The following is a 57671-nucleotide window of genomic DNA, read 5'->3' on the forward strand; positions in this document are numbered from 1 at the left end:
GGTGTGGGCCAAGCTGCTGCGCATCCCGCGGCCGTACCTCTACGCGGGGATCATGTTCTTCGCGGCGGTCGGCGCCTACGCGGTCGGCGGCGAGGTCGTCGACCTGGTGACCCTGCTGATCATCGGCCTGATCGGCTTCGGCATGCGGCGCTATGGCCTGCCCATCCTGCCGGCCGTGATCGGCGTCATCCTCGGGCCGAACGCCGAGCAGCAGCTGCGCCGGGCCCTGCAGATCAGCGACGGCAGCGTGACGGGTCTGGTCGACACGCCGTTCGCGGTGACGGTGTACGCGGTCATCGTGCTGCTGCTCGCGTGGCCGTTGCTGAAACGGCTGGTGCGCCGGGGACGTGGCTGACCCGGCGGTCACCGACCATAGGCTCTGGCCACGGTTTCGCCCGAGTCGCCTCCCGCAGCCCGTCGACTCGACCGCGGGCGTCGTCGGCGCCGTCATCGCCAGACAGCAGGACGACGCCGACCTCGTGCGCCGGCTGGCCGAGCAGGGGCACGAGCCCCAGGCCACCTGGGTTGCCGACGGCCTCCTGGCCGAACTCGGCGAAAGGATCGACCGGAGCAAGACGCACCGGCACCTGGTCGAGTAGCCGATTCACGCGTCGGAGGAGAACCCTCGGGGACGTTCGTCAGCCGCCGGACCCGGCGGAAGCGGTGATCGAGACGTCCGGCCCGTCCTCACCGACGGTGGACGCTGACGGCATAACCGCCCCCGTCGTACGGGTCGGCGTCCCAAGTGGCGAAGCGGTCGACGAGGGTGAGGTCGGACGCGGCGCAGCAGTCGTCGTATTCCGACAGCGTGAGGCTCGGCTCCACCGGCAGGTGAGCTTCGACCAGGCCGAATCCGGCGACCAGCAGGCCGCCCGGGCGCAGGGCCGCGGACAGGTGTTTGACCACCGTGGCCTCAGTGCCGGGAGTGAGCAACGGGAACACATTGCCTGCGGCGACGACAAGATCGAAGTCCGAGGCGAAACCGAGGGAGGCCGGCTCGAACTCGGCGAGATCGACCTGGAACCAGGGCAGTCCCGGCGCCTGCTCCCGCGCCACTGCCAGCATCGACTCGTCGAGATCCACCCCGACGCAGTCGTACCCGAGCTCCGCGAGCCGGATCATGATCCGTCCGGTACCGCACCCGGCGTCCAGCACCCGCGCTCCGGCAGGCACGAGAGCCGCGCAGAACCGTGCCTCACCGTGCACGTCCTCGCCGCTACGGGCCAGGCTCGCGAACCGTGCGGCGTAGTCCTCCCCGGATGTCTTCCCTGCCATCTCCGTCCAGCGACTCATGAGGCCAACTGTAGACCGGGGGACGAAACCCGCACCTGGCGGCTGGCCGGTCCCGCTACGCGCCCGCACCTCCCGGCTCACGGGGGGCAGCGGGAGCACCACTTCGATCGCGGTGCCGTGCGAATCCCGGATCTCGGATCGGTGGCCACCCGCGCGTCTTTCCCCCGCTTCGCCTGAGTGTGAGGAACATCCGCGGCCACACAGGGCCTCTTGACCCCGGCCGTCGGCTCCGTCTCCGGCCAGGACGGCCTCCGCGTCGGCGCCACCAGCCGCCGCCCGCCCCGCGTGGCCCGGCCTGTCCCACCGAACCGAGAGCTGGTCGAGGGTGACGTGCACAAGATGCTGGGGCTCGACGTAAACGCACCGGACCATCTTCTCCCGTCACGGCGGTGTGTACGGGCCGGTCCGGTGGAGTTCCAGGGTTGTGGCGAGGCGGATGACGGCGGTGTGCCAGTGGGAAGCGGCGGGGGCCGGGCCGTGGGTGCGGAGGGTGGTCGTCACGGCGGAGACCTGGTCCGCGGTGGTGTGGAAGCCGGTGCGGTGCAGGAGGGCGGCTGCTGATTCGAGGGTGTCGTGGTCGGTGGCAGTCAGGTTCCTCAGGCCGTGGTGGGCGGCCTCGGCGAGGGCGGCGAGGGCCTGTTCCAGAGCGGTGGTGAGGGGGTCGTCCGGAGGGTGCGGGGCGACGGGGAGGGCGGTGTCGCCGTCGCCGGGGGCGAGGTCGGGGACGAGGACGCCGTGGGAGGTGCGGACGGCGAGAGGGGCGAGAAGGACCCTGCCCCGGTCATGGCGGAGGGAACCGCTGATCCGGTCGACGGTGCCGGAGGCGAGGGCGTCGGCCAGGGCGTCCAGGGTGCCGGGGCAGTGGGGGTTGTGCGCGGTGCTCAGCAGGGCCTCGTTGCCGGCCGGGTCGTGAAGGACGGCTTCGAGGCGCTGTCCGGCCGGGTCGTACCGCACGGGTCCGGCCTCCGCGACGGCGAGGACGCGCATGGACTCGGCCTCCACCCGAGGGCGGACGAGGCGGGGAGGGATAGTACCGGGGGCGGGGAACTGTGCGGCGAGGTCGGTGACCAGCAGTCCGGGCGGCAGGTCGTCCCAGGCGGTGCCGACGGGGGTGACGGACGTGGTGGCGATCCGGCCGCGGGAGATCTCCACGGCGCGGCCGGCTGTGCGGGAGGTGGCCTCGCTGACCACGTTGGCGGCGGCAAGGGTGCGCAGGTTCGTACCGAGGATCCTGCGGGAGCCGAGGTCGTGGCCGGTGGGCGCCTGACCGTCGGGCAGCTCCCAGCGTTTGTGCAGAACGAGGACGATACCGGCATCGGGGTGGGCGAAGAAGACGTCGGCGGTGCGGTCGCGGGCGGAGCCGTCGACGTGGCAGCCGAGGGCGACGAGGCGGACGCGGCGCAAGGCCGTGCGGGCCGTCTCGGCGGTGCCGAGGACGGCTGCGGGGTCGGTGGGGGCGGCGCGGTGGCGGGCGTGGAGTTCGGCGAGGAGCAGGGCGTGGGTCTCGCGGTCGTGGCGGGCGCCGCGGGCGGCGTGCTCGGCGAGCTGGTGGCGTACCCCCTCGAGGGCCGCGGCGGGCCAGTGGCGTCCGGCGGCCGTGAGGGCGGCGCCGGCACGGCGGAGGGTTCCGTCCAGGACGGGGCCGGCCTGGGGGACGCCTTCGACGAGGAGTTCGTCGACGAGGTCCATGGCCGTGCGGTGGGCGCTGTCGCCGTTGTCCGGAGTTGCTTCCTTTCCTCCGACGGTGACTCGGTCGCTGCCCTCGGAGTCGGCGGCTCGGAAGGCCCAGACGGCAAGGACGACCGTCGCGCCGCGCAGCGGCTCGGCGGCGTCGGTGACGGCGAAGCCGGGGCGGTGGGGCACGGGGAAGCGGACGGTGCAGGCGGGGAGTTCGACGGCGGGAACGGGGTCGGCGGGGGTGGGGCGGTGGAGGACGGCCTGGTAGCCGCGGTCGCGGGTGCGACGGGCTGCGGTGAGGGCGGGCCGGCCGAAGGCCTCGGCGAGGGCGGTGTCGTCGATGCTTCCGGGGGACCAGTCGGTGAAAGGCCGCGGGGTGTCCGCCGCGGTCGCGGTGCGCTGGTAGGCGAGGACGAGGCCGATGCGGTGGCGGCAGACTCCGTGGGCCTCGCAGCTGCAGCGGGCGTCCTGCAGGGTGGCGCCGGGCGGCAGTCGGGTCTCGGTGCCGTCGGGAAAGCAGCCGTGCACGGTGTGGTCGCCGGTGACGTCCAGGTCGGGGCCTGCTCCGGCGTCGAGGTCCTTGGCGGCGCGTTTGACCAGGCCGCGGTTGGCGAGGGCGGCGAGGGTGTCGGGGGTGAGGGCGAGCAGGTCGGTGCGGGTCATGCCGTTCGTCCTCCGTGGGCCATTCTCTCGGCGACGAATTCGGCCAGGTGGCCCGGGGTCATGGCGCCGATGTGCGCGCCGGCCTCGGCGAGACGGCCGGCCAGGTCGCGGTCGTAGGAGGGGGTGGCCTCCTCGTCGAGGGCGGCGAGGCCGAGGACGGTGACGCCCTGTCCGGTCAGGTCGCGGACGGTGCGGGTCAGACGGTGGGCGTCACCGCCCTCGTAGAAGTCGGTGATCAGGGCGACGATCGTGCGGCGCGGGTTGTCGACGAGGCCGGCGGAGTAGTCGACGGCGCGGGCGATGTCGGTGCCACCGCCGAGCTGGACCTTCATCAGGAGTTCGACGGGGTCGGTGACGTCGGAGGTGAGGTCGACGACCTGCGTGTCGAAAGCGACCAAGTGGGTGCGCAGTCCGGGCAGGCCCCACAGGCAGGCAGCGGTGACGGCGGAGTGGATCACGGATCCGGCCATGGAGCCGGACTGGTCGACGAGGAGGATCAGCTGCCACTGCTCGATGTGGCGGCGGGTGCGGGAGTGGAAGTGCGGCTGCTCGATGAGGATGCGGCGGTCCTCGGGCCGGTAGTGGGCGAGGTTGGCGCGGATGGTGGCCCTGAAGTCGAAGTCCCGGGCGCGGGGGGTTCGGCTGGGGCGGCGGGAGCGGGCTCCGGTGAGGGCGCGCCGGATCTCCGGCCTCAGCCGCTCGGTCAGGTCGCGCACGACGGCTTCGACGATGCGCCGGGCGGCGGCCAGGATCTGCGGGTTCATCAGGTGTTTGGTGCGCAGCACGGCCCGCAGCAGGCTGGTGCTGGGTTCCACGCGGAGGAGAACGTCGGGATCGGTGACGATCTCGTCGATGCCGTAGGTCTCCACGGCGTCGCGTTCGAGGCGTTCGACCGTCTCCCGGGGGAAGAGACGGTGGATGTCGTCGAGCCAGTCGACGACGGCGAGCGTGGAGGGGCCGTCGCCGCCCTCCCGGCCGTCGGCGGTGCCGCGGCGTTCACCACGGCGGGCGAGCTCGTCGTCGCGGCCGTAGAGCCACTGGAGGGCGGTGTCGCGGGCGGCGTCCGGGCCGTCGAGGCCGCCGGTGCGGCGTTCGGCGGGGGCGCCGAGGATCAGCCGCCAGCGTTCCAGTCCCGCGCGGGGGTCGTCGGGGGTCATCGGGGTGCTCCGAGGGCGTGCCGGTCGAGCAGGAGGTCGGTGTGTTCCTCGAGGGCCGCGGCGCGGGCGAGGAGCAGCGGGTCGGCGGTGGTGCGCAGCAGGGTGCGGGCGGAGCCGTGCAGGTTCCGGCGGTCGAGGAGGAGTTGTGCGACGCGTTCGCGTTCACGGGGCGGGAAGAAGGCGAAGGCCTGACGCAGGGCGGGCAGGGCGTGGAGGAAGACGTCGTCGGTCATGGTGGTGACGACGCCGTCCAGGGTGTCGAGCAGGGACTGTTCGCCCTTCGGGGCGGGCCGCAGGACTTCTTCGCGGGCGAGGGCGAGCAGGCCGGCCAGCCAGTCGCCGAGGACGGAGGGGTCGGCCGCGACGGCGAACGCTTCGGCCTCGCCGGCGGGTTCGGCCAGGGCTCCGAGGGCGCGGCGCAGGCCGAGGGCGGCGCCGCGCAGGTCGGCGGGGGCGTGCCGGTCGCGGGCGATACGGGCGGCGGTCGCGGCGGCGGTTTCCGGGGTGAGAGTAAGGGCGGGTGCGGCGTGGAGGAGGGCGTCGCGGGCGGTGGTCAGGGCGCGCAGACGGGGGACGTCGACGCCGGGCGGGCCGCCGTGGAGGCCCTCCACCAGGTGGAAGAGCCGGTCGACGGCGTGGTCGAGGACGGTGCCGAGCAGCGGGTCACGGGCGGTACCGAAGACGCGGTCATGGCGCCAGAGGCCCAGGACCACGGCGAGGGCCCGCCCGAGGGGGCCGGGGTCGGCGGTGGTACGGATCCGGTGGGCGAGGCCGTCCAGGAGGTCGCGGGAGAGGGTTCCCGCTCCGCAGAGGACGGCGTCGAAAAGGAAGGCGGCGGCGGTCCCGGCGTCGGCGGCTGTACCGGTGTCGCGGAGGCGGCGGGCGAGGAGGGCCGTGGCGGCCTCGTCGGGGCGGGCTCCGTAGGCGCCGGCCTCGGTCAGTGCCGCGTCGCGGCCGGTGCGGGGGCGCGGTTCCCAGGTTTCGTGGTCGCGGGGGTCGGCTCCGTGGTCGGGGCCGGTGAGGCGGGTGTGGCCGGGGATGCCGAGGATGCGCAGCTGGTGGAGGAAGCGGCTGCGTTCGAGCCCTCGGGGGTTGGTGAGGTCGAGGTCGAGGGTGCGGTCGCCGTCAAGGCCGAGGCGGATCTCCTCGGCGGTCACGTGGTGGACCAGGGGTGGCAGCGGGGTGTCGGGGTGGAGGCGGCCGGTGCGGTCGCCGGTGCAGGCGACGACCGTTTCGACGACGGCGGGGTGGGCGCCGGGCCTCAGGGGGCCGTCGGTGTTCCAGGGGAGCGGCTGGTCGAGGTCGTCGGTGATCAGTGCGGCGGCGAGGCCGTCCAGGACGTCGACTCGGGCGGGGCGGGGGTGTCCGCGGAGGGCGGCGAGGCCTTCGGTGAGGGTGTGGGCGGAGATCAGGGCGGCGGTGGAGGCGGGGAGGCCGCGGGCGCGGAGCCGTTCCACGACGGTGCGACGGAGGGTTTTCGCGGCCGCGTCGGGGCCTTCGTCCCACAGGTGCTGGTAGTAGCCGGGGGACGGCATGCCGGACTGGTAGCCGGCGAAGGCGTCCATCTGGCGGAAGGAGTAGGGCACCAGGAAGCTGCCCCCCGCGGCCCCGTCGGGCGGGACGGGCACCGGGGGCCATGCGGCGGGTGCCGCGCCCGCGGACGTGCCGGGAGCGGCGGTGAGGGCGCGCAGGGCGGGCTGGTGGAAGCCGCCGGTCACCACCAGGACCGGCCGGCTGCCGGCGTGTGCGACTGCGGCACGGACCCAGGAGGCCATGTACTGCTCGCGGGCGCGGTCCCCGTCATCGGCCTCGGTGTCGCCGCGCACCAGGGCGAAGTAGGCGTCCAGGCGGTCCTGCAGGCCGTCCGGATCGGCGATCTCGAAGACGCGGTCCCACAGGGCGTCCACGGTGTCGACCCGGTAACGGGCGCGGAGCCGTTCGGTGGCGCGGCTGTAGCGGGCCTCGGCGTCGGCGTAGCGGTTGGCCGCGCCGTCGGGGCGGTCGGTGAAGGCGCGGTGCCAGGCGGGCAGGTCGATGAACCGGACCTCGGCGCCCGCGGTACGGCCCTCGGTGAGTGCCACCCATTCCGGCGAGTACGCGCACAGCGGGGCCCAGGAGGTGACGACCCGTTCGGTGCCGCGGTAGTGGCTGAAGACGGCGATGGGCAGTTCGTGTCCGAGGAGCAGTTCGCCGATCCGGTCGTTCATGTCGGCGGGGCCCTCGACCAGGACGTATGCCGGGCGCAGTTCGCGGATCGTGCGGCGGACGAGGCCGGCGCAGGCCGGTGAGTGGTGGCGCACCCCCAGGAAGGTGACGCGGGCATCGCTCACCGTTGGTCCAGCAGGTGCCGGGCCTCGTGGAGGGCCTGCCACTGGGGGCCTCGGCGCAGGCGGGCCCGCTGTTCGAGGAAGCGGCGCAGGAGGGCGAGGTCCTCGGGGCTGTCCTTGGCGGCGGTGCCGGCGAGACAGGAGACGATGTCGGCGGCGTTGCCGGCCTCGCCGCGCAGGAACCAGCCGCGCAGGCCGACGGCGTGGGCCGTGGAGACGGCTTCGGCGGTGCTCATCACCGCGGAGGGCCGGTCGCCCTGGCCGGGTGCGTCGCGCAGTTCGCGGAAGGTGCCGACCAGGACCTCGAGGACGTCCCGGTCGGGTGCCCGCTCGACTCCGGACTCGCGGAGCAGAGCGGTGGACTCGGCTTCGACGAGGGCGAGTTCGGTGTCGAGGTCGGGTATCGGGAAGACGGTCTCGAAGTTGAAACGGCGTTTGAGGGCGGCGCTCATCTCATTGACGCCACGGTCGCGGGTGTTGGCGGTGGCGATGACGTTGAAGCCCTGGCGGGCGAAGACCATGCCGTCGTCGCCGTCGAGTTCGGGGACGGCGACGACGCGTTCGGAGAGCAGGGAGAGCAGGCAGTCCTGAACCTCGAGGGGGCAGCGGGTGATCTCCTCGAAGCGGACGACGCGTCCCTCGGCCATGCCGCGGAGCATGGGGGCGGGCACCAGGGAGCGGCGGGAGGGGCCTTCGGAGACCAGCAGGGCATAGTTCCAGGAGTACTTGATCTGGTCCTCGGTGGTGGCCGCGCCGCCCTGCACAGTGAGCGTGGAGGTGCCGCTGACCGCTGCCGCGATGAGCTCGGAGAGCAGCGACTTGGCAGTGCCGGGTTCGCCGACGAGCATCAGACCCCGGTTGGTGGCCAGGGTCACCAGGGCCCGTTCGACGAGGGAGGGGCTGCCGACGAACTTGCGGCTGATGCCGGCGTCGGGGTCTCCGACCACGAAGCGGAGGGCGGCACGGAGGCTGAGCCGCCAGCCGGGCGGCCGCGGGTCGGTGTCCCCGGCACGCAGCTCGGCGAGTTCGTCGGCGTGGCGCACTTCTGCGGGCGGGCGCTGCAGGCGGGGCGGGTGCGGGTCGCTCACTGTGGTCATGGCGGGGCTCACTTGGCGGTGATGTCGGTCAGGTCGGCGAGGATCTCGGAGGCGATGACGGGGTCGATCTCGCCGAGGCGGTGCGGGTACGTGTGGCTGCGCCAGTAGTCACCGGGAGCGGTGTCGATCCATATGGTCTCCAGGGTCTGGTCGGGAAACTCGTCGACCATGCCGACGGCGATGCCGTCGTCGAGGGCGATGACGAGGTGGCGGTCACGGGCGATCGGGCGGGAGAACCAGCGTTCCACGCCGTTGTCCTCGGGCGTGCCGCGTTCCCAGCCGCGCTTGGTGAGGCCGAGGAGTTTGCCGACGGGGACGGTGACGCCCTCGAAGCGGGTCAGCCGGTGGCCGCCTGCCTCCGCGTCGGTGAAGGCGTGCACGGGGCGCCCGAGCTGTGGGAAGGGCTGGAGAATCTCGTAGTCGGCGAAGAGGTCGGCCCAGGCCTCGATCGTGTCTCCCAGCTGGAGGGGGTGGGCGAGGCGCACGGTGGCGTCGGCGGGGAGGGTCCATGCGTCGTCGTGGACGTCGGCGAGGGTGAGGTCCTCGGCGACACGGAACGCGGTCACCATGCCGTCGCCGTCGCCGTCGCCGAGCCAGACCAGGCGGCGCACCAAGTGGCGCAGAAGGGGGTGTTCGACGAGCAGTTCGCGGAACTCGGCGGCGGTCCAGGATCGGCCGGTGACCATGGCGGCCTCCAGGCGGCGCAGCTGGTCGGAGGCGATGGTCCGGACCTCCTTCTTGAGGGCGGCGAACCGCTTGCGCTCGGCGGGGGCGAGTTCCGGGTCGTCCTTGACGCCCGGGGCCGGCAGGGCCTTGCGGAGCTTGCCGGTCTCGTCGCGGACACAGGGGCGGAGCTGTTCGTCGAAGGTGACGGTGAAGCGGCGCGGGCCGTAGTCGATGACGGTGCTGCCGTCGTCGGCGAGGCCGAGGTCCGGGACCAGCCGGTCGGCGAGCTGGTCGGTGGTGAGGCCGAGCCCTTCGGCGACCTCGTCGATCTTCTCCCGGGCTCGCTTCTTGAGGGCCTTGAACGGCACACGCTGGGAGATGCCGTGCAGATGACGCAGGGCGGTGTCGGTGCCGATCTCAGCGAGGACGGTGAGGCCCTCGACGGCCCGGTGGTGGGCGTTCTCGCCGGGCCAGGCACGCACGAGGGGGGTGAGACGGCGGACGGTCTCGTCGTCGCCGAGGAGGCCGAGGGCGTGGAGGGCCCAGCTGTCCTTGGCCGGCATGCCGTGGAACCGCCACGTCTCGAAGAGGGCCCAGGCGAACTCGGCGAGGGAGCCGGCGTCGCAGTGCTCGGTGACGGTGGCGAGGCCGGGGTAGACGTCACCGGGCTTGGAGATCTGCAGCATGGTCGTCACGTGGCGGACGGCGTCGGCGGGCAGGGCGCCGCGGTCGCCGGTGAGCCGGATCTGCGGGAACAGGGCGGGGTCGGCCCAGGTGCAGGGGGACGGCATCCTCGCCGGGAGGGCGGCCTCCAGCGGGTCGCCGGCGAGGAGGTCGGCGACGATCTCCTCGGCCTCGGCGCCGCAGCCGGCGGCGATCTCCCGCACGGCCTCGGCGCCCACCTCTGCGGCGAGTTGCCGCAGGGCGTGTTCGGCGTGGGTGCGGGGCGGGCCCGCCGGGCCGACGGCGTCGGGAACGAGGAAGGCGGCCGCGGCCCGGCCGTGGCGGCGGAGCCAGGCGAGAACCGTGGGCCTCAGCGACTGACGGCGCACCAGCCACCCGGCCATCTGCCGGGCCACCTCGACGCTGCGGTAGGGCAGCAGCAGGCCGCAGGCGGTGGCCGGGTAGCGGGCGGCGAGCCGGCTCAGCATCGGCAGGGCGTGCAGGCCGTGGCGGGCGGCGACGGGCCTGAGGTGGCTCTCGGTGTCCCAGACGTGCTCGGGGGCGAAGGCGTCGAGCAGTGGGCGTACGACGTCCTCGGGACCGGTGACGAAGAGGCGGGCGGCGTGGATGTTGCCCCGCCACGTCCCCTGCTGCATCTGCCGGATCTCGCGGGACCAGTCGTACTCGCGCCACCAGGGGGTTTCGGCGATGACGGTGGCCGCCCAGGCCTCCTGCTCCCCGGGCTTGAAGGCCACCTCGGCCTGCGGTGCCCCGGGGACGTCGCGGGCCACGCGGGCCTTGCGGCTGGTGCGCTTCCGGGTCCACGGCGGGGCGGCCAGAAGGGCGGGGAGCGCCTCCGCAGGCGCTTCCGCGTCCCGTTCGCCCCGCTTCAGCAGCGGGGCGACGACGGCTGCGGACGCCTCGGGCAGGGCGGGCAACGTCTCCTTCGTGAGCTCCGGGTGGGTCACCACGTGCAGGGGCAGCAGCATCCGGGAGAGGGACGCCTGTTCGCTGTCGCCCGCCGCGGCGGCGGAGAGCAGCCGCAGGGCCCGACGAGGGTAGCGGTTCATGGCGTCGAGCAGGGCGGGGCGGACATTGCGGTCGCCGCCGTTCATCAGCAGCAGGCGGAAGGCATCGTCGGTGGGCAGTTCGGCGGCCCAGCCCGCGACGTCCCGGTGCCCGTTGGATCCGTAGGCTCCGTCGAACGCGTCCTCCAGCAGGGACCCGACGTCGGGACCGAGCCGGTTCGCGAGGGTGGCGAGCAGTTGGAGGTTCCAGCCGTTCCAGCCGAGTCGTGCTCCTTCGCCGATGCGGGCGATCTGCTCCGGCCGGTACAGAGAGAGAAGGAGCATGCGCCGCAGGACGGAGTCGTTCGGTATCGGGCCGTCGCAGCACTCGTCGACCCAGGCATGCTCCTCGGGTACCAGGTAGGAGACCACGATGCGGCGCTCGGCGCTGTCCCGGAGGCCGGCGAGACCTTCGACGGCCCGCTGTCGGGTCTCCTCGTCGGCCGCCGCGAGCAGGTCCCGGATACGGGCGGCGGTCTCCCGCACGTAGTAGGTCTGGTATCCGGCCTCTCTGCGCAGCGCCGCGTCGTACCGTCGGGAACCTGCCTGCATGTAATGGGGGTTGACGCATCCCAGCTCCACGACGGCACGGGCGGCGAACGGCAGGCCGTGTTCGGTCACGCAGGCGTCGACGAGCACGTCCACCATCGCGTAGTGCCAGCCAACGGCGATCTCCACGGCGGCTCCGAGCGGAGAGGGACTGCCCTCCCGGTGGGCCCGGCCCTCCTTCACCAGCTCCGGGTCGCTGCCGGAGGAGGAGAACATCTCCTCGAACCAGGCCGCCTCCTGCGCGTAGCGGCGAGCGGCCTTCTCCACCGCGTCCTCGGCCGGCTGCGCGGCGGCCCGGAGCACGGGCAGGGCCCGCAGCCAGGCGGCGGGCATCTCGAACCGGTCCTCGTCGGCAATTCCCTGGTGCATGACGCTGTTCCTCCCCGTCACCCGTCGCACGGGGACCTCATGAGCAGTTACCGATCACGTTAGACCTCGGCACTGACAACGGCCGGGCCCGTGCACGCCCGGCGGCGGCACATCCGCATCGCAGGATCCTCCGCCCCTCACGATCAACTTTCTTGTGCTGCTCGCGTTTTCGACCTGCATCAGATGTGCGGGGCACTGTCTTCCCGCAGATCGCCCTCCCGCACCGATCGCGGCACCGGCGAGGTGCTGTGCGACTGGAGGGAAGCCGACCCAGACGAACGGAGACGGGAGAGCTCGACGCCGCCGAGTGAAGGACGCCCGGATGAACCTCGGCGCGCCGTATCCCCGGGACCGATCAATCGCGGCTCGAGCCAATTGCATTGCAGTGATGCGCCGGCACCTCTGACGCCGATCACGCTCGTGACGTCAGCTCCCCGGCGACCGGTGGCGCCTCGTTCGGTGCGGCCGGATGCCACTCCTACAGTGACGTCGGACGCGGCACTATCCGAGGAACGACAACCGGACCGTACGGTTGGTATTCGAGACGTTCGTGTCCACCAAACTCCGTTAAGGCAACACCAGCCTATCCGGATGGCAAGGGCCGGGGCCGGCCCTTGCCACAACCCCGCGGTCATTTCTCCGGCAGGGTCACAGGGGCCTGAGGACGAGGAGGTGGCAGTCGAGGATCTGACGGGCTTCCCTCCGGCGGGAGCGGCGGGGGTGCAGCAGGGCGACTCTGACGATGACGACGTACACGGTGATCCAGATGTGCAGGACGGTGATCAGGCCCCAGAGCAGGGGCCCGGTGGTCGGGAGCGGGGCGGTCAGTGCAGTGAGCATGGTTCCTCCTAATGTGTCGCCGGGCCGTGCGCTGCGGCGGTTCCCCCAGGTCACCAGGCCCGGTGCGCCCGGCCCGGGTAAAGGTGGTGGGTCTCTAATTCCCGAAGGCGCGTCCTCTTCCGACGGAAGTAGGTAGGTTCGCGGCATGTCTTCTCCTGGTCCGGTCTCCGCTGATCAGCAGCTCGTCGAGCACGCGCGTCAGCACGGTTTCGTGGTGTCAGCGAACCAGCTTGCGTCGTGGCGGCGGGCGGGGCTGTTGCCGGCACACACGAAGCGGGCGCTGGGCCGCGGGCGCGGGAGCACGTCGGTTCCGGACGACGAGGCATTCGGTCTGGTCGTGGCGCTCGCCCGGCTGGCGCGGAGGGGCGCCCGGCCCTCTCATCTGGCGCTGGCGCTGTTCGGCGAAGGGCACCCGGTGCCGGAGGAGACCGTGCGGGACGCCTTCGGCAAGGCGGTCCGGGGCCTGGGCGCCGGACTCGGCGAGGAAGGTCCGGAAGAGGGAGAGAACGAGGAGGAGTGGGCGGAGCGCGTCGCCGACGAGGTGCTCGCCTCGGGACAGCGGGTGCGGCTCATTCCCGCGCGGGTGCGTCGGATCGATGAGGGCATCGCCCGGTACATGCGTGACCGGGGGGTGGTTTGGCCCCCTCCCGAGCTGGCCGACCTGGACGCGAACCCGGAACCTCCGAGCCTGTCCGGCGGGGAGGTCACGGCTGCCGCAGTAACCACGGCGCTGCGTGGAGGTGCCGCCGTCACGCCGCAAGGGATCGGTGACGTGCTGCGGGCCGCTCAGCCGACGGGGTGGGGCAACCCGGGGGCGTCACTGGCCGAGTACACGGTCGATGACGTCCCTGATGCCGTCCAGGAGGTGTTCCTCCCGGACGGCGGGATGAGCACCGTTCCCGACGGTGACGTCCGCGGCGCCCTGCTCAGTCTGGCGGAGACGGCCACCCTGGAAGACCTGCGGGACGCCTGGGAGGTGAGCGGGGCGACCCGCGAGTGGCTGCTCGGATCCCCCGCCGTGCTGCCTGCCCCGCTGATCCCGTTCCTCCAGCCGCGGCACGCCTCCGAGATCCAGTAGGAGAATCATGATCCAGAGCCCTCGTGAGACCGTGGCGGCGGCCATGGCCGAAATGGCGGTGCTGCGTGCTCTCCAAGTGGCCGGTCGGCGCTTGCTCGCGCGGCGGAGCCGGGCGGTACGGGGCCCTCTGCGGACCGTCCCTCCGTGGGAGCTGCATGTCCATCTGCCGGTTGGCGATACCGATCTGGCGCTGCTCCTGCGGGATGCGTGGGTCATCCCGCAGGCCGTCGGCCTGCCCTCGACCATGATCGAGGAACTGGATCAGCACGTGCGAATTCTGCTTGCCGCGGGGCTCGGGTACCGCCGGGACGACTTGTTCAAGACCTTGTCTCGTCTGCCGCTGGAACAGCTGGTACTCCCTTGGGACGCGCCTGCGGGGACGGACGAGGCTCATGCCCCGAGCAAGTGATCCGGTGGAGCTGAGGGCGGCAGGCGTCCTGCGGTACTGCACGGGTGAGACCGTCGAACCGTATGACCACTGCCCCCGGTGCGGTGATTTCCATGAGGTGCGCGCGGACCCCAACGGGCGCTTCGACTTCATGTGCGGCGGTGATCGGGCGGTTGAGGTCACACAGGTGACCAGCAGCGTGGCTGAGCAGAACCGGCGCTCCTGGGAGCCGTACCTCAAGGAGCATGCGGTGCCCGAGCTAAATCTAGGCTGGCACGTAGTGTTCGAGAGCACGGCGAAGGCAACCTACGGGGGCCGCAAGGGGCACCCTCGTTTCAAGGATGCCCTGACCGTCATCAGCCCGGCCCTGGCCGAGCTGGAACGGCGTGGCGTGAACCGCTTCGGCCCCGGCACGGCCTGTATCGAGCGGCCATTCCATGAGGAGGCGTGCCCGTACGGCGTCCTGGGCAGTGCTGGGGTGGCCTTCGGTTGTTCAGTGCCCAGCGAGACGAGTACCGGCTACATCAGCGCAGGCCTGCTCACGGGGTACGACCAGATGCCGGCTTTCAACCCGGACCACTGGGCCGGGAAGGCCGAGAAGAACCGCCGCCAGGGAAAGCCCCCACCGCCCTCTCCCCTCCCGGAACCACTCCGGATGGGCCCGGTGCTGTGGTCGTTCGATCCGGACTTCCTCGCTTCACTGGAGAAGCGCCGGACCGAGGACGAACGGAAGTCGGCCGAGACGACGCGAGCCCTTTTCCCCGGTCGCCACACCGATGCTGAACTCGCCGAACTGGCCCGCCGGGACGTGAGCGAACGGATCACCCTCGCACGATCCCTGACCTGGCGGACCGCGCTCCCGGCGAACCCGCCGCCCATCGCTGACGCCGACGGCGGAACGGATCTGGTGGACTTGCTGGAAGTCGAGTTCGGGCTGCACGAGGACCTGGCCCTGAAGCTCAACGCGGCTTCCGACCGACCGCGCCGAGAGGTGTTCTTCTGGCTCACCTGGATGCGTTCCTCCGCATGGCACCGTCTCGCCGCCCCAGGCCTGCTGCCCCAGCGGTCTCCGAACGTACCGGCCGGCATCACCGGCCTCTGGGTCGGCTGCCTGCTGGACGAGACCCACGTTTTGCACTGGGACCACGACACCGGCTGGACGCGCCACCCGCTACCGAACCCGCTGCCCATACCCCGATTCCCCGGCTGCCCCTGACGCACGACTGGACAGCGCAGCGGCATTTCGGCCCCCTCCTGGGCCGGGGTCGGACTCTGAGGAGGGACCCGCTTTCCAGCTATAGGCATGCTCCGCAGTTGTCCAAGTTGCTAGCCCTCGACTCCACCAAACTTCGCCAGGACAGCCCCAGCCCATCCGGATGGCAACGCACGCCGGGCCAGCCGCGGCCGTCACCTCGCGGGGTGACCACCACGGCTGAAGCATCCGCTCAGCAGGCGGTGGCGGGCCATTCCCAGCCCATCACGCCGGCGTCACGGTTTCCTTGCCGACCCGGATTACGAGTCGTAGCGTTCGGTCACCACCATCGCTGTCCCTGCGAGTACCGCTCCCACGGGCGTCTCAGCCCACTCGGCGAGCAGCAGCGGCTTCTCGTCCACGGAATTCAGCAGATGAGCGATCTCCTCGGCGGTCGGCGCGACCGGAAGGGCACAGTCGACCATGTCGTGGCCTGTCGCGCTGGTGTGGTTCCCGGGCTCCTCCTCGGGATCGTCCGGCACCCATCGGCCGACCTCGATCTCCCACGAAGTCTCGTCGTCGCCTGACTCCGGCGCTTCGATCGTCAGGTAGAAGCCGTCGGAGTCGTACGGCTCCACGAAGAGGCGACAGCTGGGGTCGTCGAGTGAAGCCCCCACGTCGCCGCCCTGGGCGTGCGCGGTGACCAGCACCCGGAGGGCAGCGACCGCCTTCTCCCGTTCCTCCGAGGTGAATCCCGACTCGCGTCGGTCGAGTTGCTCGCGCGTCTCGTCGCTCAGCGTGTCCAGCCCGTCGTCGTACTTCACGAAGGGGTGGCCGAATTCCCAGCAGCGCTCGGCCCCCGGATCCTCCTCCGAGGAAGTTCCCGAGAAGTCCGCGAATCCTGCCTGCAACCCGTGCTTCTCTGCCTCCAGTTCGGCCCGGATCGCTCTGCTGACCGTGTCGGGGAGAGCCGCCATGGCACTTTCCAGGTCGACGAGCGCCTGGTGAAGCCGTAGGCAGACGTACTCGAACCACAGACTGTGGGAACCATGGAGAAGAGCGGTGCGGGCGGCAGGGTCTGTCAGCGCGGCAAGCTGCGTACGCGGGTAATAGCCCACACGCCGTTCCCGGCGGTCGTGGATGCTGACAGGGACGGTGGCGAAGGCGGAAATTCGATTGAGGGCGTCGACGACCGGGCCCCCGAGGCGAGGCTCGGCAAGACTCGTCACGGTCTTGGATACAACGCCGTCCGGACCCTCGTAGGTCGCCAGGATCTGAGTCTTTCCACGGGTGGCGTGCTGAGAGTAGATGGTCACGGAACGCCTTTCGGCCGTCCGGCACACGACGGCCGGACAGAACAGGTGCGCAGGAAGTGGGTAGGAGGTGGTGGCGAGGGTGCTTTCCGACGCTCCGTACCTCAAGACGATCGGAGGTGGCCCAGGTACCGTCCCAGGCTCCATTCCTGCCCGCAGGGTAGCGCATACCCTGCGCTTCGTAAGCAGATATTCAGCGGGTCTGCCACACGAATCAGGTGACATCTGAACTGGTGTGCCTTATGGGGTGGGTGGGACGGATTTGGCTGTGTCCAAGCCTCATCCGGAGGAGTTCCGCCAAGACGTCGTGCGGGTCGGAAGAAACCGCGGCGCGGGCCTGACGGTCGAACGGGTGTCCACTGCCTTTGGAGTCCACCCGATGACGCTGTGGAAGTGGATGCGTCGGACGGACATCGACGACGGGACCAAGCCCGGAACGGCCGGTCAGGAGAATACGGAACTTCAGGAAGCACGGCGGCGGATCAAACTGCTGGAGCAGGAGAACGAGATCCTGCGGGGGACTGCGGCGTATCTATCGCAAGCGCATCTGCCGGGAAAGGGATCTACCCGCTCGTGAGAGAGCTGGCCGGGGACGGGTTGCCCGTCACGTCCAGTTGATGCAGCCGGACTTCGCAACAATCAAGCCTGGCACACGTCCGCGGCATTTTCGGCCACTCAACGACGGCGCCCGGCTGCTCCGCGTAACCTCACCGGCATGGGGGCATCAGAATCCGGTCCGGGCCAGGACTCCGATGAGGAGGCACGGCGGCGGCTAAACGCGTACACGTACCTCAGCGCGCCCGAGCGGCTGGAGCACGTCGCGATCATGCGGGTCTTCTGCGGAACGCTGCTGGCGGATCTCGCCGTACCGGACATCATGGTGAAACTGCGCCAGGCCGGAACTTTCGCCGCGGGGCTCGACGCCGACACCCTCACAGTCCGGCTGGAACAGCTGGTGGCCTGGGGAAACCTGCTACGCAGCAGCCACACGGTGAACGCGTCCAGCATCAGCGAGTACCAGCGTTCCCGCTCGCGCTACCAGCTGTCGAAACTGGGCGAACGTATCCAGCGGGACGCCGACGGGGTGCTGACCGAGGCCGACGCCGCCCGCGAGGTCAGCAACGAACTGCTGGCCCTGGTCGAGCGCGGACTACGGGAGCTGGCCGACCTCGTGACCGCGCCGGGCGGCGTCGAGCCGCAGGACGGACTGGAGCGGATCAGCACGCTGTTCGTGCAGTTCACCGAGTTCGCGGACTCCATACGCGACTTCTACGCCTACCTCGGCCAGGTGCTGTCCCGCTACGACCTGGACAGCGCCGAGTACCAGGGCTTCAAGGAGCTGCTCCTGGACTACGTTGAGGCAATCACGGAGGACGTGGCGTTCCGCGCACCCCGGATCTCGGCGGCGTTGGACGCCCTGTGGCCACACATCCCGGCTCTGCTGGGCCGGCTGGACTCCCACGCCCAGGGGCTCACCGGGCTCTCGACGCAGGCGCAGGGCGAAAGCCGACCGGACGTCCGGATCCAGCGCAGCCGGGGCCGCGAATTCGCGGACTGGGAGGGCCTGCGCGGCTGGTTCAGCAACACCGACGGCCAGGGCAGCCAGGTCGACCAGTTACGCGATGCCACTCTGCGCGCGTTGCAGTCGCTGCTCGCCAACGCCAAGCGGATGCTGCGGTCGGCCACCGGGGAGATGTCCCGGCGCAAGGATCTACTGCGGCTGGCCCGCTGGTTCGACGAAGCGGCGCCGCAGGACGCACACGACATCGCCGTGGCCGCGTTCGGGCTGTACGGCGCCCGCCATCTGGGCATACCTCCGGCCACCGACGAGGTGGTGCCCGCCTACACGAGCTGGTGGACCGGTCCGGTGGTCGAGGTACCGGTGGCCCTGCGTGAAAGAGGCAGCCGCGCCCAGCGGGGCCGGGCCTCCGCGGTGGAGAACCACTCCGCGCAGAAGCAGCTGCTGAGGGAGGCCGCACGGCAGCGGGCAGCGGCCAGAGCAGCGGCGGCGGACGAACTGCGCAGCGTGTCCGGCCGGTTCGCTGAGGTACGCCTCACGTCAGCGGCGCTCGGCCTGCTCTTGGAGCTACTGGCCACAGCGCTCGGAAACGCACAGCTCAGCAGGCCCGTCAGCACCGACGGGGAGAGGACGGCGGTGTTCGACCTCGACTCGGCCAGCAGTGAAGACGCCGAACTGCGTATCCGTCTCAGCGTGCGCCGGACGGCGGGCGCGCGAACGGTGCTGTACTCGGCCGAGGGCGACCTGCTTCTGGACGACCTGGAGCTGGACATCGGTCGCACCTCCGCCGCGGTCGGCGGCGAAGCGGAGGCGAGCGTTTCATGACCCTCCCCTCGACTCACGATGTAGCCCTGGCAGCCGAGCGCCGCACCGCCGCCCGGCTGCTGCTCGCCCACCCGCTGATCGCTTCGGACGGCCCCCACGCCGACCTCTTCCCGCTGATCCGCAGGCACGCCGACTGGCTGGGCAAACGGTTCCAGCAGGTGCTCGGCTACCGCCTGCTGGTCGACAGCTCCTACGCCCGCCTGTTGAAGGCGGGGCTGGGGACGGGTTCGGGTCATCGGCTGGAGCGCTCCACCGGCACCCCGTTCACCCCACAGACGTACGCCTGTCTCGCGCTCGCCCTGTCCGTGCTGGTGACTGCGCCCGAGCAGATGCTCCTTTCACACCTGGTCGCCGATATCAGGGCTGCCGCAGCCGACGCCGGAATCGAGTTGGCGGAGACGGGCCGAGCGGCCGGGAAGCGGACCCTGGTCGCGGCTCTGCGTCAGCTCGTCGACTGGGGCGTGCTCGTCGAGACCGAGGGCCATGTGGCCGCACTTGTGCAGGAGGCGGGCGGCGAAGCCCTGATCACGGTAGACCGGGAGCTGGCACGCGTGGTCGTCGCCGGCCCGCTCTCCCAGGCTCGAAACGGCGCCGACCTGGTCCGGCGGGCAGCGGACCCGGGCTTCGGCGGACCACGCACCTACGTGCGCCGGATGCTCGTCGAGACACCCGTCGTCCACCTCGACGAGCTCACGGACGCCGAGCGTGACTGGCTGCGCACCCGGCAGCGCCGGGAGGCCCAGGCTTTCTCCGAACTCCTCGGTCTGGAGATGGAGATCCGTGCCGAGGGCGTGGCGCTGGTGGACCCCGAGGAAAAACTCACGGATCTGCACCTGCCGGGCACGGGGACCGTCGCACAGGCCGCGCTGCTGCTGGCGGAACGGCTCGTGGAACGCCTTCGGCCGCAGGAACCGGGGCATCCGGCGACCGGCGGGACACTCATCATCGGGGTGGCCGTCCCGGACGGCCTGGTGGACGAGGTGCTCGCCGAGCTCATTACCGAGTACGGGCAGCGCAGCAACTGGCAACGCGGCTACCTGGAAGACCTTCCCTCCCTGCGAGAGGCCGTACTGGACTTGCTGGTCCGCATGCGGCTGATGGCCCGCGCGGGCCGACTGCGCGCCGAGGGCGAAGGACTGCCGGAGGGGTACGTCGAAGAGGCATCGGAAGGACGCACGGTGACCGATGTCCATGGCGCACGGCCCGGCGGCGACGGCTGGGTGCTGCTGGCTGCAGCGGCTCGCTACGCCACCCAAGTCATGGTGCGCCCGGCCACCGCAGTCGGCAAAGGCACGGACGTTCAGGAGGAGTTGCCGCTATGACCACCGACGCGCGTGGCCTCGTTCCGCTGCCGCGCTTCGGCCCCGTGACGACCACCGGCGCGCGCTTCCGGCTGCACCGGGCAGGCATCCAGAACGTCTGGCAGTACGACGAGCAGGAGTTCTCCTTCGGCGACGGACGGCTGCTGCTGCGCGGCAAGAACGGCGCGGGCAAGTCCAAGGCCCTGGAGATGCTGCTTCCGTATCTTCTGGACGGCGACTCCCGGGCACTGGACGCGACAGGCACCGGCCGGACCACGCTCGCCTGGCTGATGCTGGACGGGTTCGAGCAGACCAACCGTCTCGGGTATCTGTGGGTGGAGTTCCGGGGCACGGCCGACGACGGCGGTCACCGCCACCTGACGCTGGGTGCCGCCATCCGCGCTTCGAAGTCGACGCAGAAGGCGGTGCCAACGTTCTTCGTCACCCCGCTGCGGATCGGTGAGGACCTGCATTTGGTCGAGGCCGGTAAGCCGCTGCCGGTCGACCGGCTCAAGGAGATCGTCGGCTCCGACAACACGACCGACCGTGCGGTCCAGCACCGTTCACGAGTGGCCCGGGAACTGTTCGGCATCACCGACGCGACGCGCTACCGCAACCTCACGCAGCTCCTCCATCGGCTGCGGCGCCCGACGGTCGGCGACCGGATCGAACACGGGGGCCTGGTCTCCCTGCTGAGCGAGACCCTGCCGGGGCTCGACGAGGACGTGGTCGAGAAGGTGGCGCGCAACCTCCACGACCTCGACGCCGTACGGGACGAACTCGGCCGCCTGGAACGCACCGACGCGGCCTTGCGCACGTTCCTCACCAGTTACCGCGGCTACCTGGCCGGGGTCCTGCGCACCTCCGCCCAGAAAGTGAGCCACGAGCTGGGCGTCCTCGCTCAGCGGCGCCGGGCGGCCGGAGACGCCGCACAGCGGACGAGCGACCTGAGGACGCAGGAGAAGGATTCGGAGGGCCGGTTGGAGACCCTGCGCGAGGAGGAACAGGCTGCCCGGACCGACCTGGCCGCCCTGCACGCCAGTCACGCCTACCGCAGCCTGCGCGAACTGTCGGAGCGTCGCGGCACGGTGGAGGCACTGCACACTGCTGCCGTGGCCGCGTTCACCACCCTGCGGAACGCACACGACGCGGAGGAGGGCTCGGCGGAGCGGCTGGCCGAAGGTGTCGAACACCTCGGAAGTCGGCTGGCCGAGCTGGGAACCGAACACCGGGAGTTGCTGACGCAGGCGGAGAAGGCCGGGCTTCCTACCGGCCACCTCGGCGAGGCGGTGGCTCTGCCGCGCACGGTTCTCGCCCAGGCCACCGAGACCGGGCTGACGACTCCGGACGGGGAGACGCGCACCGTACGGCACCGGTCGGTGGCCCGAGTGGACACGGTCACGGCGCAGGAAGGGCTGCAGTCCTGGCAGAACCAGTTGGAAAACGCCGAGTCGGTCGCGAGGAACCGGGCCCGGATGGTTCAGGAGGTGACACACCTCATCTCACTGGCGGACGAAGCCCGGGCCGGGGCAACCCAGGCTGATGCCGAGCGAGAACGGCTGGAAGGCGAAGCAGAAGACGCCGCCGGCCATCTCGACGGCAGCCGTGAGAAGGTCACTGAGGAGAGCGGCGCCTACTCCCGTCAAGTCGCTGAGTGGGCGGCACGCACGCGGAATGCGCTGGGTGCCGACTGCCCGTCGTTTGGCGCCGTCCACGCCGTCGTCGGCCTCGAGACTTCTACCGATGCGCCGTTCGCGGACCGCACGCTGCCGCCCGCTATCGACAGCCAGGCGTGGCTGACCGCTCAGGCCGCGTTGGAGCCGTACGGCGAGAAACTCACCGAGCGCCGCGACGCCCTGGTACTCGGCGTCAGCCGACTCGGCGAGGAGCTCGACCGCCTGGCGGAGCAGAAGCGGGACTGGGAGCAACGTACCGACCCCGAGCCACCGGCCCCGCACCATCGCGCCGCCGCGAGGACGCCGGGCAGTGGAGCCCCTTTCTACCGGCTCGTGGACTTCGCGGACGACCTGGCTCCGGCCGACCGAGCCGGTCTGGAAGGGGCGCTGGAGGCGAGCGGAATCCTGGACGCGTGGGTGAGTGCGGACGGCGTCCTTCTCAATCTACGCACCCAGGACACCCTTCTCCAGCCGGGTCCCGTGCTATCCGACGGACCGACTCTCGCCTCGGCCCTGCGCCCAGCCCCTGAACCGGATTGCGGCGTCACCTCCGAGCAGGTGGGGAGTCTCCTGGCCACCATCGCACTCGCATCGGCACAGGAGACCTCCGCGCACAACGCGGCCTTCTACGACGGCAGTTGGCGTCTGGGCGTACTCAGCGGTCGTCATGACAAGGGCGCCACCGAGTACGTGGGGGCCGCCGTACGCGCCGAGAATCGGCGACGCATCCTCGCCGACTTGGAGGAGAGGATCGCGCATACGGAACAGCGGCTGGCCGAGGTCCGCGAAGAGCTCGCCGCAGCCGATACCATGCGCCGGGCTCTCACGCTCGCGGAACGGGACTTCCCAAAAGCACGGAATCTCGCTGACGCATGGAGCAGGAGTGAATCAGCCGAGCGGACCCTGCGCGACCTGACCGCCAAGGCGACCCGAGCGGCGCGGCTGGCTGAGGAGGCACGCGCTCTCGCGGTATCGGCGCGGACCAGGGCGGAGGCCACCGCCTCCGCCCACGACCTGCCCGGCGACCCCGCCTCCCTGGACCGTGTGCGCACCGCACTGGCTGGCCTGCTCAGCGGCATCGGGCATCTGCGCAGGGCCGTCAGCGGCACGGGCGAGCGGCTCGGTACTAACCAGGCCGATGCCGACCGGTACGGACGCGCCCAAGAGGATCGCCTGGCCGCGGACGAGAGCTACCGGCTCCACCTCGCCGGACTGCGCACCGCTGAGCAGGACCTGCGCACCCGCGAGGAAGCCATCGGGTCGTCCGAGGAGGAGATCCTCTCTCGCGAGCAGGAGGCCAAACAGCGCATCGCACACGCCGTCCGCGTCCTGCCCGGGGCGCAACGAGCCCGCGACGACCTCCACGACCTCCGCGTGCGCGCGGAAGAGGACGAGAAGCGCTTGCGCGGGACCCTGGCGGACCAGGAAACGATGGTCATCGACACCGGCAGCGCTCTTCGCGCTGCTCTCGGCCGGCCGGAGGTGGTGCTCGGCGCCGGCCTCGACCGGTCCTCGCTGCCCGAGTACGTGTCGGACGATCCCGCCGCGGACGTGCGCAGCCGTCTGCGAGCGCTGCGGGCCCTCGCCGACGCCGTGGAGCAAGCCCTCGGCCGCCCGAAGGGCGAGGTGTCGGACAGCACCCTGCTCAACCGCCACACCGATCTGCGTGACCAACTGGCCGGCGGATTCGACGCGCAGCTGGAGGAGCGAGACGGGATCAAGGTGTGCCGTCTGGTCGACGACCATGGGTCCCATGACGTCGCGGCCGTGGGCGAGCGGATCGCAGTCCAGGCGGCGGAGGCCCGGGGACGGCTCACCGAGCGCGAACGCGAAGTGTTCCAGCGGTTCCTGACCGGTGAGCTCGGCGACCACCTCTCGGCACAGGTCATCACCGCAGCGAACCTGGTCGCGGCTCTCAACGACACCCTGCGGACCGTGCGCACCTCCCACGGCCTCGGTGTCGAGCTGCTGTGGAAGCTGGACGAGGACGTGGACGCGGATGTGCGCGCGGCCGTCGAGCTGCTGCGCAGTCCGTCGAGCCTCAGGACGCGCGACCAGACCGAGCAGCTGCGCGAGGTGCTGCAACGCCGAATCGAGGACGCCCGCCGTGCCGACCCGTCAGCCGGTTACGCCGCCCATCTGCGGACCGCGCTGGACTACCGCGACTGGTTCCGCTTCCACACCTTTGTGGTCGAGGACGCGGCTCCGGGCCGCCGTAGGAAACTGACCGGCCGGACCGGTCTCAGCCAGGGCGAACAACGAGTTCTCTCCTACCTCGTGCTCTTCGCCGCGGCAGCCGCCCATTTCACCAGCGTCGCCGAGTCGGCACCGCATGCGCCACGCCTGATTCTCCTGGACGACGCCTTCGCCAAGGTCGACGAACCCACCCACGGCCGGCTGGGCCGTATCCTCGTCGACCTCGATCTCGACTTCGTCCTCACCAGCGAGCGGCTCATGGGCAACTGGCCCGAGGTTCCGTCCCTGCACATATACGAGTGCCTCCGTGATCCACACGTGCGCGGGGTAGCCACCCTTCACTACACCTGGAACGGCCGGCACCGGCGTCTGGTGTCCGTATGAGCGGGCTGCCCGCCGCGGCGCGCGAATGGCTGACGGGACCTGGACTCACCCGGCTCTGGCAGGGGGCACGCAAACGCCTGGAGAGCAACGGCGTACGGGCCACGGGTTCGCTCCGACTGACCGCGATGAACGCCCAGGAGCGCAACGACCTGTCTCTCCTGCTGGGCAAACCCCTCACAGGTGCCGCCGTGACCATACGGCTCGCCGTGCTCGACGCACGGCTACGCGCGTCGGCTGCCGGACTCGGGCTAAGGCAGACGCTGGAGGAACTCGGCCCGCCCCTCACCGACCGCCGTGCCGCCCGCGCGGACGCGACGGCACGGCGGGAGCAGGTCTGGTCGTCTCTTGCTTCGTCACTGGACGCCTCCCCACTCGCCGACCAGGCATGGCCCCGGCAGTGGTACGACCTGCTGCGCCGTTCCGGTGTTCCGAGAGGAGTGACGCCCGAAGCGGCGATACGGACACTCCAGCAGGCGGTCCAAGTCCTCACCGTTCTCCTCGGACCCGACGGACCTGAACGCAACGGCACACGCGGTCGAGGAGAACTCGCCGCCATGACGACCGGCTCCGCGCACGGCCTTGACGACGGCACCTGGCTGGCACGCCTCGTCCAACGCGGGGTCGCCCTCGCCCACGGCACCGAGTTCCCCGACGACGCGGCCGGCCGACGCGCTCTGTGGCGGCTGGTGTCCGTCACGCCGGACGAGGTCTCCAGCACGGTGCTGACGTACGGACTGCGACCCGACGGCGTGGGCTGGCGGGAGCGTGCTCTGCGGGAGCGAGCCGACCATCACGCCGAAGTTCACGTCACACCACGCGACCTGCGTGGCCTCCGGCTGCAGCTCTCCGCCGGAACTCTTATCCACATCTGTGAGAATCCGCGCGTGGTGGAAGCCGCGGCGGACGCGGCCTGCATCCAGCCCTTGGTGTGCACCTCCGGCAGCGCGGCCACCGTGGTCTTCACTCTTCTCGACGCCCTCGCCGCCACGGGTTGCCAATTCGTGTACCACGGCGACTTCGACTGGCCGGGGATCACTCTGGCCAACCGGGTCATCCGCCGCTACGAAGCCCTGCCGTGGCGCATGGACACTGCGGACTACGAGCGCCTGGCCGCCCGCAGTCAAGCCGAAGGCATACCTCAACTGGCCCTCGACGGACAGCCGGTCGACGCAGACTGGGACCCGGACCTCGCCCCCGCCATGACCGTCCTCGGCGTGGCGCTCCACGAGGAGGCCACCCTCGATCTGTTGGTGGCAGACCTGTCATGCCAGGTGTAGTGCGACGTCAGTATCATGCCGAACTCATCTGGATTGTCAGTCCCTTTCGGCATCATTGACGCTCACACCTGATACGACACCGTGCCCGGGTGGCGCTGACCAGAGGATCACGTCGCGGGGCGGTGCCGACGATTGGAGTCCGATGGCCGCGGCGGAAACACGCCTGTCTCTTCCTCACGACTTCCTGCGTACGGTCATCGCGCGGGCGTCCGACGATTCCCCGCCTACCCGCATGGCTGTCGAGGCGATTCGCGCGGCGCCCCCGGGCACGGATCGGGACGGCCTGGCCATGTCCCTGCTTACAGGACCGCTCGCAAAGTCCGCGCCCGAGTGGCTGTTGGCCATGGCAGTGAAGAGCGATCTCAGTCGCGAACCGCGCCCGCACACGACGTCCGAGCGCATGGACCTGACCCGCGTCGCTCTGTCGCACCAAGCCTGCCCGGAGGCATACAGGGCGCAGGTCCTGCAGAAGTGCCCTGAGGCGCGACTCGGTGCCCTTGGCCGGAGAGAGGGTGGCGCAGCACTCATCCACGCCGTCGTCGCTGAGCTCCGCCGGCGGTCGACATCGCGCCTGCCCATCGCCCCCGAGCTGCTAAAGGTTCCAACGCCCGCCCAGGTCGTTCTTGGTGAACACGGCCTGCACGAGGACGTGTTCGTCGCAGCCCTCGACTGCCTACCGCTCGGGCCGGACAAGCTTGACGGCGAAGAAGACGTCGACGCGTGGATGGAGCGTCACCGCGCCGCATCCGACGCCTGGGAAAGCATGTGGGACGGCGTCCTACGGGTCCAGACCGAACATCACCGCCGCCTGCTGGAATGGTCCGCAACGCACCCCGCAGCCGATCGCGTGGTGCGTGAGCACCTGCTCGGATCCATACCGTGGCACGTAGAACCAGCCTTGTTGGAGGAAGTCGCGGCACACAACCTGGAGTCCTTCGAGCGCGCGGTTCTCGTCACCCGGATTTCCCGGTCCTGCCGGGACGGGCTGACGCCCACGCAGGCTCGGGAGCGCTACGCCGACGCGTTGGCGGCCGCGTCCCAGGACGAGCGCGACTACGTGGAACGATTCCTCGACGAGGAGATGCAGTCCGAGTCCATCCAGACCGTTCTTTGCCGCCTCGCCGTCGACTGGGTGGAGCGGGCAGGAAGCCAGACCTGGCGGTTCCTCCTCAACCCCGGAGAGGCCCGGCGTTACGGCCGGCCCCGAAAATGGCTGGCGTCCCAGGAGCTCGTCGCCGCCCTCGCCACGCGGTTCGCAACCATCTGCCTTTCTGCTCTGAACCTCTGGGAACCGGAACCCGCCTCGCGCTATCGGGTCGTGCGCGACCTCGGCTGGTTGCACGCACTCCTCGTCCATCTCCCCGAAGTCACGGAGGAGACGCGGCAGAGGGCGCGTCTTGTAGTTGAGGACACCAGGCGGTCCCTGGCTACCCGGTCCAGCGCATACGGCTACCCCTCCAACCATTCCGCGTGGGAAGAGAACCAACGGGCCGAGAAACTGATGGCCACCATCATGCCGCTCGTCACGGATCCCGTCCCTGCCCTGCCGGGCCGACGCACGGCCTCGCTCGGCGGCCCACAAGGCATCCGGTTCAGACAGCTTGCCGACGCCGACGAGGCCGTTCTCGTCGCGTACCTGGACCGGCACACGGGGAACGACGCGCTCGTCGAGGAGGCCCTGCTCTCCTTCGCCGCCCGCTCCTACCGAAAGTCCCTCACCTTCGACGACCTACTGGCCCGTCACTCCGCTCCGCAGCAGACTCTGCTCGACCTCACACTGCACCTGCGAAGGCGCCTGGGCGGTGGGCCCGAACTGCGAAGAAGCTGGGCCGAGATCATGCTGGCCCGGCCCGAGTGCCCTCCGGAGCTGCTCCGGCTGCTGCCTGCCTGGTCAGCGCTCAAAGCCCGTGGTCCGCGCTATGACACCACTCATCCCGCAGTCGCGGCCTACGTGTCCGAGGTGCTCGGAGACAGCGATGCTGCTTGGCAACGGTTCGCGGCAAGTCCCATGTCGCACGCCGGTCCGGGTGCCTGGCATCGGCTGGGCGACCTCCTCGGTGCGGCGGTCGAGGGAGTCGCGTGGCCGGCACCTCCGCCAGGACGCTGACGGCCTCCGTGTCGATCAGCCTCAGCCTCGTGGACCTAAACCCGATCGCCGCGCCACGTACGGAGAGGCGTCAATGGCAGGTGCGGGCGGTTCGATCCCTGGGAGCCATCGGGGAGCCAACCCGCTTCCCGGGCCCCTTCGAAACCACCCGCGCCCGCGACCCCCCGACGCTCTGAACAGAAAGAAGCGACTGTTGCATGATCAGGTGACACCTTGACCTGGCTTGCTGAGCGGCGACCCGGAAGGATGTTGCAGTGCCCAAGCAAAATGATGTACCCGCTCGTCCGCGAACTGGCCGCTGCCCCTCACAGGGTGCCAGCGGCGGTGACTTGCTGGGTACTCAAGATGGCCCGCCAGCCCTACTACCGGTGGCTGGCCGCACCGGCCACCGACACCGAACTCGCCGCGGCGTACCGGGCGAACGCCCTGTTCGACGCGCATCGCGACGCCCCGGAGTTCGGCCACCGTTTCCTGGCCGACGAGGCCCGCGCGGCCGGTGAGCCGATGACCGAGCGGACCGCCTGGAAGATCAGCCGCGGCAACCGCTGGTGGAGCACGTTCCGCAAGCGCCGGGGCCGCGGGAAGAGTGTCAAGGCCGGCCCGCCGGTTTCGGCCCACGTAAGCTCTGAACGTCGAGCGTCGCGCTGCCGGTTGCACCAGGAGGCCATCGTGGATCACCTCTTCACCGTCATGGGCGAGGCGGCCACACCGATCGCGCGCACCGGGTTGGCTGCGGAAGGCCTCCTTGAGAGGCAGCACTTGCAGGAGTGGGTGATCGCCCACCCGCAGGTGCTCGGGGAGTCGGTGCTCGTCGTTACCGCGGAGTACGACCGATGGGCCGACACAGACGGCGTGCCGGCGCGCGACCGGCTGGACGTCCTGGGACTGGACGCAACAGGGCGCCTCGTCGTGGTCGAACTGAAGCGCGGAACAGCTGATCGGGACGTGCACCTCCAGGCGATCACCTACGCCGCCCTGGTGTCCCGGTTCGACCTCAGCACCCTGACCCAGGCGCACCGCGACTTCCTGTCGCGCAGGGGACAAAACCTCGACATCGATGCATGCAGGCAGCGCCTGCTCGATCATGTGGACGGGGAGTGGAGCCCGGAGCTGCTCCAACGCCCTCGACAGGTGATCATCGCCGCTGACTTCCCCAAGCAGGTTACCCACTCCGTGGTCTGGCTGTCGGAAATGAGCCTCGACATCGACCTCATTCAGGTGGGGCTGTGGAAGGTGGCGGGACACGTCGTCGCCGGCTTCACCAAGGTCTATCCGACCCCGGAGGTAGAGGAGTTCACACTCGCACCTGCCCGAGTCGAAGGCGAGGCAGCAGCCAAGAAGCTGCAGGAACGCGCACGCTCACGCAACGCCGTCCACGTACTCGTCGGCGCGGGACTGCTGCCCGAAGGCACCAAACTGCTCATGACACCGCGCCATGGCACAACGGAAGCCATCCGTAATGCCATCAACGCGTGGGTAGAAGAGGACATCAGCAGAGCAACCGCAGTCTGGACCAACAACACTGCCCAGCCACTGGTCTGGGATGCCGACGGCGCGTCCTACTCCCCCACCGGACTGGCCAACCACATCTTCACGAGCGTGACGAGCCGCACCGCCGACGGCATACAGGGCACAACATGGTGGGACGTCGACACCAGTCAGGTTCCCAGCGATGTCGACAGCGAAGAATGGGCCGCCCTGGCAGGACTCAACCTCTCAGGGCTGGCCAAGCAACTCAACGGCACCCGCAAAGACTGGACGGAGCTGCACACCCTGCTGGCCGCAGTCCCTGCCGGACGATGGACCACCTACGGTGACGTGGCAGCAGTGATAGGCAGCCACGCCGTTCCGGTCGGAAGACACCTGAGTACCTGCGGCCAATGTCCCAGCCCCTGGCGTGTCTTGAATGCAGCAGGACGCGTCAGCAACGGCTTCCAGTGGGCGGACCAGACCCGAACGGACACCCCCGCAGAAATCCTCGGAACCGAAGGAGTCCGCTTCAACGGGGCTGTCGCCGATGCGGACAAGCGCCTCGGCCCGGACGCCCTCCGGCAACTACTCGACATCTGAGAAGCGACCGCCTCTGGGGAGCACCGCGCGTACGACACGGCACCGAACGGGTGTGCCATTAAGCGCTCGGCGCATGCTCCGCAGTTGTCTAAGGTGGTGACCCTCGACTCCACCAACCTCCGTTAAGGCAACCCCAGCGTAACCGCAAAGGTCCGGGGTCACGGAGGTCCCGCTCTCGCTTCGAGCGTCGCTGTCTGACCTGAACGGAGGGCGAGGAACTGTCGTCCCCGCACGCAGCACCGGGCCTTGCGTCGTACTTATGGAACAGCACCTCAAGGTGACCACGTCTTCCCGGGGGAGACGTCGCAGAAGCAGCCCTGTCAGACCCGTCCGGCATGATGCTCCCCTCAGCTATGACCGAGAGGGCACAACCGATGAGAAGTGATGAAGTCGCGGACCTGGCGAAGTTCCTCCGGGCTCGTATCGACGAGGACGAAGCCACGGCACAGGCTCTTGAGCCCGGCACGGCCGAAGACACCACAGGGCTGAAGGCCCGGGTTCTTGCCGACGTCGCTGCCAAACAAGGCATCCTGCGCTTCGTGGAGCGGATGCAGCAAGATGCCGAGCACACCGACTTCATGGTTCACGGTCCCGCCATGATCGTGCTCTCTGCGACAACGTTCCCACTGCGCCACCTTGCTGCGGCATACGCCACCCACCCCGACTTCCGCCCTGGCTGGGAGCCGAACGAGGAGGAAGACAAGCCGGATCCGAGGTTCAGTCGCCCTGGCCGGGCATAGGTCACAGGATGCACAAGGAGATACAAGCCCTGTCACCGCTGCGCGCGGTGGCGGCGCTTCACCGCTCTGGTCGCCCAACTACCGTGGAGATCACTCACGGCAAGCGCCCGCTGACGTCGCCCCGCCAGTGAGAGATACTACGGAAGGTCCTGACTGACGATCATGCACTGAGCTGGGGGAAGAGAGTCGCGGGCGGGAACGATCCATACGCACGGGAACTCGCGCGGCAGGCCAAGGAACGGGAGAAGGCGAGGAAAGCCGCCGAGGCCGAGGCCAAGCGAAAGGCCCGCGAGGCAAAACTCGCGTACGAGGCTGCCCGCTCTCAGGAAGCGAGCGATCGCACCAGCGTGGCTGAGCACGATGCCGAGCAACTGTCGAAGCTGCTTCGCACAGCAGTACTCGATCAGCGGCCGTTGACGTTCGACCGGCTGAGGCAAGATTTCGTGGCCCAGCCATTCGTGCCGCCGAAGGGACGCACCAAGGCCGCGCCCCTACCGCGCTGGGAGGAGTTCGAACCGTCAGCGCCTCGGGGCATTCTCGGTGCCTTGGGGTTCGGCCGACGGGGTTACGACGCGGAGGTCGAAGCTGCCCGCAAGCGGTTCGACAGATCCCTGCGCGACCATGCGCGTGAGGAGAAGAAGCGCGTCGAGAAGCTGGAGAAGGCTCGCGTTCAACACGACAGGCGCAACCGGGACGAGGCGGCCCGGGTTGAGGTGTGGAACGCCGAACTCGAGCAGCGTCGTACCGCCTACAGGGACAGGGATGTGGACGCTGTCGAGTGGTTCGTGGACCAAGTGCTGGCCGCGTCCGTATACCCACACGGTTTTCCGAAGGCACATCAGGTGTCGTATCAGGCCGACACCGGCGACCTGTTGGTCGAGATCGACCTGCCGCTGGAAGATGTGGTACCAGCAGCTCGCGCATACCGATACGTCAAGACACGCGACGAGATCACGCCGGTGCCACGGCCCGAGAAGGAGCGCAAGGAGCTGTACTCATCAGTCCTCGCTCAAACAGCTCTGCGTACCGTGCACGAGATCCTCGCATCCGACACCGAAGGCGTCATCCAGTCCGTCGCCTTGAACGGACACGTAGCGACCATTGACCGGGCCACCGGACGTGACGTTCATCCCTGCTTGATCACTCTCCAGGCGGATCGAGACGAATTCGGTCAACTGGTGCTCACCCAGGTGGAGCCGCAGGCCTGCCTGAAACGGTTGCGGTCGATCATCTCACCGAACCCGTATGAGCTCGAGCCGGTACGGCCGCTGGTCACGTTCGACCTGTCCAAGTTCCGCCTCATGGACAGTCTGGACGTCGTGGCGGGTCTGGACAGCCGGCCCGTGCTCATGGATCTGACACCCACAGAGTTCGAGCACCTCATCCGGCAGTTGTTCGAAGCCATCGGCTTGGACAGCGTCAACACTCAACCATCGAGCGACGAGGGTGTGGACGCGGTCGCGATGAACACGGACCCCGTCATGAAGGGGCTGTGCATCATTCAGGCGAAGCGCACCAAGAACGTGGTGCCGTTCGAGACCGTCTCGGCGCTCGCCGGCGTGGTGGAGCACAAGCGCGCGGCCAAGGGCATCCTCGTGACGACCTCATGGTTCGGCCGGGCCAGCGAAGCGTTCGCCAACGAGCACGGGCGACTGGAACTCCTGGACGGAGCGAACCTGGTGCACCTGTTTAAGGAGCACATGAACCTGGACGTCATTCCTGGCCCGGTGCCGCCGAAGCGGCGCCCACGGTAGAAGGACGCGGCGGTGACCGCGACTTGGTCCTCACCGCTGAGGAAGAGGCTACTTATCGCCGTCCAGCCCAGTCCCGGGTCGGCCTGCGCGGCGTCAGAAGCGAATACTACGACCGGCAGCTGGCTTGTCGCGTCGATCTAACTGGCCGATCGGACACGGCGCGCACGCGCACCACTCATGTTCATCCGCCAAGTCAGCATGGGCTTGCTGACTCCGTACTGGAGTATTGCTTCTTCGGAGCTGGTGCCGCGCCGGGCGATGGACCAGGCCGCCTCGTTGGTGATGAGGAGGTTGCCGGCGAGCCAGTCGGCTTCTTCTTCGATCTCCCCGTCCCAATGCCTGCATCCGCGGAAGTCGAGCGCAGGACCAGGCGGATGCATCAGGAGAGCGTGGGCGATCTCGTGGTGTGCCGAGCTGTTTTGGCGCCCCAGATCATGGGAGTCGTTCACCCAGATCGCCCGCCGCGGCCCGGCATGTACGGTCACAGCACTGACTGCCTCACACTCAGTGGTGAGGAGCCGGCCGACCAGTTCGTCATGGGCGATCGCGGAACTGAAAGTCTCGACCGGGATCGCCAGGTGCTCCGCGAGCAGCGCCGGAGCGAGAGGCGACGTGGGATGGAGCCCCAGCTCCGCCCGCACCTGCACCGCCAGGCGATTGGCTTCGGCCTTGAAGCCGTGACGCAACGACATAGGGAGCTCCCCTACTCCGGCTGATCGTTCGCCAATTGGTTGTAGGCGACAGTGATCAGGGCTTCGAGGGCTTCCGCGGCCTCGGGCGTGAGGTTGCGGTCGCCCCGTAGATGCGTAGCCACCTTGGTCAACGTGTCCTGGCTGCGCGGCTCATCGGTCCGGCGAACGAAGTCATCCGCGCTCAGATTGGCCCATGTGACGAGAGCCGCGAGTCCATCCACGTCGGGCCGGCGCCCCTGAGCCAACCTCGTCAACGTCGAAGCGCTGACACCGGCCTGCTGAGCTACATCCTTCCAGAGAAGGCCACGTTCCTGACGCGTGCGATCCAGGGCCGTGTGAAACGCGACCGCGTCAAACCGTCCTGCTGCAATCCGCTCGCTCACGATCGTCTCCTCCCAGACGTGGAGATTACACATCAGGCACCACTTGCGAAAGTCGAACCACACCCTCTACTCTCGGATTGCTAGATCGGTATCCCTATCGATCTAGCAATCGGCCCTAGCGCCCCGACCTCGAAAGGTGGCGGCCACATGGCCACGAACACCGGCAAGGGCTTCCGTCGCGGCAGTGTCTCCCGACGAAGCCAGGTCCTCAATCCCCGAACTGGCACGTGAATGAAGCGAGGCGAGAACGGCTGCTTCATGGACGCGAGGACAGGCGGCACACCGTTCAAGGGTGTCCGCCGAGAGAAGTAGTACGTCTCGCCCCGGTGGGTGGCCGGGTCCCGGCCATCCACCGGCCGCCCAGGAGGTAACGATGGTCCGCAAGCAATCCCTCGCGCAGCTCCTCGACGAAGGGCGCCGCAAGATCCAGGTGACCGACGAGGAACTCACCGAGGCCAAGCGCCGCCGCACACTGCTCGCCGCATCCGTACGGCGGGCCTTTCCCGGCTCCACCACCTACTTCAACGGCAGCGTCGCGCACGGCGACGCCAACACCCCCTTGACCGACGTCGACCTCGGCACCGTCCTCACCAAGAAGGACGCCGAGCCGTACGGCCCTGGCAAGAAGAGCGCCCTGACTCTGATGGAGATCGCCCGCGACGCGATCCACGAGGACCTCGACGACGAGTTCCCTAAGCTCACCATCGAGGTCGAAGGGCGCCGCCGCGCCGTTCTCGTACGCTTTGGCGACCCGGTTACCCCGGGCCAGGCCGACTTCACGGCGGACGTCATGACCGCGATCCCGCACCCTTCAGGACGCGGCCTATACATCCCGAACACGAAGATCGCGACCCAGTGGGACCGGGCCGACCCGATCACTCACACCCGAATGGTGCTGCAGGCCATCAAGGAGACGAAGGTCGTCTTCGCCCGCACGGTCCGGCTGCTGAAGCACTGGAACGGCACCCACAGCAAACCCATGTGCTCCTGGAACATCAAGGCCCTGAGCCTCAACTGCCTTGATGAGCCCATGCCGCTGATCAACGCCCTGCGGGTCTTCTTTACCTACGCGGCGGACGAGATCGGCAAGGGCCCGACGCCCGACCCGGCCGGCGTAGCCGGCCCCATCCCGCTCAACATGCCGCGCCCCGACGTCCACAAGAGGCTCTGCACCGCCCGGAAGTACATCGACCTCGCCATCGAGCACGAGAAGAACGGTCGACCAGGCCTGGCCCAGCACGCCCTGCACCAAGTCCTCCCGGAGCTCGTGGCGAAGCCCGACGCCACGGAAGAGGAAGCCGACCGCCTCGGGCAAGCTGCCCGGGCAGGCGCTCCGGCCATCTCTGGACTCGGACTCGTCACCGGGGTTGTCACGCCGACCCGGACCCGAGCCTGGGGAGAGTGACACCGTGCCCCTCTGGTACGGGGCCCAGCCTGTCTGGTGGGCCCCGCTCGAACGGGACGCACGGCGATACTTCGGTGATGCTCTCCGCCACACGTATCGCGGTGGTTCGCTGACATACGAACTCACCGGGCTGGACGTCGTCGGCGAACCCGACCCGGTCAACGTCCAGATTCGCTTTTATGCGGATCCGCCCTACCCAACCTATGGTCAGTTGCCCCAGGACTTCCCACGCGTCCACGCCAATCACGGAGCGGCATCGAAGCACCGGTATTCGCCTGACGACGCCCTCTGCCTCTGGTACCCGCTCGATCCGGACGAACGTCGCTGGACTAGTTCGAAAGGGCTGCTGGACCTCATCGAGATAGTCCGCACACACTTGTTCCTCGAACACTACTGGCGGCTCACCGGCGGTGAGCAAGGCGGCCAGTGGGTAGTGGAGGACGCCCCTCACGGCATGCCGGGGAGTGATGTGTGCAGGTCATCACGACGGCACAGACGACGGACAGCGGCTGGACCTGGACTCAGACAGCCGCGCTGATCGTCCCCTGCATCGCTCTCCTAGGTGCCTACCTGACCTACACCCTCGCTCAGCGGGCGGTACGCAGGGAAAGCCGGGCCAAGACCTTCGCCGAAGCATTGACCACGGTCGAGGAGTACCTGGAGATGCCGTACCGCATACGGCGCCGGCCCGAGTCCTCCCCCGCCGTGCGGCAACAGCTCACCGACGAGGTCAGCGGCCTGCTCGCACGGATGGCCTTCCACCAAGCCTGGCTGCAGATCGAGGCATCAGCCGTCGCGGGCCCCTACTCAGCTCTCGTAGCGACGGCCCGAGCGGAAGCTGGCGCGCAGATGAGCCTCGCCTGGCAGCAACCCCCGATCACCACCGACTGCGGGATGAACCTCGGCGTGCCGTATCCCCGAGACCGGTCAATCGCGGCTCGAGCCAATTGCATCGCAATGATGCGCCGACACCTCTGATGCCAACCACGCTCTTGACGTCAGTTCGCCGGCGACCGCGGATACTCATCAGTCTCCACCAGACGCGACAGACTGCACGGTGTGGCGGAGGCCAGTCCTTACGCGGTGAGCTCCGGCCCGCCTGCGGCAATGCCCTGACGGGAGAACTGCCGGATGGAGCGGCTATGACCGCTCCAGCGGGCGTCTCGTTTGGTGCGGCCGGACGTGACTCCTACAGTGACGTCGGACGCGGTACTACCCGAGGAACGACAAGCGCACTGTACGGTCGTGATTCGAGACGTTCGTGTCCACCAGGCACACCGACTGCCAGGTGCCGAGCTCCAGGCGTCCGTCGATCACCGGCAGCGTCGCGTGCGGCGGTACGAAGGCGGGCAGGACGTGGTCGCGGCCGTGGCCGGGGCTGCCGTGGCGGTGCTGCCAGCGGTCGTCGGCGGGGAGCAGGGTGTGCAGGGCGGCCAGCAGGTCGTCGTCGCTGCCGGCGCCGGTCTCGATGATCGCGATGCCGGCGGTGGCGTGCGGGACGAAGACGTTGAGGAGGCCGTCGCGGCCGGCCGCCGCCTCGCGGAGGAAGGTCTCGCAGTCACCGGTGATGTCGGCGACCCGCTCCGACGAGCCGGTGGCGAGGTTCAGGACTCGGGTGGTGAAGGCATCTGGCATGTCTCCCATCCTGACGTACGCGGCGAGCCGGGCGCGGGAGCGTCGGGCCCGTGATCGTCCTGGGGCGGATCCGGGGAAGATCGGGGCCGCCGGCTTCGTTGGTAGAAGCGTGAACAACACACGCGAGGTCGAGGTCGTCGTCATCGGTGCCGGTCAGGCGGGACTCGCCGCGGCCCATCACCTGCGGCGCACCGGGTTCGAGCCCGAGCGCGACTTCGTGGTGCTCGACCACTCCCCCGGGCCCGGCGGCGCCTGGCAGTTCCGCTGGCCGTCGCTGACGTACGGCAAGGTGCACGGGATGCACGCGCTGCCGGGTATGGAACTGACCGGGGCGGATCCGGCGCGGCCGTCCGCCGAGGTGGTCGGCGAGTACTTCGCGGCGTACGAGCGGACCTTCGATCTGCGGGTGCGGCGCCCCGTCGACGTGCGGGCGGTGCGCGAGGGGACGGGCGGGCGGCTGCTCGTCGAGACCTCGGCCGGGACGTGGTCGACTCGGGCGCTGATCAACGCGACCGGCACCTGGGACCGGCCGTTCTGGCCGCGCTATCCGGGGCAGGAGACCTTCCGGGGACGGCAGTTGCACACCGCGCGGTACGCCGGTCCCGAGGAGTTCGCCGGGCAGCGCGTGATCGTGGTGGGCGGGGGCGCCTCGGGGACGCAGCACCTGCTGGAGATCGCCCCGTACGCCGCGGCCACCACGTGGGTGACCAGGCGGCCCCCCGTCTTCCGCGAGGGGCCCTTCGACGAGGACGCGGGCCGGGCCGCGGTGGCACTCGTGGAGGAACGGGTGCGGCAGGGGCTGCCGCCGAAGAGCGTGGTGTCGGTGACCGGGTTGCCGTTGAACGACGCGATCCGGGCGGGCCTCGCCTCCGGTGTGCTGGACCGCCGGCCCATGTTCGACCGGATCACGCCCGACGGCGTGGCGTGGCCGGACGGGCAGAGCGTGGCCGCGGACGTCATCCTGTGGGCGACCGGGTTCCGGGCCGCCATCGACCATCTGCGGCCGCTGCGGCTGAGGGAGGCGGGCGGTGGGATCCGGGTCGAGGGGACGCGCGCGGTCGCCGACCCGCGGATCCATCTCGTCGGCTACGGGCCGTCGGCCAGCACCATCGGCGCCAACCGGGCCGGACGCGCGGCCGTACGGGACATCAGGCGGCTGCTGGCGGACCGGGAGCCGGTCGCCGCGTGACGCCCCGCCGGGTCACTTCGCCTCGGCCGGCTCCTTCGAGGCGCTCTGCCTGACGTGATTGAACTCGGCGACGTTGCGCTGGTGTTCGGCGTAGTCGGCGGTGAAGCGGGTGTCGCCCGGCTTGACCGTGACGAAGTACAGCCAGTCGCCGGGGGTCGGGTTGATCGCGGCGCTCATCGCCTCGTCGCCCGGGTTCGCGATGGGAGTGGGTGGCAGGCCCATGCGCTGGTACGAGTTGTAGGGACTGTCGATCTTCGTGTCCTGGGGCGTCGTCTTGAGGGTGGAACGCCCCATGGCGTAGTTGATGGTGGAGTCCATCTGGAGCGGCATACCGCGTTCGAGCCGGTTGAAGATCACCCGGGCGACCTTGCCCATGTCCTCCTTGGTGGCGGCCTCGGCCTGCACGATGCTGGCGATGGTGACCGCCTGGTAGACGTTCAGCGCGTTGCGCTGGGCGCCCGCGGCGATCGGCGCACCGGTGAACTTCTCGTTCGCCTTGTCGACCATGGCCGTCAGCAGCTGCTCGGGGGTCGGGTTCTCGCCGAGCGGATAGGTCGCGGGGAAGAGATAGCCCTCGGGGTTGCCCTCGGCGTCGTTCGGCAGCTTGAGGTCGGCCTTGGCCACGGACTTCTTGGTGGTACCGGGGGGCAGGGCGAGGGTCTTGTCGACGGCCTCGTAGACCTGGGCCGCGCGCCGGCCCTCCGGGATGACCAGGGACGTGGGGCGGGACTCGTCCTCGTCGTCCGTCATCAGCAGCGGCACCGCCACGGCGGTACCGGCCACGACGGCGCCGGTCACGATCAGGGCGATACGCCCCCGGCGCGTCAGTCGGATCGTTCTCCTGCTGCCTCTCGTTCTCCGTGGCGGAGTGTTCGTCTGCATGCGGGCACGGTAACCCCCATCTGCACGCAAACCCGGCATATCGTCATCTTGTCGGTTCCAGTCGGGCGTCCCGGCGGACGAGGGCCGCGTACCGCCCGTCCCGCTCCAGCAGCTCCTCGTGTCTGCCCTGTTCGGCCAGGCGCCCGGAGTCGAGGACCACGATCCGGTCGGCGCCCCGGACGGTGGACAGGCGATGCGCGATGGTGATCGTGGTGCGGTTGGCGGACAGGGCGTCGATGGCCTCCTGCACGGCGGCCTCGGTACGGGTGTCCAGGGCGCTGGTCGCCTCGTCGAGGACGAGGACGGGCGGGTCGCGCAGGATGGTGCGGGCGATGGCCAGGCGCTGCTTCTCGCCGCCGGAGAAACGGTGTCCGCGTTCGCCGACCACGGTGTCGTAGCCGTCGGGCAGGGCGGCGATGTGGTCGTGGATCTGGGCCGCCCGCGCCGCCGCCTCCAGTTCCGCGTCGGTGGCGTCCGGCTTGGCGAAGCGCAGGTTCTCGGCGACCGAGGCGTGGAAGAGATACGTCTCCTGCGAGACGACGCCGACCGCGCGGGCGAGGGTGTCGAAGTCGAGGTCGCGCACGTCGACCCCGTCGAGGGTGACCCGGCCGCCCGTCACGTCGTACAGCCGCGGCACCAGGTGGCCCAGCGTGGACTTGCCGGCGCCGGTCGGGCCGACGACGGCGAGGCTGCTGCCCGCGGGGACGGTGATGTCGATGCCGTCGAGGACCGGGCCGCCCTTGCCGTCGTAGCGGAACTCGACGTCCTCGAAGCGGACCTCGCCCCTGACGCGGTCGAGGCGGACGGGGTTGTCGTGCTCAGTGATGTCGACCGGAAGGTCCAGGTACTCGAAGATGCGCTGGAAGAGCGCGAGCGAGGTCTGGATCTGGACGCCGGTCGACAGCAGGCTCACGGTCGGGCGGAACAGGCCCTGCTGGAGCGAGACGAAGGCCACGATGGTGCCGAGGGAGACGTCGGGGCCACCGAGTTGCAAGGCGACGCCCGCGGTCCAGTAGATGACGGCCGGCATGGCGGCCATGACGATCGTGATGACGGCCATCCGCCAGCGGCCCGCCATGTTCGACCTCACCTCCAGGTCGACCAGGCTCTCGGACTCGTCGGAAAAGGCGCGGGTGAGCGAGTCGGAGCGGCCCATGGTGCGGCCGAGCAGGATGCCGCTGACGGAGAGCGACTCGGTGACCGTGGCGGCCATCGCGGCCATCTGCTTCTGGCGCCGGGTGGTGATCTTCCGGCGTTCCCTGCCGACGCGGCGGCTGATCCAGACGAACACCGGCAGAAGGAGGAGCGAGACGACGGTCAGACGCCAGTCGAGGACGACCATGGCGGCGATCGTGGCGATCACACTGGTGAGGTTGGAGACCAGGGAGGTCGCCGTGGAGGTGACGGTGGCCTGCATGCCGCCGATGTCGTTGGCGATCCGGGACTGGACCTCGCCGGTGCGGGTGCGGGTGAAGAAGGCGAGTGACATCTGCTGCAGCCGGCCGTAGACGGCGGTGCGCAGGTCGTGCATGACGCGCTGGCCGACGGTCGTGGAGATCAGCGTCTGCAGCACGCCGAAGACGCTGGTGAGGACGGCGCCGAGGATCATGCCGAGGGCGAGCAGGCTCAGCAGGCCCGTGCGCCCCTCGGGAATCGCGACGTCCAGGATCTCCTTCAGCAGGAAGGGGGTGGCGACCGACACCAGCGACGCGGCGCCGACCAGCAGCCCGACGATCACGAGACGGCCGCGATAGGGGTGGAACAGCTTCAGGATGCGGCGCACCTGCCGGGGCTGTTCCTTGGCGTCGGCGGGTGCGGTCCAGGCGGAGTCGCGATCGGGGTGCATGGGCTCCTTCGGAGGACGGCGGAGGAGGCCGGCGTGGTCCGCGGTTCGGCGGACCTCCTGCGGGCCTTACGGATCACAAGCCATTGTTACCTATACTCACAATGAACATCATCCTGATATTGTTCCCCCATGACCGCCCCCGATCCCGACGGCCTGCTCGCCGAGCAGCTGCTGCGGCTCACCCGCCGGGTGCACCGCATCCAGAAGCGCCACCTCGAGCACCGTGACCTCGGCATCACACCGGCCCAGTCCCGGCTGCTGCGCACCCTGGCGCACTACGGCTCACCGCCCCGCATGGCCGATCTGGCCGAGCGCCTGGAGGTCGTACCGCGGGCGGTGACGACGCTGGTCGACGGACTGGAGTCGGCCGGGAAGGTACGCCGCGTCCCGGACCCGGCCAATCGCCGGGTGATCCGGATCGAGCTCACCGACGACGGGCGCGCGGCGCTGCGGGAACTGCACGGCGCGCGCCACTGTGCCGCGGAGGAGATCCTGGCCCCGCTGACGGACGAGCAGCGTGTGGTGCTCGGCGGTCTGCTGGACACCCTGGTCGACGGACCCGACATGGAGCGGGGCCGACGGACGGCGTGACCGGGAGGCGCGTGGTCAGGCCGACAGACGCGCCCGGTCCCCCATGACCACCACCGGGTGCCGGTCCGGGTCCAGAGTGCGCATCAGGTGCTCCATCGCCGGCTTGGGCAGGCTGACGTACCACTGCCGTGGTCCATATGCAGCCAGATTCCCCCACCCTTGGACGCGCCTTCGGGGCGGGTCGGGTCGTTCGGCGCGGTGCCCTCGACCCGGTTGTAGTCGATGGCGATGACGTAGTCGAAGTCGTGCCAGTAGGACTTGGCCCACCAACGCGGTGCCGCGAAGGCGGCGGACCGGGTGTACGGCAGCCCGGCACCGGGGGCCGGGTCCGGGTCCGGGAGCACGCCGCCCGCATCGCTGAACGTGAACACACCGACGGGGCTGCGCCTGTCGTCCTCATGGTGGTCGGTCGTCCACCCCTTCACGCCGTTGTGCGCCGGCCAACTGCGGTCGCGGTGCCAGGCGGAGCCCTGTTTCGTGTAGAGGACGACCGTGGAGTCGGCGGAGTCCTCGCCCTCGCCGTACACCGCGACGACCTGACGGGACTCGGCCGGGATACGCCCCTGGAGGCGGTCGCCGACGCCGGGGACGCGTGTCGGGTCGGCCGTGGCACTGCTTTCGCGCGCCCCGCCGCCGGGGCCACTGGCTCCGGCGTCCGCGCCGTGCCCGGACGGGCCTCCACAGGCGGACAACGCCGCCACCAGGGCCCCCAGTGCCACCGTCGCCACCGCCGTACGCCGCGCACCACTGCTCCGCATCGGTCCATGGTCGCACTCGTGCCGCACCGGCGCGGGAGGGGTGCGACAGACGGCAGCCGGATTCGTACCTCATCGCGGAAAACCGCTTGATTTTGGGCACGCCGCGACGCGAACCTTTCACGGTTTGCAGCCTCTTGATGCCGTCGCGAACGGCACCCCCTGACACGAGCCACTGGGACGCCATGCAGATCCGAGACCTTCCGTTTCCCGACCCGGGCGTGCCGGACGCACGTTCGGGACCCCGATTCCTGTGGTGGCTGTTCCGGAACCAGCTGAGCGGCCAACTCAAGTCGCTGGCCTGGGGCCTGCTGCACTTCGCCTCCGTCTCCGCCCTGCCCTTCTGCGTCGGTCTCGCCATCCAGGCCGTCGTCGACCGTTCCGGCACCCGGCTCGCCCTCGCGGGCGGGGTCATGGTGCTGTGCTGCGCCGGCAACGCGATCGGCGACACCTTCCTGCACCGCGCCGCCGTCACCAACTGGATCACCGCCGCTGCCCGCGTCCAGCAACTCCTGGCCCGCAAGACCGCGCTGCTGGGCTCGGCACTGACCCGCCGCGTCGCGGCCGGCGAGGTCGTGGCCGTCTCCACCGGCGACGTCGAGAAGATCGGCTGGTTCGTGGAGGCCGTCTCCCGCTTCACCGCGGCCGCGCTGACCATCGTGCTGGTCTGCGTGGCCCTGGTCGTCTACGAGCCGGCGCTCGGCGTCGTCGTGATCGCGGGCCTGCCGGTGCTGGCCCTCGCCGTACTGCCCCTCCTCCCCCGGGCCACCCGGCGGGCCGACGTCCAGCGTGAGAAGGCCGGCCGCGCCACCGAACTCGCCTCGGACACCGTCGCCGGACTGCGCGTACTCCGCGGCATCGGCGGCGAGGAACTCTTCCTCGACCGCTACCGCAGCGCCTCCCAGGAGGTACGCCACGCGGCCGTGCGCAGCGCGCGGATGTGGTCCCTGATCTCCGCGATCCAGGTGCTGCTGCCGGGGCTCCTGCTGGTCGCGGTGGTCTGGCACGGCGTCCACCTGGCCCGCGAGGGCCGCATCGGCGTCGGCGAGCTCGTCACCGTCTACAGCTCCGTCATGATCCTCACCTACCCGCTGCGGCACTTCGAGGAGATCGCCATGGCGTACTCCTTCTCCCGCCCCTCGGCCACACGCGCCGCACGGGTGCTGGCGCTGGAACGTGCCACGGACACCACGGGATCACGCCCTGCCCAGGCCCCGGCCGGGGACCTGTACGACCCGACCACCGGTCTGCTCGCGCGGGAGGGCAGGCTCACCGCCGTGGTGTGCGGCGACCCGGACGCGGCCGGGCGCCTGGCGGAACGGCTCGGCGGGCACCCCTCGGAGGAGGGCACGTCCGCCCTGCTGGGCGGCGTACCGCTGGACGAGCTGCCCCTGAAGTCCGCGCGCACCGCCGTCCTGGTCCAGGACAAGGACCCGGTGCTGCTCTCCGGCACGCTGCGCGAGCTGCTCGACGTACCCGCGTCCGGCGCCGTCGGTGCCGAGGACGCGCTGGCCGCCGCCCAGTGCGCGGACGTACTGGCGGCCCTCGCGCAGGGATCGCTCGGCGCCGACGACCCGATGGACGCCCCGATCACCGAGCGGGGCCGCTCGCTGTCGGGCGGCCAGCGCCAGCGGCTCGCGCTGGCCCGGTCCCTGATCACGGACCCGGAGGCGCTCGTCCTGGACGAACCGACCTCCGCCGTCGACTCGCACACCGAGGCAAGGATCGCGGAGGGCCTGCGGTCACTGCGGGCGGGACGCACCACGGTCGTGTTCACCTCGTCGCCACTGCTGCTGGACCGCGCCGACCGGATCGTCTTCCTGCACGACGGCGAGGTCGCCGCGGTCGGCACCCACCGGGACCTGCTGCACACCGAACCCCGGTACCGGGCGGTGGTGACCCGCGAGACCGACGAGGAGACCGCGGCACACCAGGACGGAACCACGGCCGGGGACGAGGCGACGAAGACCCTGGGCCCGGCCCTGGACGACGATGTCCTCGGCGACGACGACGTACTGCACCGACTGGAAGAGATCGAGGAGACGGCATGATCGGCGTCGCGCCACCGTCCTACGACCCGGCGGCCCCGACGACGGCGGGCACCCTGCCCGTCGGCGCGCCCGCGACCGTACGCGCGTACGCGGGAGAACTGCTGCGCCGGCACCGCCGCGCGTTCCTCTTCCTCGTCGCCGTCAACACGGTCGCCGTGATCGCCTCGATGGCGGGCCCCTACCTGCTGGGCGGGCTGGTGGAACGGGTGTCGGACGACACTCGCGAGCTGCGCCTGGGGTTCACGGTCACGCTGTTCGTACTCGCGCTCGTCGTCCAGGCGGTGTTCGTACGAGAGGTGCGGCTGCGTGGGGCCATGCTCGGCGAGCGGATGCTGGCGGATCTCCGCGAGGACTTCCTCGTGCGGTCGGTCGGGCTGCCGCCCGGCGTGCTGGAGCGGGCCGGCACGGGTGACCTGCTCTCCCGGATCACGACGGACATCGACCGGCTCGCCAACGCCATGCGCGAGGCCGTGCCTCAGCTGGCGATCGGCGTGGTGTGGGTGGTGCTCCTGCTCGGCGGGCTGGTGATCACGGCCCCGCCGCTGGCGCCCGCGGTACTGCTCGCGGTGCCGCTGCTGGTGATCGGCTGCCGCTGGTACTTCCGGCGGGCGCCCTCCGCCTACCGCTCGGAGGCCGCCGGGTACGCCGCCGTGGCCGCCGCGCTCGCCGAGACCGTGGACGCCGGGCGCACCGTCGAGTCGCACCGCCTGGACGCCCGTCGTATCGAGCTGTCGGACCGCCGGGTCAGGGAGTGGACGGCCTGGGAGCGCTACACCCTCTGGCTGCGGTCGGTACTCTTCCCGGTCATCAACGTCACCCACGTGACCGTGCTCGCCTCCGTCCTGCTGATCGGTGGTGTGTTCGTCCTGCAGGGCTGGATCGGGGTCGGCCAGCTGACCACGGCGGCGCTGATGGCGCAGATGCTCGTCGACCCGGTGGGCATCATTCTTCGCTGGTACGACGAACTGCAGGTGGCGCAGGTGTCCCTGGCCCGGCTGGTGGGCGTGCGGGACATCGAGCCGGACGCGGGTGACCCGGCACTGACCCCCGACGGACGGCATGTACACGCCGACCGCGTGCACTTCGGCTACCTCGAGGGCGTGGACGTCCTGCGCAAGGTGTCGCTGGAGGTCGCCCCCGGCACGAGACTCGCCCTGGTCGGTCCCTCGGGCGCCGGCAAGTCCACGCTGGGCAGGCTGCTGGCCGGTATCTACGGTCCCCGTGACGGCCGGATCACCCTGGGTGGCGCGGAGCTGTCCCGGATGTCCGCCGAACGGGTCCGCTCGCACGTCGCCCTCGTCAATCAGGAGCACCACGTCTTCGTGGGCTCGCTGCGCGACAACCTCCGTCTCGCCCGGACCGGCGCGACCGACGCCGAGCTGTGGGCGGCGCTGGGGGCGGTCGACGCGGACGACTGGTCCCGCGGGCTCGACGAGGGCCTCGACACCGAGGTCGGCTCGGGCGGCTTCTCGCTCACTCCGGCGCAGGCCCAGCAGATCGCGTTGGCCCGCCTGGTCCTGGCCGACCCGCACACCCTGGTGCTGGACGAGGCGACGTCCCTGCTCGACCCCAGGGCCGCACGCCACCTGGAACGGTCCCTGGCCAGGGTCCTGGAGGGCCGCACAGTCGTCGCGATCGCCCACCGTCTGCACACCGCCCACGACGCGGACGTCATCGCCGTCGTCGAGAACGGCCGGATCAGCGAACTGGGCAGCCACGACGAGCTCGTCGCGGCGGACGGCGCGTATGCGGCGCTGTGGCGGTCGTGGCACGGGTGACCCCGCTCCACCCGACAGTCGCCCGGGCGGCGCGATACGCCCCGCCCGGGCCGTGGCCGGCATCGGAGGGATGCGGTCGGTACCGGGCCGGACACGGTGAGGGCCGGTTGCGGTCCGGCTCGGGCCGGTCGCGGTGGAGAAGCCTGGCGCCGGGTCGAAGTCGTCCGGTGTTCGGCCCGAGTCGACCTGTGTGCGTCCGGGTGTGTTCGTACCTGATGGGAGGGGTCCGGCGCTCCGGCTGACTCCGCCCGTGCCCCTCGGCGCAGACCAACGCACTGATGGTCCTCTCCCGCACCCGATCGGAGGATGCCGGTGCTCGAACGACCCGCTCCGTGCTCGGCAGGGACGAGGCCGGTGCCCGGCAGGAGCAGGCCGGTACTCGATGGGCTTCCGGCCCCTGGTCGGCCGGGGCGGGCGACCGGCGGGTCCGGGAGTGTCGGGTACCCGGTCGGCGGTCGTGCCGTTGCGCGGTCCCGAACGGGAGTGGAAGGCTGGGAAGAGGCACCGGCTCGGGGCAGGCCCTGGAACCGCGCGGTTCTGCGACGGGTGACGCCTGTGCCCCGTGCAGCGGCGGCCCGCCGCGGTCCACGGAGAGAAGGGGCCCGTCCCCACCCCCTGGAGGTACCCGTGAACAGCGCCGACGGATGGGGAGATGACGTCTACCAGCCCGACGGATCCGAGCAGAGGGAAGACACCGGGATACTCGACGGCGAGGACACCCTCGAGCACGACGGTGTCGACGATCCCCTCGACCGGGGCTGGTCCCCGCCCGAGCGGCCCTGGGCGGTGGAGCACACCGGTGTGACGGCCGCCGAACGCCACCGGGGCGAGACGCTGGAGCAGCGGCTCGCCGAGGAGCGACCGGACCTGCTCGCACCCGACGGCGACGGACTGGGCGACTCCGACGGTACCGACGGCGAACTGCTGGACAACGAGGTCGGTGCGGGCCGGTCCGGTCGGCTCGTGGCACCCGACGAGGGAGCGCACGAGGACGAGGAGCCGGCACTGGTCGCCACGGACGTGGGCATCGACGGCGCGGCCGCCTCCGCCGAGGAGGCCGCGATGCATGTCGTCGACGAGGACTCCCTGCCCGGCTGACACCGCTCGCGGCGGCGTTCTCGCACCGTCGCCCCCAAGATCCGCGCCACCCGAGGAGCAGCCATGCAGCAGGACAAGCACCCCGAGTACCGGCCCGTCGTCTTCCGTGACCGCAGCGCCGGGTACGCCTTCCTCACCCGGTCCACCGCGACGAGCGACCAGACCATCGCATGGGACGACGGCGAGACCTACCCGGTGGTGGACGTGGAGATCTCCTCCGAGAGCCACCCCTTCTACACGGGCAAGGCCCGGACAGTGGATTCGGAGGGGCGTGTCGCCCGCTTCGAGCGGCGCTACGGCGCCGGCGAGGGGCAGGGCACCGGCGGGACCGGCTGACCGGACCGCATCCCCCTCATCCCTCAGATGAAGTTGAGCGCCGCCGCACCGCCCACTCCCCCGAGCAGCATGAACGCCGGCATCAGCACCTTCAGCTCCACCCAGCTGCCCGCCCGGAACCGCATGGCCTTCGGGGGGCCTATGGGGTACCAACGCTTGCGGCCCACCGGTATCGGCCACAGCACGGGGCAGCCCGAAACGGTCAGCGCGTCCCCGATGTCGTGCACCAGCGCGCCCAGCACGATCGGCAGCCCCAGCCACAGGTACTCCTGGCCCGGTGCGGTGAACAGCCAGTCCGCGCCACCGTCCGATTTGTCCAGTATCCCGGCCAGGATCCAGGCGCTGGTCGCGGCCAGCAGCCAGACCAGCACGTCGCTGCTGGAGCCGCGGGTCGCCCGCCAGAGCAGGCCCTCGATGGCCAGCACCATGTGCACGAACAGGATCGCCAGGACCGCCCAGCGGCCGCCCGTGATGGCCAGAACCGAAGTGCCCCCACCGATGAGGACCGCCCACAGCCAGGTGTGCGTCAGCGTGCGGTGTCCACCGGAGCGGCGCGGGTCGCCCTGCTTCTTCGTGGCCTTGTAGACGGCGTACGACAGTTTGTCGACGATCTCGCACAATCCCCGTGAGACCGGTCCGAAGGCCCGGGAGATGGTGGCCGCCTTGTGGTCGAGGTCCGGGGCGAGCGCCGCTCCGGCGCAGATCAGGGCTCCGGCGAGCAGCACCGGCCAGGGCATCGAGTGCCCTGCGGCAGCGGTCGCCGCCCCGACGCCGAGCCACGCCGCAGCGCCCGACAGTGAGTGCGCTGGTCCCATCATCGCCGTTGCCCGCCCCATTCCTCTTGTGCCACTGTGCAGTTGTCCGGGTCCACTGATGCCTCGTGAGCGACCCAGCGTAGCGTTCGTGATCTTCACGCGGACAGCCGATTCCCCCATCAGGACTCGGGGCAGGCAAGATGGGGGCGTGACCCTCATCGACCAGCTGCCGCGGACCGCCGACCCCGATGCCCTGTACGAAGCCTTCGAGGCGTGGGCCCAGGAGCGCGGTCTCACGCTCTACCCCCACCAGGAGGAGGCGCTGATCGAGGCTGTCTCCGGCGCGAACGTGATCGTGTCGACGCCCACGGGCTCCGGCAAGAGCATGATCGCGGCGGGCGCCCACTTCGCCGCGCTGGCCCGGGACGAGGTCACCTTCTACACTGCCCCGATCAAGGCGCTGGTGTCGGAGAAGTTCTTCGAGCTGTGCAAGATCTTCGGCACCGAGAACGTCGGCATGCTGACCGGCGACGCCTCCGTGAACGCCGACGCCCCTGTCATCTGCTGCACCGCCGAGGTCCTGGCGTCGATCGCGCTGCGGGACGGCAAGCACGCGGACATCGGCCAGGTCGTCATGGACGAGTTCCACTTCTACGCGGAGCCGGACCGTGGCTGGGCCTGGCAGATTCCCCTGCTGGAACTGCCGCAGGCCCAGTTCGTCCTGATGTCGGCCACGCTCGGTGACGTCTCCTTCTTCGAGAAGGACCTCGCGCGCCGCACCGACCGTCCCACGGCGGTGGTCCGCTCGGCCACCCGGCCCGTACCACTCTCCTACGAGTACCGCTACACGCCGCTCACCGAGACGCTCTCCGACCTTCTGGCGGCCCGGCAGGCTCCTGTCTACATCGTGCACTTCACGCAGGCGCAGGCCGTGGAGCGGGCACAGGCGCTGATGAGCATCAACATGTGTACGCGTGAGGAGAAGGAGCGGATCGCCGAGTTGATCGGCAACTTCCGCTTCACCACGAAGTTCGGCCGCAACCTCTCGCGTTACGTCCGGCACGGCATCGGTGTCCACCACGCCGGCATGCTGCCCAAGTACCGGCGGCTGGTGGAGAAGCTCGCGCAGGCCGGCCTGCTGAAGGTGATCTGCGGAACGGACACGCTCGGGGTGGGCGTCAACGTCCCGATCCGCACCGTGCTGTTCACTGCGCTGAGCAAGTACGACGGCACCCGGGTGCGCACGCTGCGAGCCAGGGAGTTCCACCAGATCGCCGGCCGGGCCGGGCGTGCGGGGTTCGACACGGAGGGCTTCGTCGTCGCCCAGGCGCCTGAGCACGTCGTCGAGAACGAGAAGGCGCTCGCCAAGGCCGGTGACGACCCGAAGAAGCGACGCAAGGTCGTCCGCAAGAAGGCCCCGGAAGGCTTCGTGGCCTGGTCGGAGAGCTCGTTCGAGAAGCTCATCACCTCCGAACCGGAGCCGCTGACGTCCCGATTCCGGGTCACGCACACCATGCTGTTGTCGGTGATCGCCCGGCCGGGTGACGCCTTCGCGGCGATGCGGCACCTGCTGGAGGACAATCACGAGCCGCGCAAGCAGCAGCTCAGGCACATTCGCCGGGCGATCGCCATCTACCGCTCGCTGCTGGACGGCGGCATCGTCGAGAAGCTCGACGAGCCGGACGCCGAGGGGCGTGTCGTCCGGCTCACGGTGGACCTTCAGCACGACTTCGCGCTGAACCAGCCGCTCTCCACGTTCGCCCTGGCCGCCTTCGAGCTGCTGGACCCCGAGTCGCCGTCGTACGCGCTGGACATGGTGTCCGTCGTCGAGTCCACGCTGGACGACCCGCGACAGATCCTCGCCGCCCAGCAGAACAAGGCGCGCGGTGAAGCCGTGGCAGCGATGAAGGCGGACGGTGTCGAGTACGAGGAGCGCATGGAGCGCCTCCAGGACGTCACCTACCCGAAGCCTCTGGAGGAGCTGCTCTTCCACGCCTACGACACCTACCGCAGGAGCCACCCGTGGGTCGGTGACCACCCGCTGTCGCCGAAGTCCGTCATCCGGGACATGTACGAGCGGGCGCTGACCTTCACGGAGCTGGTGTCCCACTACGAACTGGCCCGCACCGAGGGCATCGTGCTGCGCTACCTCGCGAGTGCCTACAAGGCCCTTGACCACACGGTCCCGGACGACCTGAAGTCCGACGACCTGCAGGACCTGATCGAGTGGCTCGGCGAGATGGTGCGTCAGGTCGACTCCAGTCTGCTGGACGAGTGGGAGCAGCTCGCCAACCCGGAGGAGATGACCGCCGAGGAGGCGCAGGAGAAGGCCGACCAGGTGCGGCCGGTCACCGCCAACGCGCGCGCCTTCCGTGTCCTCGTCCGCAACGCCATGTTCCGCCGCGTCGAGTTGGCCGCCCTCGACCAGGTCGAGGCGCTGGGCGAGATGGACTCGGACGCCGGCTGGGACGCCGACGCGTGGGGCGAGGCCATGGACAAGTACTGGGACGAGTACGACGACCTCGGCACCGGTCCGGATGCCCGCGGTCCCAAGCTGCTGGTGCTCCAGGAGGAGCCGCAGAACGGGCTGTGGCGCGTACGACAGATCTTCGACGACCCGAACGACGACCACGACTGGGGCATCAGCGCGGAGGTCGATCTCACGGCCTCCGACGCGGAGGGCCGGGCGGTCGTCCGCGTCACCGATGTCGGTCAGTTGTGAACACAGGAGAATCCCACCGATGACGAATCCGGCCGAGAGCCTCGTCGCCCTGCTCGACCTGGAGCAGATCGAGGTCAACATCTTCCGTGGCCGCAGCCCCGACGAGTCGCTGCAGCGGGTCTTCGGCGGCCAGGTGGCCGGCCAGGCGCTGGTCGCCGCGGGCCGCACCACGGAGGGTGACCGCCCGGTGCACTCGCTGCACGCGTACTTCCTGCGCCCGGGACGCCCGGGCGTCCCGATCGTGTACCAGGTGGAACGGGTGAGGGACGGGCGGTCGTTCACGACTCGCCGGGTCACCGCGGTGCAGCAGGGCCGCACGATCTTCAATCTCACCGCTTCCTTTCACAAGCCTGAGCAAGGGAGTTTCGAGCATCAGCTGCCGCCGGCCCGCACAGTGCCGGATCCCGAGTCCCTGCCGACGGTCGCCGACGAGGTGCGGGAGCATCTGGGCACGCTGCCGGAGCAGTTCGAGCGGATGGCACGCCGCCAGCCCTTCGACATCCGCTATGTCGACCGGCTGCGCTGGAGCGCCGATGAGGTCGAGGGCGCCGAGCCCCGCAGCGCGGTGTGGATGCGTGCGGTCGGACCGCTCGGGGACGACCCGCTCGTGCACACCTGCGCCCTGACCTACGCCAGCGACATGACGCTCCTGGACGCCGTGCGCATCCCGGTGGAACCTCTTTGGGGTCCGCGGGGCTTCGACATGGCGTCGCTGGACCATGCCATGTGGTTCCATCGGCCGTTCCGAGCGGACGAGTGGTTCCTGTACGACCAGGAGTCGCCGATCGCGACCGGTGGGCGGGGTCTGGCCCGAGGCCGGATCTATGACGCGGAGGGGCGCCTGCTGGTGTCCGTCGTCCAGGAAGGGCTGTTCCGGGCCCTGTAGGTCACGAGTCTTGGCGCCAGATCCGGCCGAGCAGGCCGCGGAGCCGTCCGGTCTCCTCCGCCGTGTGCGGCGTGGGTTTCCGGCCGGGCGGGGGCGGCGGCACCGGGCGAAGGGCCGGGCGCGGCGCCGGACGCTGTCGCCTGGCGGCTTCTACCGCGCCCGCCAGGTCCGTGCGGAGCCAGTCGATCTCGTCCGGGTCGGTCGCCGTCATGATCTCCTCGGTCAGCCGCGTGGCCGGTGAGCCGGGCGTGCCGTGGGCCGGGGGCGCCGGGCGGATCCGGTGGAGGTGGGAGCGCTCGTAGGGGTCCCTGACGACCTCCGAGACGTCGACCGGGGACAGCAGTGATGCCATGGCCGCGGCCCGCGACCACGGGTCGTGAGCCTGGCGGAGCAGGAATCCCAGGTGCCGCCCCCGCCAGTTGCGGGGGCGCAGGTCCAGACCCTCGGTCAACTGGTCCCGCAGCCCCTCGGGGGTCCGGCCCTTCAGCAGGGCGGAGTTCCTCTCGTCGGCCGCGAACTGTCGTAGGTCGTCGGCCAGGTAGAGCCAGACGACGGCGCGGTAGCGGTTGACGTAGAACGTCATCGGCACCAGCAGCCCCAGCCGTGCGAGGCGGGTGAACCGAGACTTGGTCATTTCCATGAGGGCCGCGCCCTCCGTGGTCCCGACAGCTCGGACGCTGTCCCGCAGCGCTTCGGGGAAGCCCTCCCCCGCCCGGATTCGCTCGATCTCGTCGCGGGCGACGCGCCGGCCGCCTCCCTTCTCGTCGGGCACGGTGCGGATACGGCCGAGGCGTACGGCGAGGTCGAAGTCACGGCGCCTGAGGCCGAGCTCTCGCGCCGCACGGCTCGGCGCGAGCGAGGTGTCACGGACCGTGCCGCGAGTGGTGCCGGTCTGCTCGGCAGTGGCCGTGATGTCGTGTGTGATGGTGTTGCCGGACATGCTCTCGTCCCCCGTGGAATGTGCGGCCGGCGCCGTCCGCGCCCGCCTGACACAAGAACGTAGCCAGTGTCACGGCATCCGTGGCGAGCCTGTGGATAACTCCGCGGCAGACCTCTCGGGAGCGTTGAATGCCCAGGTCAGAGCTCTTCAGATGATATCCGGCCCGGTTGTCGCGCATCGACGTCGAGGTGTTCACCCACCCGGTTCACGAGCAGCGTCATCTCGTAGGCGATCTGCCCGATGTCGGTCTCCGCGCCGCTGAGCACGCACAGGCAGCTGCCCGAGCCGGCGGCGGTGACGAACAGCACGGCGTCGTCGAACTCGACCATCGTCTGCCGTACCTGACCAGCGCCGAAGTGGCGGCCCGAGCCCTTGGCCAGGCTGTGCAGACCGGACGAGACGGCGGCGAGGTGCTCGGCGTCCTCGCGTCGCAGGCCCGTACTGGCTCCGGTGACCAGCCCGTCGTTGGACAGGACCAACGCGTGCCGGACGTGTTCGACGCGCTCGGTCAGGTCGTCGAGCAGCCAGCCAAGTCCCTGGTTCTGCGCCATGATCCGTTCTCCCCGTGTTGTTTCGTGCGGTCCGTGTGGTCCCGTGCGCATGGTCGCCCCCTGCCCGGGGGACCTGTCCGCCAGCCTTCACCACGCTCGTGCTGCGGGCAAGGAGGATGGGGGCATGGCACAGAAGATGACCGATGAGGAATGGCGGGCGTTCGTCTCGGACGGCACCCGCACCGGGAAGCTGTCGACCGTTCGGGCGGACGGCAGCCCGCATGTGGCGCCGGTCTGGTTCCTGCTGGACGGGAACGACGTGGTGTTCAACACCGGCAAGGACACTGTGAAGGGACGCAATCTGGTCCGTGACGGCCGGGTCGCGCTGTGCGTGGACGACGACCGGCCGCCCTTCGACTTCGTCGTGCTGCAGGGGCGCGCCCGGATCTCGGAGGATCTCGACGAGCTCCGGCACTGGGCCGCCCGCGTCGGTGCCCGGTACATGGGAGAGGAACGCGCCGAGGAGTTCGGAGTCCGCAACGGCGTTCCGGGCGAGCTCCTCGTCCGCGTCACCGTGGACAAGGTCACGGCTCAGAAGGCCGTGGCGGACTGAGGCACGCCGGCCTCCATGCGGGCTGGTCCGCTCAGCGCACGGAGTCGAGCAGCCGGGCGGTGTGGACCCGTCCGGCGTACTCGACGAGCCGGATCAGCACCTCCTTTCCCGAGTCGCGGTCCCGGGCGCTTCTCTCGGTCCGGGTGGTCGTGAACGTTCTTGCCGGTCATGACCTTTCGGCCTCCTCTACAGCGCGCGGTCCGTCGATCACTTCGCGCGGGATCCGTTCGTCGGGCATCGGCGCGGACGACGAGCATGGCGACGAGCAGTCTCCTGAGGGTGGGCGGCACGTCGTAGCGGATGTCTGTGCCGCCGACCCGGAAGCCGAGCATGGCGACGAAGTGCACCGTCCGGATGCCCGTGCCGATCGCCGAGGCGGCGGTGAGCAGCCAGTTGCGGCGTGCGCCCGGTGGCTGTGACGGCGCGCACGGTGCGGCGCAGGCCGAGGGCCGCGCCGGTACAGGCCATCGCGTACGACAGCACGGGGGTCAGTCGGCCCAGGGCGGCGTGGTCCATGTGTCCCATGACCCCGGGACGCTGGACCCGGCAAGGGCGCACATCAGGGGCGCTTTTCGAAAGGTGTTGCTATCTGACGCAGGAAGGTGTTGGAACGATCGCGTCACGTTCGAACGCGTGTGCTGCGACGCCCTCTCCGCGCCAGTGGGGAATCATGCGGAGTATGAGCAACGACCACACGCATGTCCAGGAGTTCTTCGGCGCCCGCGCCGCCGACTGGGACAGCCGGTTCCCCGACGACGGCCCCGCCTACGCGTCCGCGGTCGCCGAACTTCGCCTGCGGGAGGGGGCTCACGTGCTCGACGCGGGCTGCGGCACCGGACGTGCCCTGCCCCCGTTGCGTGCGGCCGTGGGACCTTCGGGCCTGGTCGTCGGGGCCGATCTGACCCCTGGCATGCTCCAGGCCGCCGTACGAGCCGGGAGGGACCGTGACGGACGGTTGCTGCTGGCCGACGTCGCGGCGTTGCCGCTGCGGTCACGGTCGCTCGACGCCGTGTTCGCGGCGGGCCTCGTCGCGCACCTGCCGGATCCCGCCGGGAATCTGCGGGAGTTGGCGCGCGTCGTACGGCCCGGCGGCACACTGGCACTGTTCCACCCCATCGGGAGGGCGGCGCTCGCGGCCCGGCAGGGGCGGCGGATCACGCCGGACGACCTGCGTGCCGAGGCCAATCTACGGCCGTTGCTGGCCGGTTCCGGCTGGCGCATGACGTCGTACGTCGACGAAGACGCACGCTTCCTGACCCTGGCCGTGCACGAGGGCTGACCGCCCGTATCAGGGTCGGCCACTCGTATCAGGGCTGACCACTCCTGTCACAGCGGGCCGCTTGTCCCAGGGCCGACCGCCTGCTCGGTGGCCGACCGTTCAGTCCGTCCCGCGACCGCTGCCGCGAACGTGTCGGGACGGTCGAACATGACGTTGTGCCCGGCCCCCGGCACGATCACCACGCGCACGCCCGCGGCCTCCAGCGCTTCCCGGCCCACGCGCGTGTCCGCCGTTGACGAAGTCGTCCTCCGTATAGGAGGCGATGCCACCGCTGCCCGCGGTCGAGGGCGGGGAGGCGTCGAGGTTGGCCTCCGTGAGGACCAGACGTGAGACCAACTCGGGCCTCCGGTGGGCGAGGACGCCGGCGACGGCGCCGCCCGTGCTGCGCGCGATCAGTCCCGCGCCGGTCAGATCCGCCGCGTCCAGTACGGCGGCCAGCGCGGCGGCGTGGTCGTCGAGGGTGTGTAACCGAAGTGCTCGGGCCGGTCGCTGATGCCGTGCCGGGCAGGTCGACGAGAAGACTACGCCGGCCCGCGAGGTCCGGCTTCTTCTACGCCGGTGACCGGTCGCCACACGCCGAGGAACTGGACGCCCCCTTCCGGCGTGGCGTGCTGACCGTCGCGCGAGCCACGTCCCGGGCCGAACTCAGCCGGCTGCGGGAGACGATCCGTTCACTCGACGGCTGACGTGTCGATGTGGCGGATCGGACAGCCCTGTACGCCGGGGGTCGGGCGGGTGCCCAGTTCCGCCAGCCGGTAGCCGTTCGGATAGCCCTTGATCTCCCGGTTCTGCCGGGCGTGGTGCGGGGCGCGCCTCGGCGGCATCAGGCGGACCGCGCGCCCGCGCAGTCGTACCGCGCGACGCACGAGCGCGCGGGTGGCGGGACTCGGCGGGGTGTACCGGAAGGCTCGCAGGAGCGGCTCGTCGAGCAGGGCGAGGGTCCCGGTACGCAGAAGCGGGGCGAGGGGACTCGGATACCAGGAGGCCATCAGGCCGAGAGTGGCGTCGGAGACCCGGCGCGCCCCCTCGTCCCAGGCGAAGTGGGCCTCCTCATATGCGTCGAGGCAGGCTTCGAACTCCTCGTAGGTACCGGGGATGTCCCTGATGCCCATGTGCCGCCCCAGCGTGCGGTAGTGCACGGCGGACGCGATGGTCTCGTGGCGTGACAACCGGCGCCATCCGTAGGCGTCGATCCAGCGTTTGGGGGTCACGACGAACGTGCACAGGACGTACCGCATGTCGTCGTTGGAGATGTCGTAGCTGCGGTGCATCTGGTTGATCCGCCGGATGGCCGTGCGGCCCTGCTCGCTGCCGAAGCCGTGCTCGACGACGGCGTCGAGCAGCAGCGCCGTGTCGTCGTACCGCTTCTGCGGTCGGCTCGTGAACTGAGCCGTCTCGGCCAGCAGTCGGCCGATGCTCGGTACGGCGTAGGTGCGGTAGAGCGCCAGCTCGAGGGCTCGGGTGAAGTCCCACGGGAACTCGTAGGCCGAGGCCAGCCGGTAGATCTCCGAAGCGTCCTCGTAGGGGTCCATCCGCCGGATCTGTGCCAGCCGCTCGAAACGCTTCACCGTGGCCATCCCCTTCTGCCGCCGAAGCTGCAACTCTACGTCGAGTAGCAGGAGATGCACGATCGGCAATGGCGAACGGCAGGGAGGGGTGGTCCGCTTGTTCGGCAGGATCCGCGAGGCCTGGGAGAGATCTCGCACCGCTCGGCGCACGAAGGGGCAGACCGGAGGGGGACAGCGCCCGCACAATCTGTTCGAGGCCGCCGCCGTATACGTATCCGCGTGCGCGGACGACGACCAGGAACGGATCGACGAGGCGGCGGCCTGGGTGTCGCCGGAAGCCCTGTCGTTCGGGGTGAACGAGCTGGCGTGCCGGGCTCTGATCGTGCTCGCCCGGGAACGCGGCGAGTCGCCGCAGGACGTGGCCCGTTCGCTCCTGGGACTGCCCGCGGCCTGACCCGCTCGTCCGGCGCGGGTGGTCGATTCGCCCCCCTCCAGCCGAAAAGCCGCAGCTCGGGTGCGTCTGGGAGTCGTGACAAGGACTTCCCGGTCGCACTAGGGTGCGCGCCATTGGACACACCGATGGGGAGGCTGGGATGGCCGGGACGGACGAGAACGCCGTCGCCGCCGCGGACGACGCGCTCTATGTGCTCACGGCGGTGCTGCTGACACCGGCGAAGTTCCCGAGTGTGCTGGGCGACGACTATCCGGAGGCGTGCGCGGCGCTCGGTCTCCCACCTCTGGCCGACGGCTACGGCCTGGTACTCGGTCAGGACGGCGACGGGGCCCGGTGGACCGTCGTCATCGACGACGTCTCACTGGTCGCCGTCGCCGTGGCGTCCTGGGACTGCGGCATGGAGTACGACCTGTCGCCGGACGAGCGCACGGTCGTCGCGGCGCTGCCCGGCTGGCCCCTCGCGGTCGCCGTGGCGGCCCCCGGCCTGCCCGCCCCGCACGATCCCGACCCCGAGTCGGCCGACCGGCCCGCGCTGACGCCGCCGGACACCACTGTCTGGGGGCCCGCGCAGCGGCGCCTGGGGGCCGACGAGATCGCCCTGCAGTGGGCGCGGTGGCGGGAGCAGATCGACGACGCGGACTTCCCGGTGGCGGGCGGCGCCGGTCCGGCGGACGACGCGCCGGGAGACGCACCGGACAGTGACGCGGAGGGAGACGCGAGCACAGGCGCGGGCGCGGAGGTCGGCGCGACGGACGGGGCCGGTGCCGCGGAGGAGAAAGCCGACGCCGGTGATGGGGAGGCCGGTGCCGGTGCCGGGTCCACCGGACACGGCGGTGTCCGGAGGGTTCTCGCGGAGGCCCGCGCCTACGTCGACACGCCCCCGCCGCTCGGCCGGGTCCGGTCGTCGTTCGCGCCGGGGGACGCGCGAACGCTGCGTGCCGACGGCCCCGGCTGGTCGCTCGTCGCCAGAACCGACGACATCGCCTTCATCCTGCTCGACGACGAACCCGGTGAGGTCCTGCCGGTGGGCCGGGGACCATCGCTGCCCGGACTCCTGGAGGCCCTCGACAAGATGGCCGTACGACCGAGCTGACCCGGAAGCACCGCGGTCACTACCGCTCGGAGTCGGGAAGTACCGCGTCCCGCCTGTATCCAACCTCTATGCCCGGCACCTCTTCCATGTGGCTCCAGCCG

The 57671-nt window shown here is 70.2% G+C and carries 45 protein-coding genes and 4 pseudogenes (1 of these 49 cut by a window edge); 28 read left to right on the forward strand and 21 right to left on the reverse strand.

The annotated features are described in order from the left end of the window. Together QC283_RS20965 and QC283_RS20970 are read left to right on the forward strand one after the other, a co-directional pair. Window positions 1–355 carry the final stretch of a tripartite tricarboxylate transporter permease gene (locus tag QC283_RS20965; RefSeq protein WP_279563131.1) on the forward strand. 1133 nt of this gene lie to the left of the window's left edge, so the window shows 355 of its 1488 coding nt (coding positions 1134–1488); its start codon lies beyond the left edge, outside the window; the stop codon is at window positions 353–355. After that, entirely contained in the window at window positions 348–599 is a 252-nt protein-coding gene (locus tag QC283_RS20970; RefSeq protein WP_279563132.1) for a hypothetical protein, read from the forward strand. Before QC283_RS20965 ends, QC283_RS20970 begins: the two co-directional genes overlap by 8 nt. Before the next feature lie 88 nt (window positions 600–687). On the opposite strand, the gene QC283_RS20975 is transcribed toward QC283_RS20970, so the two are convergent. The 7 genes from QC283_RS20975 to QC283_RS21005 all read right to left on the reverse strand — a co-directional run bounded on the left by QC283_RS20975 (window position 688) and on the right by QC283_RS21005 (window position 12368). Then, window positions 688–1293, reverse strand: coding sequence for a class I SAM-dependent methyltransferase (locus QC283_RS20975; RefSeq protein ID WP_279563133.1), 606 nt, complete (start codon window positions 1291–1293; stop codon window positions 688–690). Window positions 1294–1674: 381 nt separating this feature from the next. Then, a complete protein-coding gene (locus QC283_RS20980) occupies window positions 1675–3633 on the reverse strand; it encodes a hypothetical protein (RefSeq protein ID WP_279563134.1) in 1959 nt (652 codons plus the stop codon). Beyond that, a complete protein-coding gene (locus QC283_RS20985) occupies window positions 3630–4790 on the reverse strand; it encodes a VWA domain-containing protein (RefSeq protein ID WP_279563135.1) in 1161 nt (386 codons plus the stop codon). The genes QC283_RS20980 and QC283_RS20985 overlap by 4 nt, the downstream gene beginning before the upstream one ends. Then, window positions 4787–7120 carry a DUF5682 family protein gene (locus QC283_RS20990; RefSeq protein WP_279563136.1) on the reverse strand — a complete coding sequence of 778 codons (2334 nt, stop codon included), beginning with the start codon at window positions 7118–7120 and terminating at the stop codon, window positions 4787–4789. Before QC283_RS20990 ends, QC283_RS20985 begins: the two co-directional genes overlap by 4 nt. Next, window positions 7117–8214 carry an AAA family ATPase gene (locus QC283_RS20995; RefSeq protein WP_279563137.1) on the reverse strand — a complete coding sequence of 366 codons (1098 nt, stop codon included), beginning with the start codon at window positions 8212–8214 and terminating at the stop codon, window positions 7117–7119. The genes QC283_RS20990 and QC283_RS20995 overlap by 4 nt, the downstream gene beginning before the upstream one ends. An 8-nt stretch (window positions 8215–8222) precedes the next feature. Further along, a complete protein-coding gene (locus QC283_RS21000) occupies window positions 8223–11528 on the reverse strand; it encodes a DUF4132 domain-containing protein (protein WP_279563138.1) in 3306 nt (1101 codons plus the stop codon). A gap of 648 nt (window positions 11529–12176) precedes the next feature. Then, on the reverse strand, window positions 12177–12368 hold the full coding sequence (locus tag QC283_RS21005) for a hypothetical protein (RefSeq protein WP_279563139.1): 192 nt from the start codon (window positions 12366–12368) through the stop codon (window positions 12177–12179). Window positions 12369–12513: 145 nt separating this feature from the next. On the opposite strand from QC283_RS21005, the gene QC283_RS21010 reads away from it, so the two are divergent. The 3 genes from QC283_RS21010 to QC283_RS21020 all read left to right on the forward strand — a co-directional run bounded on the left by QC283_RS21010 (window position 12514) and on the right by QC283_RS21020 (window position 15050). Continuing rightward, complete coding sequence (locus QC283_RS21010; protein ID WP_279563140.1) at window positions 12514–13446, forward strand: hypothetical protein; 933 nt, start codon at window positions 12514–12516, stop codon at window positions 13444–13446. Window positions 13447–13453: 7 nt separating this feature from the next. Further along, window positions 13454–13855 (forward strand): hypothetical protein, encoded by a 402-nt coding sequence (locus QC283_RS21015; RefSeq protein ID WP_279563141.1) that lies wholly within the window; start codon window positions 13454–13456, stop codon window positions 13853–13855. A gap of 178 nt (window positions 13856–14033) precedes the next feature. Next, window positions 14034–15050 carry a hypothetical protein gene (locus QC283_RS21020; RefSeq protein ID WP_279563142.1) on the forward strand — a complete coding sequence of 339 codons (1017 nt, stop codon included), beginning with the start codon at window positions 14034–14036 and terminating at the stop codon, window positions 15048–15050. Between the two features lie 296 nt (window positions 15051–15346). On the opposite strand, the gene QC283_RS21025 is transcribed toward QC283_RS21020, so the two are convergent. After that, window positions 15347–16342, reverse strand: coding sequence for a hypothetical protein (locus QC283_RS21025; RefSeq protein ID WP_279563143.1), 996 nt, complete (start codon window positions 16340–16342; stop codon window positions 15347–15349). A gap of 265 nt (window positions 16343–16607) precedes the next feature. Here QC283_RS21025 and QC283_RS21030 point away from each other — a divergent pair, with 265 nt between their 5' ends. The 9 genes from QC283_RS21030 (at window position 16608) to QC283_RS21070 (ending at window position 32188) form a co-directional block, all read left to right on the forward strand. Next, complete coding sequence (locus QC283_RS21030) at window positions 16608–16916, forward strand: transposase (RefSeq protein ID WP_279563144.1); 309 nt, start codon at window positions 16608–16610, stop codon at window positions 16914–16916. Between the two features lie 138 nt (window positions 16917–17054). Beyond that, a complete protein-coding gene (locus QC283_RS21035; protein WP_279563145.1) occupies window positions 17055–18683 on the forward strand; it encodes a TIGR02677 family protein in 1629 nt (542 codons plus the stop codon). Further along, entirely contained in the window at window positions 18680–20005 is a 1326-nt protein-coding gene (locus QC283_RS21040; RefSeq protein WP_279563146.1) for a TIGR02678 family protein, read from the forward strand. Before QC283_RS21035 ends, QC283_RS21040 begins: the two co-directional genes overlap by 4 nt. Beyond that, entirely contained in the window at window positions 20002–24240 is a 4239-nt protein-coding gene (locus tag QC283_RS21045; RefSeq protein ID WP_279563147.1) for a TIGR02680 family protein, read from the forward strand. Before QC283_RS21040 ends, QC283_RS21045 begins: the two co-directional genes overlap by 4 nt. Next, window positions 24237–25517, forward strand: coding sequence for a TIGR02679 family protein (locus tag QC283_RS21050; protein WP_279563148.1), 1281 nt, complete (start codon window positions 24237–24239; stop codon window positions 25515–25517). Before QC283_RS21045 ends, QC283_RS21050 begins: the two co-directional genes overlap by 4 nt. Before the next feature lie 142 nt (window positions 25518–25659). Next, complete coding sequence (locus QC283_RS21055) at window positions 25660–27624, forward strand: hypothetical protein (protein WP_279563149.1); 1965 nt, start codon at window positions 25660–25662, stop codon at window positions 27622–27624. Window positions 27625–27969: 345 nt separating this feature from the next. Next, window positions 27970–29694: an MGMT family protein gene (locus QC283_RS21060; RefSeq protein ID WP_279563150.1), complete on the forward strand. Its 1725-nt coding sequence runs from the start codon at window positions 27970–27972 to the stop codon at window positions 29692–29694. Between the two features lie 353 nt (window positions 29695–30047). Beyond that, window positions 30048–30434, forward strand: a complete 387-nt coding sequence (locus tag QC283_RS21065; protein WP_279563151.1) for a DUF6221 family protein — start codon at window positions 30048–30050, stop codon at window positions 30432–30434. Between the two features lie 347 nt (window positions 30435–30781). Continuing rightward, window positions 30782–32188, forward strand: a complete 1407-nt coding sequence (locus tag QC283_RS21070) for a restriction endonuclease (RefSeq protein ID WP_279563152.1) — start codon at window positions 30782–30784, stop codon at window positions 32186–32188. A 137-nt stretch (window positions 32189–32325) separates the two neighbouring features. Here QC283_RS21070 and QC283_RS21075 read toward each other — a convergent pair whose 3' ends face one another. Then, window positions 32326–32880 carry an ImmA/IrrE family metallo-endopeptidase gene (locus QC283_RS21075; protein ID WP_279563153.1) on the reverse strand — a complete coding sequence of 185 codons (555 nt, stop codon included), beginning with the start codon at window positions 32878–32880 and terminating at the stop codon, window positions 32326–32328. 11 nt (window positions 32881–32891) lie between these two features. Next, complete coding sequence (locus QC283_RS21080) at window positions 32892–33263, reverse strand: helix-turn-helix domain-containing protein (RefSeq protein WP_279563154.1); 372 nt, start codon at window positions 33261–33263, stop codon at window positions 32892–32894. A 373-nt stretch (window positions 33264–33636) separates the two neighbouring features. On the opposite strand from QC283_RS21080, the gene QC283_RS21085 reads away from it, so the two are divergent. After that, window positions 33637–34668 carry a hypothetical protein gene (locus tag QC283_RS21085; protein WP_279563155.1) on the forward strand — a complete coding sequence of 344 codons (1032 nt, stop codon included), beginning with the start codon at window positions 33637–33639 and terminating at the stop codon, window positions 34666–34668. Window positions 34669–35139: 471 nt separating this feature from the next. Further along, window positions 35140–35646: a hypothetical protein gene (locus tag QC283_RS21090; protein WP_279563156.1), complete on the forward strand. Its 507-nt coding sequence runs from the start codon at window positions 35140–35142 to the stop codon at window positions 35644–35646. 234 nt (window positions 35647–35880) lie between these two features. Here the strand turns inward: QC283_RS21090 and QC283_RS21095 are convergent, their stop codons facing one another. Beyond that, complete coding sequence (locus QC283_RS21095) at window positions 35881–36303, reverse strand: secondary thiamine-phosphate synthase enzyme YjbQ (RefSeq protein WP_279563157.1); 423 nt, start codon at window positions 36301–36303, stop codon at window positions 35881–35883. Between the two features lie 109 nt (window positions 36304–36412). Between QC283_RS21095 and QC283_RS21100 the strand changes: the two genes are divergently transcribed. Then, window positions 36413–37492, forward strand: a complete 1080-nt coding sequence (locus tag QC283_RS21100; protein ID WP_279563158.1) for an NAD(P)-binding domain-containing protein — start codon at window positions 36413–36415, stop codon at window positions 37490–37492. 12 nt (window positions 37493–37504) lie between these two features. On the opposite strand, the gene mltG is transcribed toward QC283_RS21100, so the two are convergent. Beyond that, entirely contained in the window at window positions 37505–38374 is an 870-nt protein-coding gene (gene mltG / locus QC283_RS21105) for an endolytic transglycosylase MltG (RefSeq protein ID WP_279563159.1), read from the reverse strand. Between the two features lie 43 nt (window positions 38375–38417). Next, window positions 38418–40220: an ABC transporter ATP-binding protein gene (locus QC283_RS21110; RefSeq protein ID WP_279563160.1), complete on the reverse strand. Its 1803-nt coding sequence runs from the start codon at window positions 40218–40220 to the stop codon at window positions 38418–38420. Window positions 40221–40349: 129 nt separating this feature from the next. Between QC283_RS21110 and QC283_RS21115 the strand changes: the two genes are divergently transcribed. Then, complete coding sequence (locus tag QC283_RS21115) at window positions 40350–40811, forward strand: MarR family winged helix-turn-helix transcriptional regulator (RefSeq protein WP_279563161.1); 462 nt, start codon at window positions 40350–40352, stop codon at window positions 40809–40811. 15 nt (window positions 40812–40826) lie between these two features. Here the strand turns inward: QC283_RS21115 and QC283_RS21120 are convergent. After that, window positions 40827–41569 (reverse strand): annotated as a pseudogene (locus QC283_RS21120) (hypothetical protein). A gap of 182 nt (window positions 41570–41751) precedes the next feature. On the opposite strand from QC283_RS21120, the gene QC283_RS21125 reads away from it, so the two are divergent. The 4 genes from QC283_RS21125 (at window position 41752) to QC283_RS21140 (ending at window position 46829) form a co-directional block, all read left to right on the forward strand. Continuing rightward, window positions 41752–43617 carry an ABC transporter ATP-binding protein gene (locus QC283_RS21125; protein WP_279563162.1) on the forward strand — a complete coding sequence of 622 codons (1866 nt, stop codon included), beginning with the start codon at window positions 41752–41754 and terminating at the stop codon, window positions 43615–43617. Next, on the forward strand, window positions 43614–45395 hold the full coding sequence (locus QC283_RS21130) for an ABC transporter ATP-binding protein (RefSeq protein ID WP_279563163.1): 1782 nt from the start codon (window positions 43614–43616) through the stop codon (window positions 45393–45395). The genes QC283_RS21125 and QC283_RS21130 overlap by 4 nt, the downstream gene beginning before the upstream one ends. A gap of 627 nt (window positions 45396–46022) precedes the next feature. Then, entirely contained in the window at window positions 46023–46493 is a 471-nt protein-coding gene (locus QC283_RS21135) for a DUF5709 domain-containing protein (protein WP_279563164.1), read from the forward strand. 63 nt (window positions 46494–46556) lie between these two features. Beyond that, entirely contained in the window at window positions 46557–46829 is a 273-nt protein-coding gene (locus QC283_RS21140) for a type B 50S ribosomal protein L31 (protein ID WP_279563165.1), read from the forward strand. Window positions 46830–46852: 23 nt separating this feature from the next. Here QC283_RS21140 and QC283_RS21145 read toward each other — a convergent pair whose 3' ends face one another. Next, window positions 46853–47647, reverse strand: coding sequence for a metal-dependent hydrolase (locus QC283_RS21145; protein ID WP_279563166.1), 795 nt, complete (start codon window positions 47645–47647; stop codon window positions 46853–46855). Between the two features lie 145 nt (window positions 47648–47792). Here QC283_RS21145 and QC283_RS21150 point away from each other — a divergent pair, with 145 nt between their 5' ends. Both QC283_RS21150 and QC283_RS21155 read left to right on the forward strand, forming a co-directional pair. Continuing rightward, window positions 47793–50306 (forward strand): DEAD/DEAH box helicase, encoded by a 2514-nt coding sequence (locus QC283_RS21150; RefSeq protein WP_279563167.1) that lies wholly within the window; start codon window positions 47793–47795, stop codon window positions 50304–50306. A gap of 19 nt (window positions 50307–50325) precedes the next feature. Continuing rightward, window positions 50326–51192 carry an acyl-CoA thioesterase gene (locus QC283_RS21155; protein WP_279563168.1) on the forward strand — a complete coding sequence of 289 codons (867 nt, stop codon included), beginning with the start codon at window positions 50326–50328 and terminating at the stop codon, window positions 51190–51192. A 1-nt stretch (window position 51193) separates the two neighbouring features. Here QC283_RS21155 and QC283_RS21160 read toward each other — a convergent pair whose 3' ends face one another. Beyond that, window positions 51194–52132 carry a DUF6397 family protein gene (locus QC283_RS21160; protein WP_279563169.1) on the reverse strand — a complete coding sequence of 313 codons (939 nt, stop codon included), beginning with the start codon at window positions 52130–52132 and terminating at the stop codon, window positions 51194–51196. A gap of 137 nt (window positions 52133–52269) precedes the next feature. Beyond that, complete coding sequence (locus QC283_RS21165) at window positions 52270–52683, reverse strand: roadblock/LC7 domain-containing protein (protein WP_279563170.1); 414 nt, start codon at window positions 52681–52683, stop codon at window positions 52270–52272. A gap of 124 nt (window positions 52684–52807) precedes the next feature. On the opposite strand from QC283_RS21165, the gene QC283_RS21170 reads away from it, so the two are divergent. After that, a complete protein-coding gene (locus tag QC283_RS21170; protein ID WP_279563171.1) occupies window positions 52808–53236 on the forward strand; it encodes a PPOX class F420-dependent oxidoreductase in 429 nt (142 codons plus the stop codon). Window positions 53237–53267: 31 nt separating this feature from the next. Here QC283_RS21170 and QC283_RS21175 read toward each other — a convergent pair. Together QC283_RS21175 and QC283_RS21180 are read right to left on the reverse strand one after the other, a co-directional pair. Next, window positions 53268–53363, reverse strand: a pseudogene (locus tag QC283_RS21175) (ATP-binding protein); the annotation flags it as partial. Window positions 53364–53415: 52 nt separating this feature from the next. Then, window positions 53416–53761 (reverse strand): annotated as a pseudogene (locus QC283_RS21180) (MHYT domain-containing protein); the annotation flags it as partial. Between the two features lie 154 nt (window positions 53762–53915). Between QC283_RS21180 and QC283_RS21185 the strand changes: the two are divergent. Further along, the gene (locus QC283_RS21185) at window positions 53916–54515 is read left to right on the forward strand and encodes a class I SAM-dependent methyltransferase (protein ID WP_279563172.1); all 600 of its coding nucleotides are present in this window, start codon (window positions 53916–53918) and stop codon (window positions 54513–54515) included. Window positions 54516–54562: 47 nt separating this feature from the next. Here QC283_RS21185 and QC283_RS21190 read toward each other — a convergent pair. Together QC283_RS21190 and QC283_RS21200 are read right to left on the reverse strand one after the other, a co-directional pair. Further along, window positions 54563–55062 (reverse strand): annotated as a pseudogene (locus tag QC283_RS21190) (alpha/beta fold hydrolase); the annotation flags it as partial. A 124-nt stretch (window positions 55063–55186) separates the two neighbouring features. Next, window positions 55187–56092, reverse strand: a complete 906-nt coding sequence (locus QC283_RS21200; protein ID WP_279563173.1) for an oxygenase MpaB family protein — start codon at window positions 56090–56092, stop codon at window positions 55187–55189. Between the two features lie 88 nt (window positions 56093–56180). Between QC283_RS21200 and QC283_RS21205 the strand changes: the two genes are divergently transcribed. After that, window positions 56181–56477 (forward strand): hypothetical protein, encoded by a 297-nt coding sequence (locus QC283_RS21205; protein ID WP_279563174.1) that lies wholly within the window; start codon window positions 56181–56183, stop codon window positions 56475–56477. A gap of 139 nt (window positions 56478–56616) precedes the next feature. Continuing rightward, complete coding sequence (locus QC283_RS21210; RefSeq protein ID WP_279563175.1) at window positions 56617–57570, forward strand: hypothetical protein; 954 nt, start codon at window positions 56617–56619, stop codon at window positions 57568–57570. Window positions 57571–57671 lie beyond the last annotated feature (101 nt).

Origin of the sequence: Streptomyces sp. DH41 (assembly GCF_029813785.1) — a bacterium.
Lineage (GTDB): Bacteria > Actinomycetota > Actinomycetes > Streptomycetales > Streptomycetaceae > Streptomyces.

Bases quoted from the DNA above. Each gene is read 5' to 3' on its own strand.
- QC283_RS21015 (WP_279563141.1), top strand. From the start codon at position 13,454: ATGATCCAGAGCCCTCGTGAGACCGTGGCGGCGGCCATGGCCGAAATG.
- QC283_RS21040 (WP_279563146.1), top strand. From the start codon at position 18,680: ATGACCCTCCCCTCGACTCACGATGTAGCCCTGGCAGCCGAGCGCCGC.
- QC283_RS21130 (WP_279563163.1), top strand. From the start codon at position 43,614: ATGATCGGCGTCGCGCCACCGTCCTACGACCCGGCGGCCCCGACGACG.
- QC283_RS21170 (WP_279563171.1), top strand. From the start codon at position 52,808: ATGGCACAGAAGATGACCGATGAGGAATGGCGGGCGTTCGTCTCGGAC.
- QC283_RS21125 (WP_279563162.1), top strand. From the start codon at position 41,752: ATGCAGATCCGAGACCTTCCGTTTCCCGACCCGGGCGTGCCGGACGCA.
- QC283_RS21165 (WP_279563170.1), bottom strand. From the start codon at position 52,683: ATGGCGCAGAACCAGGGACTTGGCTGGCTGCTCGACGACCTGACCGAG.
- QC283_RS21110 (WP_279563160.1), bottom strand. From the start codon at position 40,220: ATGCACCCCGATCGCGACTCCGCCTGGACCGCACCCGCCGACGCCAAG.
- QC283_RS21200 (WP_279563173.1), bottom strand. From the start codon at position 56,092: ATGGCCACGGTGAAGCGTTTCGAGCGGCTGGCACAGATCCGGCGGATG.
- mltG (WP_279563159.1), bottom strand. From the start codon at position 38,374: ATGCAGACGAACACTCCGCCACGGAGAACGAGAGGCAGCAGGAGAACG.
- QC283_RS21000 (WP_279563138.1), bottom strand. From the start codon at position 11,528: ATGCACCAGGGAATTGCCGACGAGGACCGGTTCGAGATGCCCGCCGCC.
- QC283_RS21010 (WP_279563140.1), top strand. From the start codon at position 12,514: ATGTCTTCTCCTGGTCCGGTCTCCGCTGATCAGCAGCTCGTCGAGCAC.
- QC283_RS21210 (WP_279563175.1), top strand. From the start codon at position 56,617: ATGGCCGGGACGGACGAGAACGCCGTCGCCGCCGCGGACGACGCGCTC.
- QC283_RS21075 (WP_279563153.1), bottom strand. From the start codon at position 32,880: ATGTCGTTGCGTCACGGCTTCAAGGCCGAAGCCAATCGCCTGGCGGTG.
- QC283_RS21155 (WP_279563168.1), top strand. From the start codon at position 50,326: ATGACGAATCCGGCCGAGAGCCTCGTCGCCCTGCTCGACCTGGAGCAG.
- QC283_RS21115 (WP_279563161.1), top strand. From the start codon at position 40,350: ATGACCGCCCCCGATCCCGACGGCCTGCTCGCCGAGCAGCTGCTGCGG.
- QC283_RS21140 (WP_279563165.1), top strand. From the start codon at position 46,557: ATGCAGCAGGACAAGCACCCCGAGTACCGGCCCGTCGTCTTCCGTGAC.
- QC283_RS21060 (WP_279563150.1), top strand. From the start codon at position 27,970: ATGGCCCGCCAGCCCTACTACCGGTGGCTGGCCGCACCGGCCACCGAC.
- QC283_RS21185 (WP_279563172.1), top strand. From the start codon at position 53,916: ATGAGCAACGACCACACGCATGTCCAGGAGTTCTTCGGCGCCCGCGCC.
- QC283_RS21045 (WP_279563147.1), top strand. From the start codon at position 20,002: ATGACCACCGACGCGCGTGGCCTCGTTCCGCTGCCGCGCTTCGGCCCC.
- QC283_RS21065 (WP_279563151.1), top strand. From the start codon at position 30,048: ATGACCGAGAGGGCACAACCGATGAGAAGTGATGAAGTCGCGGACCTG.
- QC283_RS20995 (WP_279563137.1), bottom strand. From the start codon at position 8,214: ATGACCACAGTGAGCGACCCGCACCCGCCCCGCCTGCAGCGCCCGCCC.
- QC283_RS21085 (WP_279563155.1), top strand. From the start codon at position 33,637: ATGGTCCGCAAGCAATCCCTCGCGCAGCTCCTCGACGAAGGGCGCCGC.
- QC283_RS21005 (WP_279563139.1), bottom strand. From the start codon at position 12,368: ATGCTCACTGCACTGACCGCCCCGCTCCCGACCACCGGGCCCCTGCTC.
- QC283_RS21095 (WP_279563157.1), bottom strand. From the start codon at position 36,303: ATGCCAGATGCCTTCACCACCCGAGTCCTGAACCTCGCCACCGGCTCG.
- QC283_RS20975 (WP_279563133.1), bottom strand. From the start codon at position 1,293: ATGAGTCGCTGGACGGAGATGGCAGGGAAGACATCCGGGGAGGACTAC.
- QC283_RS21035 (WP_279563145.1), top strand. From the start codon at position 17,055: ATGGGGGCATCAGAATCCGGTCCGGGCCAGGACTCCGATGAGGAGGCA.
- QC283_RS21145 (WP_279563166.1), bottom strand. From the start codon at position 47,647: ATGATGGGACCAGCGCACTCACTGTCGGGCGCTGCGGCGTGGCTCGGC.
- QC283_RS20980 (WP_279563134.1), bottom strand. From the start codon at position 3,633: ATGACCCGCACCGACCTGCTCGCCCTCACCCCCGACACCCTCGCCGCC.
- QC283_RS21050 (WP_279563148.1), top strand. From the start codon at position 24,237: ATGAGCGGGCTGCCCGCCGCGGCGCGCGAATGGCTGACGGGACCTGGA.
- QC283_RS20985 (WP_279563135.1), bottom strand. From the start codon at position 4,790: ATGACCCCCGACGACCCCCGCGCGGGACTGGAACGCTGGCGGCTGATC.
- QC283_RS21160 (WP_279563169.1), bottom strand. From the start codon at position 52,132: ATGTCCGGCAACACCATCACACACGACATCACGGCCACTGCCGAGCAG.
- QC283_RS21055 (WP_279563149.1), top strand. From the start codon at position 25,660: ATGGCCGCGGCGGAAACACGCCTGTCTCTTCCTCACGACTTCCTGCGT.